Below are 57,671 nucleotides of genomic sequence, written 5' to 3'. Positions count from 1 at the left end.
GCACGGTCTGTAAGCATTTCAAAATTGATATGGATGCACCATGGCAAGATCTGTCTAAAGAGCAGCAAGACCTCATCATGCATGGCTCTGGTAAAGAGAAGCTGACCTTTAACTTTACCGATGAGCGCGGCCGCAAGACGAATAAGACTGTACCATTTGAAGGTGTGCTTCCCTACCTAGAGCGTCGTTATGCCAAGACGCAAAGTAACCTTGTCCGTGATGAGTTAGCTAAATATCTGGCAGATACCACTTGTAACGTCTGTGACGGCGCGCGTCTGAATGAAATCTCACGCAATGTCCGTGTTGATGATCAGACCATTGCAGAAATCGTTAAGCTATCTATTGGTGATGCGGCGGACTATTATAAAACGCTAAAGATTGGTGGTCATAAAGGTGAAGTCGCCGAAAAAATCTTTAAAGAGATTAATGAGCGCTTAAACTTCCTCGTCAGCGTTGGTCTGGACTATCTAACACTCGCCCGCTCTGCCGAAACATTATCAGGCGGTGAAGCGCAGCGTATTCGTCTGGCTAGCCAAATCGGTGCTGGTTTGATGGGCGTCATGTATGTACTTGATGAGCCGTCAATCGGTCTGCATCAACGTGATAATGATCGCCTACTAAAAACCCTTACGCGCTTACGTGACTTGGGTAATACGGTACTGGTCGTAGAGCACGATGAAGATGCGATTCGCCAAGCAGATCACGTGATTGATATCGGTATCGGTGCAGGCGTACATGGCGGTCATATTATCGCCCAAGGTACGGTCGATGACATCATGGCAAACAAAGAATCGCTGACTGGGCAATATATGTCTGGTAAGAAGAAAATCGAGATTCCAACTGTGCGTCATAAAGCCAAAACCATCGATGTGGAAGTCAAAGGTAAGGCCAAAGCCAAAAAAGTACCTATGACCATCGAGCTAAAAGGCGCGTCAGGCAATAACTTGCACGATGTAGATTTGACCATTCCTGTTGGTATCATGACTTGTGTGACGGGTGTCTCAGGTTCGGGTAAATCAACCTTGATTAACCGTACCCTTATGCCATTGGCAGCGACTCAGTTAAACAATGCCTCAACGCTGATTGCCGATAAGTTTGAAAGCATCAGCGGTCTTGAGCATTTAGACAAAATGGTCGATATCGATCAAAGCCCAATCGGTCGTACACCGCGCTCAAACCCAGCGACTTATACTGGCGTATTTACCCCTGTGCGTGAGATGTTTGCCCAGACCCAAGAAGCGCGTGCTCGTGGTTACAAGCCTGGTCGCTTTAGTTTCAATGTAAAAGGCGGACGCTGTGAGATGTGCCAAGGTGATGGTCTAATCAAAGTTGAGATGCATTTCTTACCTGATATGTATGTGCCATGTGATACCTGTGAGGGCAAGCGCTACAATCGCGAGACGCTAGAGATTCACTATAAAGGCAAAACTATTGCTGATGTGCTCGATATGACGGTTGAAGATGCCGTTGAGTTCTTCTCAGCGATACCAGCGATCTATCGTCGTCTGCAAGCATTGATGGATGTCGGTCTGAGTTACATTCGTTTGGGTCAGTCTGCCCCAACACTCTCAGGTGGTGAAGCGCAACGTGTCAAACTGGCGCGTGAGCTTGCCAAACGCGATACAGGACAGACGCTGTATATCTTGGATGAGCCAACCACTGGTTTACATTTCCATGATATCGATAAGCTGCTCAATATCCTACATGCCCTACGTGATAAAGGTAATACTATCGTAGTCATTGAGCATAACTTGGATGTTATCAAGACGGCGGACTGGGTGATTGATCTAGGCCCTGAAGGCGGTAAAGGTGGCGGTATGATCATCGCTGAAGGCACGCCTGAGGAAGTGGCTGAAGTCAAAGAATCATACACGGGTATATTCTTAAAACCGATGCTTGAGCAAGGTATGAAAGAAGTCAGCTAATACCGTTAGTCATGATTGATAAAAGGCCACTCTTTATAGGGTGGCCTTTTTTATGGGCTGGTATAAGGCAAAGCACAAACTATAAGCTATAAATGAAAATTGATATATAAACTAAGGCTTAAGTTACTTCACTACGTTACCTTTCTTAATATTTATTAAAGATACTTAAAAGTTAAATGTATTAATATTTAAATGGTTAGATATGACGCGTAGACATATACGATATAGAAACAACTGGTTAATAACGATATAACCCACACAAATTGACATTACTCACTCCTGCATGATCTCTGAAACTCTTAAGGACTCTCCATGAAAAAATTACTATTTATTTTCTTAGCATCTACTGTTGGCGTTAGTGCCTGTGCGTCAGGCGGCACATCAAATGGCGTAAGCGATCACAACCATCAAAGACCTGCGATGTCAGCGGATATGAAGCAAGCCATGGATGACTGTGCTCAACGAGCTGGCGTGAAAATGACTAAAGAAAGTCGTCCAAGTAAAAGTGATATGAAGAAGCTAGAAGCCTGTATGACTGCAAAAGGGTATAAAAAACCTGAAGGACATGGTCAAGGCCGTCCGCAATAACTAATACTTTTTAGATAATCGTTGATAAAAGGCCACTCTTTCGGGAGTGGCCTTTTTGTTGGGTAGAATTTAGAGTTTGGTGTTAATATCATTATCAATTTAAGAACATCTGTAAGGTAACTAGCAATGGCAAATGCAGTAAATATCGATAGTCGAATTTTAGAACTAGTTGATAATAACAATCCTTTTGCTATCGCGCTGACTGGCGAATGGGGTATCGGCAAAACACACTTATGGAAAGAACTTCGTAATAATAATGAAAAAGCATTTTCTGGTAAGAAGTATGCCTATGTTTCTTTGTTTGGTTTGGATTCACTAGCAAATCTTAAATCTGCAATTGCTATAGAAGTGCACAAATCAGTTGGCGCTAATGGGAGTATATGGAAAAAAGACATTCTCAAACCTACTAAAAAGGTTCTATCATCCCTCACAGGTAGCAGTATTGGAACTACTTCTGATGTACGCATAGGACTAAATCTTGGTAATAATATTATTACTAGCGTAGTTTTTTCACATCTTAAAAATACGTTAGTTTGCTTAGATGATATAGAAAGGAGATCAGATAGCTTATCGATGTCAGAAATAATGGGATTGGTGAATTATCTTAAAAATGAGCGTAAGTGCCAAGTTGTCATGATATTACACAGTGATCAATCAGAAGATAAAGACTATTTCAACAAGCATAAAGAAAAGGTGTTTGATGAATTATTAGTTTTAGATGATTCCTTATCCATTATTAAAGATGATATAGTCAAAAACTATGAATTATTTCCTATTTATGAGAAATTTTACAAGGCATTAGAAATTAAGAATTTACGTTTCTATCAACGTGTTCATAAAATGTTTAGTTATATTCTTGAAAATGTAGATCCGAATTTATCACTTGAAAGTAAACGTCAAATACTACAATCCCTTCTAATCATTACACTTGCCCACGACATACCATATAGACTTGATGAAAATATAAGTTTCGATACTTTCGTCAAAATTTTTGATGAAAATAATAGTATACATTCTGATAATTTCCTTATTATTGGGGAAACTCCAGAGGGAAAGAAAGAAGAAGTCGATATTTTAAGAAAAGTACGTGCTGTTCTTCAAGACTTTTATCAAGATTTCTTGATAGCAAATTGGGGTAAGTTAATTATCAATATAATTAAAAACCTCGAACTTGATTCTGAAATAGCTCAAAATTGTATTGAAAAAGATATAATAAATGAAAATATTCTAAGGGATGAAAGACTACACACGCAGGTTATTTATGAGTATCAAAGTTTAAAATTAGAACACAAATTTCCTGAACGTCTTTACTATGTAGCTTGTAGTAGAATAAACCCAGCACAATTAGACAACTTGAGTTTATATTGTGACATTCTTGAAGCATGTAAAAGGAAGGACTTATCTGACAAATTACATGATCACGTTAAAATTTTTATCAAACAGAAAATCAACTCATCACAGTCAAAGCCATCTATAAACGATTGGTATGCATTTAGTATAGAGCCTTATGAACGATTTTATGATTTTGTTCTAGAAGCTCTAGAAAACTATAGTCCAACTAATGCTAATACCAACACTATTTCTTATATTTTTTTGCGATTCTATGATAAAAGAATTGCAAATGACGACGACATACATACTCTTAAACTCGTTGACAAAGTTATTCTAAGAGATATGATTTGGACAGAAATTGATAATGAAAGATATCGTAGACAGTTCATTCATTCTATTTTACTACATCCCGTACTCAATAAGCTTGGGGGGAAAAAAGAAAAAGTAAGACAGTGGATAATAGAGCTTTTGAATGAAAAAATAAGTGTAAGTCCAGAGAGTGAAGCCCCTATCAAAATGTGGTTGAGTAGTACTGATAATTTAACAAAAAACCTGTTCTAGTCATAGTTATTATAGCTTTTGACTAAAATAGTTACCTAGAAAAAAGTCTCTACAGGTATAAAGCCAACTTAAACAAACTCTCTTTCAACATTCATCACCCTTGCATCTACCGTACGTTCTAGCTTTTCCTCAATTTGACTACATTGCGACTCGACTTCACGTTTTGACAGTCCAACGATCACAAACGTCCACTCGCTGGCGTCATGCCGATCGCGCTCACCACTCTCACAAACTGCGACGCTTGGCACATTGCCAAAGCGCGCGTGCAAGCCGCCCATACGGTGGCGTTTTTCTTTTAGCGAGCTACAGCCGGGCAATGAGAACGTCAAAGTCAAAATAGCGATATGCATTTTATGCTCCTTGCGATAGGGGTTTACGCTTTATAATAGTAGCAAATCAGCACTGTGAGTGACGCTATCGTTGATTCAGTTTAAAAGAGATACAAGGCAACCGAGTGTAGAGGTGACTGTGATACTTCAAACGAGGTTAACGCTGTCACTCTTTTATAGAAGATTGACTATATTGTTACCTTGCTATATTCGTATCGCTACCATATCCACTCCCAGACCCTTTATAATAGCGTATCAATACCAACCAACATGCGTATCTCACCCATGACCTCTATCAGCTACGTAAAGCAGCAGCGCATTACCCGACTATGCGTGCGCTGCGGATTACTCCTTATGCAGTATGGCGCTGAGTCTGCCGTGGTGGTGGACTTATCCAAACGCTTGGGGCTTGCCTTGGGAATGAACAGCGTCGAATGTTCACTGAACTTTAACGCCATCACCCTGACGACTATCTGTGACGAGCGCTGTATCACCACTACCAGAGATACGATCAATCAGAGCATCAATGTCAATTTATTGGTACAAATCCAGCAAATCGTCAATAAAACCGAAGCCACTGTCGATCATAATGACTTGATTGACCGCACTACCCTTGCCTTTGATGAGCTGGATAAGACCGTATATCCAACATGGTTAGTAAGCGTGTTTGTTGGCGCATCTTGTGCCGCATTTGCTTACTTGAATGGCGGTAGTTGGTCGATTACGGCGGTGACATTTATCGCTGGCATGGTAGCGATGTTTACCCGTATCTATTTGTCCAAGCACCACTTTAACCCTTTTATCACCGTCATTGTGACGGCTTTTATTGCCTCACTGATTGGGGCGACGACTTATTATTTTGATATTGGCAATAATGCCGATATTGCCGTGGCCTCCAGCGTACTGCTATTGGTGCCCAGTTTTCCGTTGATTAACTCTTTGTCCGATATTCTAAAAGGCTATGTCAATATTGGCGTTGGGCGTGCGGTCTTTACCTATATGCTCACCTTATCCGCGTGCGTTGGCATCGTCATGGCGCTGGTTTTACTTCGCATACAGCACTGGGGGTTTTAAGATGTGGTTTATTGAGACCGTCATACTGTCTTGTATCATCACCCTTGGTTGGACGCTGATGTTTAGCGTACCCAAACGCTATATATTGCCGTGTTTACTGATGACCGCGTTTGGCTTTGGTCTAAAAACAGCGCTGGTTTATCAGCACATTCATATCGTGGTTGCTAGCTTTTTTGGGGCGATGCTTGCCAGCTTTTTGGGTGTGTATTTTTCTAAGAAATATACTCTGCCACCCAAAGCGCTTATCTCGCCTAGCGTCATCTGTATGATGCCCGGTATCGCCGCTTATAAGGCGATGGTCAGCATGGTACAGATTGGTTATTTCGGCTTTTCAGATGAGTTATTTAGCCAAATGATGGTGTACTTGTTTGAAGCGCTGTTTGTGACCTCAGGATTGGTACTTGGCTTGTCTATTCCGGGGCTGTTATTTTATAGACGTCGTCCTATTGTATAAATGGGTTTGAGTAGATTTAAATATCTAAATGTTGGGCTTTTCTTAACCAACCACCGTTTATACTCAAGCGATTCAACACACGCTAACCATAAAAAACTTGTAAGATGGATGATAAGACCCATTACAGTAGAGTCAGAAACAGCACTAATAACAACTTAATAAAGAGACCGTATTATGACCAAACATTATGACTATATCTCTATTGGCGGCGGTAGCGGCGGTATCGCGTCACTCAACCGTGCAGCCAGCTATGGTAAAAAATGCGCCATTATCGAAGCCAATCAATTGGGCGGCACTTGTGTGAATTTGGGCTGTGTGCCCAAAAAAGTAATGTGGTATGGCGCGCAAGTGGCTGAAGCCATCCATAAATATGCACCAGACTATGGTTTTGATGTCGACGTTAAAGGTTTTGACTTCCAAAAGCTGGTACAGAGCCGTCAACAATATATCGAAAACATTCACCGCGCTTATGACAATAACTTGGCCAAAAACGGCGTCGAAGTGATCAAAGGCTTTGCTAAGTTTGTCGATACCAATACCGTAGAAGTAAATGGCGAGCTGATTACCGCAGACCATATTTTGATTGCTACGGGCGGTCATCCTATTCAGCCAGATATCAAAGGCGCAGAATACGGCATCGACTCTGATGGATTCTTTGCGTTGAATCATTTGCCAAAACGTGTGGCGATTGTAGGTGCAGGATATATCGCTGTCGAGATCGCAGGCGTGTTAAACAGTCTGGGTGCCGAAGTGCATTTGTATGTGCGCAAACACTCGCCACTACGTACGTTTGACCATACTATCGTAGAGACTTTGCTGATAGAAATGGAACAAGCTGGCATTAAGTTACACACCAATACGGTGATCAGTGAAGTCAATAAAAATGACGATGACAGCCTCGATTTGACCACCAACGATGGCGGTGAAGACTGTATCGACACTGTTGACTGCTTGATCTGGGCGATTGGTCGCGCGCCATCGACTGATGGAATCAATCTGCAAGTGACAGGGGTCGAGACAACCGAGACTGGTAAAATCAAAGTCGATAAATTCCAAAACACCAATGTCGATGGTATTTATGCAGTCGGCGATATTATCGAAAATAGCGTAGATCTAACGCCTGTAGCGATTGCCGCAGGTCGCCGTTTATCAGAGCGTTTGTTTAACAACAAACCTAATGAGCATTTGGACTACTCGTTGATACCGACCGTAATCTTTACTCATCCGGCTATCGGTACGATTGGACTGTCTGAAATCGACGCTGTAGAACGCTACGGCAAAGAAAACATCAAGTGTTATACCTCAAGCTTTACCGATATGTATAGCGCGGTCACTCAGCATCGTCAAAAATGCACCATGAAGCTAGTATGCCTGGGCGATGACGAAAAAGTCATTGGCCTGCATGGTATTGGTTTTGGCGTCGATGAGATGATTCAGGGCTTTGCTGTTGCGATTAAAATGGGTGCGACCAAGGCTGACTTTGATAATACCGTTGCCATTCATCCAACTGGCTCAGAAGAGTTTGTGACGATGCGTTAGACTCACTGGACAATATTACTCTTAAGTCTTAGCTATGATAAAAAAGGATGCCATTTGGGCGTCCTTTTTTATTGTCAGTCATGGCGTAAGCATATAGCTTCCTAGGTCTAAAGCTGGCTCATTACTTTTATATCGTCCTGATGATTACTGTATGTTTCTAATCATTATTTGTATTGGAAAATTTAAAGCAAGGCATACTGACAGCGCAATCCCGATGCTGTTATGATGCGCTTAATACTGACCGTTGAGAGATGACTGTGTGGCAAGTGTATCTATTTATATTACCGATTGGGCTTGGCATCATGACCTTGGCAGCAAGCCTATTATTTTTGTTCGCTTATCTGATGTCAGATGATAATGCCACGCGCTTGCCAGCATTTAACTGGTTCAAGCGCCTAATCATTGTGGCATTTATGCTGCTGAGTATTGGACTATTTATGACCTTTGGACATTTTTGGGGTTGAGCGAGATAGAATATTTTTTAGTGTTTTTTACTAGGCCAACTTGATTAGCTAACGATTTTTTCAAGTTCTAATAGCTCTAAATCATCACGCTTTGGCTCGCCATTATTGCCATCATTTGGAAATGGCATTTTATTACCATTGAACTGATAACCACGGCGCTGATAGTAAGCCAAAAGCTCAGGACGATGACTTAGTATAGACATGGTCAGACGGCTAGGCTGATTCAGTGACTGTAAATGACGATCTGCAAAGGTCTCAGCCGCTTGTAAAATCACGTTCCCAACACCCTTCCCTTGTAGCATAGGATGTACCGCAAACATGCCGATATAGGCTTTCTTATTTGAGACAGCATCAGTTTTGATATCGACAGCGATACAGCCAAGTATTTCACCCGTTTCTTCTCCATCACGGTCGCCCGTTGTGGTTTTCGGATAGACAAAGTAATAGTGATTAGGATCATTGATTACAGCAGCAAGCTCCGCTGGTGTGGTTCGAATACCACCGATCAAATCGGCCTCATTGGTCCAGCCTGCTGTCTCGCGATAGCAGCAATTCAATAACTGCTCAAGTGCGCCAATATCCTCTAATGTCGCTTCACGCAAAAATACCGACTCTTTATCAAAATGGTCTGTTTTTATATTACTGTTATTTATATTATTTTCGCTCATATTATAATTTTTCCTTTTCTATCTATGTATAGTTGCATTCAAATAATTTCGATACAAGAAAACCGAATGCAAGTGATACATTAGTATACTTAACAAGGATGACGATGTAGCAGATCTATATAGATTTAACTATAAAAAAACTGACTTAGATCACTAAGCCAGTCTAGGGATATGTCATTACTTAGATTGTGCGGCTTAAAATGAGAAAAGTTGTAGATAAACGAGGAAGAAATTGCCGTTAATATGAACATATTTGCAAGATTTCTGACGATGTTTAGCAAAATTTAGCCATTTTAAGACCACTAAATGTATTCATATGCTAATTGTGACATGCCCCAGATACTAATAATTATTGCTTGATAGTACTAGGGCGATAATGCATGGGCTTGCTCAATAATATCAAGACCTGCATTAAGCTGCGCGCGCGTCGGTGCATGACCACGGCGTAATAGCTCGGAGAAGGCAACCAACTCTTTATCACGTCCAAGCGTACTTGCCGCACTAGCCCGTGTATCCTCGCCTTCATCATCGAAGTAGTATTCGATATAATCATGCGTATCTGGCGTACCAAATAGGATATTGTGATCTGGTGTCGCGGCATGACCGCTATAGCGTAGGCTCTTGCCATATTGCATGGTCCAAAAGAACGGAATACGCGCTTCTAATGAGTCAACACTGTCGTCACTTAGGATTGCAGCAGCTGTGACCATGCCATGCTGCAGCGCCACGCGCCAATGCTCGATACGCATGCGACCCATTTTATTGCTGGCTTTTGCAATATCACCTAGCGCGTAGACGCCATCGCGCAGCTGTAGATGCGCATCGACTTGTACACCATCTGGATCGTTAACTTCGCTCAATATCTCTGTACGTGGAGACACGCCAGTACCCAATATCACGATATCGGCATCAATATGCTCACCATTCGCCAGCGTGACACCGCCTACATTTGAGAAAGCCTGATTATTGTTATCTTCATCCTTGTCCACTTGACGGTCAACCTTAGTAATTTCATTGACGGTTGCATCAAACACAAAATTGATGCCCTTCTCTTTATGTAACTTAATTAAGGCGTTACTCACCGTTTCAGAGACAATATTGCCCATCACACGGCTACCTTGCCCAATCACTGTAATAGAAGCTGTCGTGCCTGCTTGCGCTAATGTCGAAGCGGTCTCCATACCGATAAAACCTGTACCGATGATCACCACACGCTGGTCATGACTGGCCGCTTTAATTAATTTGGCATCACTCATGCTACGTAGCGTATATACGCCATCTATCTCAGCACCTTTGATAGGTGGTAAGTTTGGTTTAGCACCAGTGGCGACGACCAAGAAGTCTGCGGTTTGTCGCTCGCTGTTGCCATCATCATCTTCGATGACGACAGTCGCTTCATTGGGTAGCACTTCGCTAACCGTTTGGTTGAGGCGTAACTCAATATTGTTATTATCCGCCCAATTGGCACCGCCCAATAGCAGCTTATCCTCGTCCATCTTACCTGCCAAAAACGCTTTGGATAATAAAGGTCGGTTGTAAGGAGCTTTATCCTCTTTACTAATCAACGTAATCTTGCCGCCATAGCCACCCTGACGCAACTGGTCGGCTGTCATAAATCCTGCACCGCCACCACCAACGATAATAGTATGGGTATCAGTCAATTTATCACTTTCGATCTGCCCCGTTATCTGAGCTGAGGTATCGACTGTCAGATTATCACCATCATGAGTCAGCTCATACTGGGTCAAGCCTTTTGTCGCTATCGGCTCTAATAGTGAGCCATCGCGACTATCAAAAGTTGCATGATGCCAAGGACAAACTACCCGATTGCCACAGCGTAATCCATTACCTAAGTCTGCACCAGCATGTGGGCACTTACCATCGAATGCACGGAACTCATCGTCATCGCGAGTGATTAAAATGATACTATCGTCCTCTTGCTTATATGATTTCATACCACCGCTTGGGATATCCTCTTTACTGATGGTGACTGTGTTGATCGTTGCGTCGGTCATAATGCTTCCTTAACAGTTATAATGATGTCTAATGACAGCAGGTTGAAAATGACCGTAACCAACCAGACAAATTCAACTTATCCTATTATTTTTAATATGCTATGCATTGATAGTAGCAAGTGCGCCTCGCACACGATGTTTTTTTGTATGTTTACTGCGTTGCAAAACGTAATTATGCGACTTTGCTTTCCGCACTCTTTTTACTTCTAATCATTATTAATAAACAAAATAAAAGACGACCTTATGACTTCTCAAGACAACCAAAACGAAATCACTATTTCTCAAGATAGTTTAGATAGCCAAGCTGCTACTCTTGATCGAACAACTGTTGCCCAAAAAGCTAATGACCAAACAGCCAGTGAGCAAATTGACCTAGCTCATATTGATATTGCCACTATTACAAATACTGAAAATTTGCCACAGCCAAGTTTGCAGCCGATACAGCAAGCGACTTATAAAGCCAATGCGACTGATTTTATCGTTAATGAGCTATTGCCATTAGACTTCACTGGTGAAGGTGAGCATTTATGGCTACATATCGAAAAATCAGGCATGAATACTACTTATCTGGCGAAACTACTGTCAGAGTGGGCAGACATTCCGTTACGTGATGTTGGCTACTCAGGGTTGAAAGATCGTCATGCGTTGACGACCCAGTGGTTTAGTTTGCGCATACCAAAAAAACAATTGCCACCTACTGAGTTTGCACCAGTGGACATCGGCGAAAATGAGACTGTCACTATCCTTGCGCAGCACTGGCACAATAAAAAACTCAATCGCGGTACGCACCGTGCCAATCAGTTTGTTATTACTTTACGTGATATCCAGTTTTCGAGCGCTAGTGACGAAAATGTTGATGACGGAAGTAACGCATCACCCGAGCAACTACTATCTGCAAAAGAGGCAGTCGAGCAGCATCTAACGCGCATTGGTGAAAATGGTGTACCCAATTATTTTGGTCCACAGCGTTTTGGTCGTCAGGGTAATAACGTCAGAGAAGCTTTATCACTGTTTGCTCGTCCACCGCGAGAGCCTCGCCCGCAACCAAAAAAGAGCAAACGTAAGCGTGCCCCGCGCGAGCAAAATACGATGGAATTGTCTGCTGCACGTAGCTTGATATTTAATGAGATATTGGCAGCGCGAGTGCGTAATGGCAGCTGGAATACTGGCCTAGCAGGTGAAGTGTTTAATTTAGAGGGCTCAGGATCGATATTCACTAGTGAAACACTAGATGATACGTTGCATGCTCGTATTGATAGCGGTGATATTCATCCAACTGCCGTGCTATGGGGTACGGGTAATGATAAAGTCATCGGTAGCGCTGCAGATTTAGAGACCGAGGTAGTACAACACAGCCCCCTACTCATGCAACTAGCAACTGGATTAGAGCAGCGCGATATTAAGGCGCAAAGACGAGCGCTGCGCCTACCGCTTGAGGCGTTAAGCTGGGAATGGTCGGACGATCAGACGCTGGTGTTAAACTTTACTTTGACTACGGGTAGCTTTGCCACAAGTGTGCTCGCAAGCTTGGTACAGCAGTTAATGTCTTGATTGGATGAATGAAACTGGCATCTAAATTGGACTAATCAATAGAATATCAGCCATGCCGATAATACTTACACGGTCTTAGCGGCATGGCTGATCGCTAATAAATTAATGGCTAGCGGCTTTTGTAAAGCGATTGCTTACCGCCTTCTTTTTCAGCCCACATCTCGTTTGCACTGACAACTTGATTGCGACCACGGTGCTTGGCTTCATATAAGGCTTTATCCGCTATGCTAATAAGTCGTTGGCAGATATCACTAGGCAGCTTTTGCATTGAGGCGATTTTGCTTTCCGCGCGCTGAGTAGCAATTGGCTTGATAAGAGGTGACGTTTGAGCGACAGTCTTTTGCTGTGTGATCGTTTTGTAGCCTTGCGCGATACAATCTCGCTCTTCATGGGTTAAGGTATATAACCCAAAGCTTGCTGTCACATTAAAATCAGCCAGACCTTCAATCTTCATGACATGCTCAGCAATATTTAGCCGTAACTGCTCAGCTATCACCATAGCACTATCATGCTTCGTGTCTGGTAGTACAACCAAAAACTCTTCGCCGCCGTAACGACTGATGATTGACTCATCTGTTAACGACTGCGATAGCGTCTGCGATATTTCAATCAGAACCTGATCGCCTACGTCGTGACCATAATTATCGTTAATCTGTTTGAACCAATCCAAATCTAACAGCATGACGCTTAAGTCTTGATATTCTCTCACCGTTGCCAAGGCATACTTCATCTTTTTCAGACCGTAACGGCGATTTTTAAGCTGAGTAAGCTCGTCCTGATTGGCATGTAGAAGGGTCTCAAACCGACTATCATCTAATACCAACAGTAAGGCACGGAACATATAGACGATAAAAATCGCTTTTGGTAATGCCAAATATAAGTGCGTCGACCGCCAAAAAAATGCGGATGAACGCTGTAGCTCGTTGATACTATCCCAATTTAAGACGTTGTTTTCAAAAGCCAACGCAGCAACCGCATTTTCAGCAGCCATAATCTCGTTGTAAGTTAGATAGTTATGACTCTGGAGCATGGGATGAATGACAGTCAATTGGCGTAAATTAGGCAGACTGATGCCAAAGTAAGGTGACATGATCGCTAATAGCATCAAGATAATATGCAGCCAAAACATACGCCAAGCATAGCGGCGCTTAATCAGCATCATGCCAAGCATAGCAGCGCCGACGAGCGACACGCCTGCAAACAAACTGCTGTACCCTATCATCACAATAACAGTAGAAATGTAGGCGGTGTAAACCAAAACCAAAGCTATTTGCCATCGACTTAAAACAATTTCGTTGTCATTGCTTGAATGAAATAAGCCTTTAACCATGCACAAAAAGAACAGTCCAACAAAGCTAATCCCAAGCCATAATGGATATAAATAATGTATGTTCACATAGGTGTTTAACGCATCTTGCTGCCACCAGACATACAAACACCAGAACCAATGCAATGATACCTCTAACACGATAAATAAGGCCATCAGCGATGTTCGGTCAGCAGCCTGCCACTCAAAAATCATTTGAGAGATTTTGTTGTAACCTAGATGGGATATCGATACAGCCATAGAAGGGCTACCGCAGAGAGTGTAAATACATTAAAAGGTATAAATGCGTTGAATACATAAGCGCTAAAATCAAAGCCAAAGCATATTATTCGCTCTGAAATTTTCATATCAAGTGTTACAAGTTCTGGCCTTATTATCAATCTATTTTACGCATTTATTTCCCAATAATTTCTCTATGAATGTAATTGTGTTTATGTACCCCTTCTTAGCCTTATTCATCATGATAAATCAAGCCCTATCGCTATTGGAAACAACCTTATTAGAAGTAACTGTAAAAAGGTAAATCCTATTCACTAAGCAAGCGTTGCAAAAGACTCCCAAACTCCTTGCTGATCATCATTTAAAATAGGGACATCGCCCAAACGTCGCCAAGGCATGTTACTACCATGAAAGTCACTACCAATAGATGCCGCAAGACCATGCTCAGCAATGCTACGGTCGACCATTCTGCGAGTACTAATTGGCTCGCTAGTGGCTGGTAGCTCACAAGCATCGCCGCCCAGCTGCGCAAACTCTTCGATCAGTTTACGCACGCGTGTCGCTGACAATTGATATCGCGTAGGATGTGCGAGCACCGCTTTGCCACCGCAAGCATGAATTAGCTCGATACCATGCTGCATCGTCAACGCCTCGATTGCTACATAAGCAGGTTTATTATCTGCTAGGTACTTATCAAAAGCTTTTTGAACGGTTTTGACTTCACCGCGCTCAAACAATACCTGTCCAATATGGGCGCGCCCGACTGTTTGTGGGTTACCGCCTGCTTTATCGAGCACTGCCTGCCATAGCTCATCATAATTAATATCTAATAACTCACTCAATTTTTCAGCGATACGTTGACCACGAGTGGCTCGACTGTCTTGCAGTTGCTGTAGCGTTGCGTGCATTTTTTCGCGATCAGTAAAATCCAGTCCAAGTACATGAATAATTTTATTGGTAGATTTATTCTTTCCGTAACCACCGCTTAATGTATGTTCACAGCTGATTTCAACACCATTAATAATCTGCATATCGCAGGCACTGGCAGCGTCTCTTGCCTCATCAATCCCTGCCAGCGTGTCATGGTCAGTCAATGCCAATACGTTGATGCCCGCTGCATGGGCACGCTGTATGACCTCGGTCGGTGCGTAGGTACCATCTGAACAAGTACTGTGGCAATGTAAGTCGATTTTCATAAGCTGAGCCTTAAAGTGTTAAATAAAATAAAAGTAGAATAAAAGCTAGTGAGCAGACAGTCATTGTTACGATTATGTGCGTTGTAGTTTGTCTTGCTGATTCTGTAGATTTAGCAGTTATCGATGCTGTATTTGTGTTTATATTTGGCCAGTAGCATGGTCATCAGGCACAATAAGAAAGTATTACTCTGTAGGTTGCGTATATCGCATGATTATCGTGTTGATTGCTTTTTTTTGGTGCGGTAGACGTGTAAACTACCCCATACGTTTTTGTTGGACATACCCTTTGCTATGAAAGCATTATTAGACTTTATTCCCTTAATTGCCTTTTTTATCGCGGCGCGTTATAACGGTATTTTAGCAGCGGCAGGGGCTTTGCTCATCGCCACTATTATCGTTTACGCCATTCATTTTATTCGTCAAAAAGGTAAGTTTGATAAGCAGCAATGGGTTGTCTTATTATTAACGATTTTATTCTGCGGCGGCACATTACTGTTGCGTGATGATATTTATTTGCGCTGGAAATCGCCCATTATCAATGGTATTTTTGCATTGACGCTATTTGTCAGTGCCGCTATTAATAAACCATTGATGCAGCTTGCTATGAAAGAGGTATTTACCCTGACGCTTAGCGGCTGGAAAAAGCTGACCGTTGCTTGGGCGCTGTTTTTTGCCCTAATGGCTGTACTACATTATATCACAGCGTTCACAATGTCAGATGAAGCATGGATCAACTTTAAGACCTATGGCTGGATTCCAATTATGCTGGTGTTTGTCGTGGCTCAATTTGCCGTGTTGAAAAAGCATCTCAACCCTGCGCTGACGGACAAAGCCACTAAATAGTTTCTGTTGCCTTGTCATAGCAGCAATCACTTTGTCGCTATGACGTTTATACTAAGCCCATATAAGCTCATTACTACTTTTTTATTATTCACTAAGGAAGTCTCATGTCTTTATTTGCAATCATTGGTCATGACGTGGCTAATAGCAGTGCACAACGTCTGATCACTCGTACTGAACACATTGAACGCCTAAAAGCATTGCACCAAGAGGGACGCCTCGTTATCGCAGGTCCAACGCCTATCGAGCATGGCAAAAGTGATATGTCAGGCAGCTTAATCATTGCAGACTTTGACTCTATCGAAGCGGCTCAAGCATGGGCAAACGATGAGCCTTACTTACGTGATGGCGTGTATAGTCATGTCGATATCAAACCATTTGTTCAAGCATTGCCAGCACCAACTGATAGCAACAATCAAGTAGCTGCATCGTGATCCAGAGAGTCTCTTTTTCACATGCCTGCTTCTACAAAAGTGCCCTGATTGGTCTCATGTTAGTGACAGCTGTTTCGGCGCAAGCTGCACCCACTGCGCCCATAACACCTGCTGTCGATGCAACCGATCCGACAGCAGTGCTGCCGTTGACTGGGCCAGTAGCGGCGCGCGCTTTGCCAACGAAAAACTCAGCTTTAGATATCAATGATACCTTGGCGGCACAGCTGCAACCATCTACTAAAGCATTGTCAGCTGCCAATCAAGAACTGCTCAGCCGTAATGCACAATTACAGCGTCAAGTAAACGACTTGCAGACCCAAGTAAATGTCTTGGTTTACGAAAGTAAGGGACAGTTGTTTCTATACGGTGCGTTTACCGTTTTGATCAGTCTGTTAGTCGGTATTTTTGTCTCGTGGTTAGTATTTGTCCGTCGTGAACGCTGGTAGCGTCAGCTTTGCTAGCACTGACTTGCATTACTCTACTTCGCTGCGTCTGACCAAGTGTCGATATCATTGATCCGTCACAATTGACCGTTGAGCTACCGTTACTGATATTTCTAAGAAGTGCCTCATGTCTACCGCTAATCATCAAAACCCTGAATACTTAAACGTTATCACGCCTGCCAAGATTGACTGGCAAACAGATGATACTGGCAATATGGTGCCAGTATCAGGTGAGTTTGGGGATGTGTATTTCTCTCATGCGGATGGTTTGGCAGAGACGCGTCACGTGTTTCTAGAGCACAATCAGTTACCAGAACGTTTGGCACACCTTGCACCAAAGCAATGCTTTACGATTGCTGAGCTAGGCTTTGGAACTGGGCTTAATCTACTAGCGACGTGGCAATTGTGGGGACAATTACGTGAAACCAATCCACAGCTAGCAACGGCTCGCCTGCACTTTATCACTACTGAAAAGTTTCCTATACCGCTAGCAGATCTGACCCAGATACTTGCGCTATGGGGTGAGCGTGCGCCTGAGCTAATGGCATTTATTGAGCCACTTTTGGCTTCATATCCGCCCCTAATTGCAGGCTGTCATCGTTTAAGTTTTTCTCATGATAACTTAACCGTCGATATGTGGCTTGGTGATGCAACAGAAAGTCTAAGCAAACTGGCATTAAACCATTCTAACCAGCATACACCTTATATTGATGCTTGGTTTTTAGATGGTTTTGCGCCTTCTTGCAATAGCACCTTGTGGGCTGACAGTATCTTTGGACAAATGCAGCGCCTATCACGCCCTCATACGACTGCCGCTACTTATAGCTGTGCAGGTATTGTCAAGCGCGGACTAAGAGAGCATGGCTTTCAAATTAAGAAAGTCAGAGGTTTTGGTCGAAAGCGAGAAATGCTAACGGCCATTATGACCAATGCAGAAAGTAGTGACCTTACTAGCGATAATAAAAGTTGTGATAATAAAAGCCACGATGCGAAGCAGGAAACGACTGATAGTACATTCGACAATACTGTCGTCATTGGTGCAGGCGTCTCAGGGTTGCTCACAGCTTGGTCGCTTGCCAATCGTGGTATTACCGTCACCTTATTAGATAAATCAGCGCCCTTGGCAGGTGCATCAGGCAATCCTAGAGCATTACTTGCACCCAAAATGACGCCAAGTCACCATGTTGACGAGCATCTGCATACCATCGGTTATCTCCATAGCAGCAGGCTATATCGAAAGCTTAATCAAACAGCCGTACAGCTTAATACAGCACCGGTACTTGAACCGACTGGCGCCCTTGATTTGCTTATAAAAGCCAATATCGGTACAGAACAAATTGCCGACTATCCTGATGAGATGGCGACCACCCTATCGCATGAGCAAGCACAGGTTACTAGTGGACTAAAAGAGCAGAACTTATCAGAGAACTTGTACTTACCTCAGTCTGGTCTGGTCAATCCGCAAGCACTAAAAGACATCATACTGACTCATCCACTCATTCGCTTTCAGCAGTTAGAAGTGACTAAAATCAACGAGACTGAGCAGCAAGTTCGTATTGAAGGTATTGATGAAAACCTTAACACTGTCACTATGACTGCTGATAATATCGTCATTTGCGCGGCTTTTGAAAGTCATCAATTGGATCAGCGTATTTTTGATTGCCGTAAAATTCGTGGGCAGCTGTCTTGGTTTACGCCAACCCCTGAGCAGTACGCTAAGCTGCCTAAAATACCACTCAAATATAGTGGTTACTGTGCGCGGTTCAACGCACAAACTGGAGATGACGAGTTAAATACTGTAGTCGCTGACGAGCCATATTTATTGCTTGGCGCGAGTTTTATCCGCAATGATACAAGTACTGATATACGTGACGAGGAACATCAGATTAGCCGAGACAAGCTCATCACTGCCATTCCTGAGATGGCATCTGTCATTCCAGCAGATACGAGTCTGTGGCAGGGACGAGCTGGCATTCGCACCCAAACGCCTGATTACCACCCTATCGTTGGACAATTGGCAAACAGTCAGCGGATATGGACAATGAGTGCGATGGGCGCAAAAGGTTATGCATTGGCACCTATTTGTGCTGAAGCATTAGCAGATATGATGCTAGGGTCATTCGCACCACTGTCAGAGACGATGCTCGCACGCCTATCACCCAATCGTACACGTTTACAGACGCCGCTTGTTTAAGAATAAATGGCTCTTGTGTAAATAACAGCAACGCTTTCTGCGGTTTATACTGGCTTATGGTATCTTAATTTGGTGTCGACCCTAATAATGAGATATACCCCATGAGCTATCACCAAACAACCCTTACTCTACCCGCCTATGCGCGTGGCATTCATATCATTACTCCGAAGGTTGAAGAAGCGATTTTTCAGCTATTACCTCACTCTACCAAGATAGGGTTGGTTAATCTATTTTTGCTGCATACGTCAGCCAGTCTTGCGATCAATGAAAATGCTGATCCAGATGTCAGATTAGATACAGAGGATTGGCTTAATAAAATCGCACCAGAAGATCAGCCAGAGTATCGCCATACTTTAGAAGGCTCAGACGACCTGCCAGCGCATCTTAAAAGCATGATGCTTGGGGTAAGCTTGACTATACCGCTTGTCGATGGTGAGTTAGGACTGGGTACGTGGCAAGGTATTTACTTATGTGAGCATAGAAACCTGCAAGAATATGGCGGACAGCGTAAGCTGGTGATTACGGTAAATACGTAATAATATATGTCAATAAATAGCAGGTTGACCCTTGCCAATTGTCCCCTTTACGTAGAGCGCTATTAACGGATAAAGCTGATTATGAATACCTCTCTCTCAAAAGTAATACACTCAAATAAGTCTAAGCGTCTATGTATTACCGCTCCTGCTATTTTCTTCAGTCTGTTGCTACTGAATGCTTGTCAAAAAGATCCAGAACCTGAAGCAACTGATACAACTACAGCTGAGACCTCAACGCAAACCACGCCAGTAACGACCAATATCAACGTTGATGAAGCGGAAGGTAACAATGTAGATGACACTAAAAATGTAGCGCAGACTGATTCAGAACGTGATCTGAGCTTAACAGAGTTAGATAAAGATCTTAGTGATACTACGTCTACGGCAAATGCTAGCGCTGAAAAACCTAATCCAGAACAAGCTATTAAAGGCGCACAAATCACTGATGTCCGTTATAAAAGTGCAGCAGGTGAGAGTTTGTCCGTAGTCTTTGAGACGTCGGCAGCTGGTATGCTTAACGCTATCATTACTCGTCCCAACCAACCAAAAATGACATTAAGTGCACCCGAAGGCCAAGGCAATAATCCTACGTATCAATCAGCTGACGGTAGCATCCAACTCGTCAGTCATGCTGGTGGCGGCACTATCGACCTTATCCGAAACAATAAAGTCACTAGCTTTGATGCCGTCAGTGCTGAAGCAGAAGTCATCACTGAATAAAATCTGAGGCGACCTTTGTTTCAACACTCTATTTAAAACCATAAAAAAGGCGGCAAACGTTATTATCGTTGCCGCCTTTTTCGTTTCTATATACTGCTCTGTACTGACTTTTGTCAACTAAGCTGTCTAATGAGTGATAAGTGATTGTATTTAACCAAACCCAGTCGATTGCCCAAACATCCCAACCAACCAGCTTATCACTGTCCACAGCCCCCAACCGACAAATACAATGACTAGCAGTTCAAGAAAATCAGGGATATGCAAATACAGCCAAGCAACGATTGGATTGCGCCAAAAAAACCCAAAGCGGCTTTGCTGTTGCTTGTCTTCTAGTGACTGGTGCAAAAACGGTCGATCCATATGCATGGTTTCGGTAATACCATACTCATGATGTAGATGCTCATGCACGATACCCAGTGTCTTACGGCTAGGACGAATGAAAATATCTAATAAAGTACCAATGCCAGGTACGATACCAACGACCATATCAATAAGTGCCAATCTAACCGCTGGCGTCATTTTATGAGCAGGCACACCTAACTGACGTCCTAATATAAATGCATAACTGGTCAATGCCAATCCTGCCAAATCTCCTGCTAGTGGAATGGTCGAAAGCGCCGCATCCGCACCCATTCCTTGCTTAGTAAAAGGCACTCGCACTAGTGAATCCATGGTGTTAGCAAATTTCGCCAGTTTACGCTCAGTTGCGATAACTTGCTCGCGAGTCAGCCCATGTTCGGCAAGTTTAGATTGATAGTCCGTAACTGACACAGTTGTATCAGACGGTTTCTTTGATTTAAATCTCGGCAATTTATCGAACTTAACCATTTAGCGTCGTCCATATGCAAGTAACTGCGATGAGCGCAAAGATATAGCGCCCTACCCAGATATTGGCCAAGAACGCCTGAAAGCAAGCCAAAGGGTTACGACTGGCACAAGCGCTGTTTTGTTTGGCAAACATCATCGCAACTAGCGCCAATCCAAATACCGGCGTTACGCCTAATGTGGTCGGGGCAAAGTAATGCCACATAACCACACCCATCGTTAGCAAAAATAGCATCTGGAGTATTGAGATGATAATCACATCATAACGACCGAATAGTATCGCTGTTGATTTCACACCAATCTTTAAATCATCCTCACGGTCAGCCATGGCGTACTGGGTATCGTAGGCCACTGTCCAACACATATAGGCTAAGAATAGCAGCCAACACCAAATATCGGGAGCACCTTGGACCGCCACATAAGACATCGGTATCGCCCATCCAAAAGCAGCTGCTAAAAATACTTGCGGCAGATGGGTATAGCGTTTCATAAATGGATAAATAAACGCCAATACAACGGCACCAAGCGACCAGTAAAATACAGCTATAGGCAGGAAAAATAGCAGACTGGCACTTAACAGCACAAGTACTAAGAATGCAGTGACGGCTTCTTTACCAGATAAGCGTCCATCTGCTAATGGGCGACCTTTAGTGCGAGTCACATGACCATCTACTTTACGATCGGCAAAATCATTGATCGCACAACCAGCCGCTCGCATAAATATTGCACCAAGGGCAAATATCGCGAACACCTTGATACTTGGCAACGCTGCTGTCATTCCTTGCTGCTGCGCTTGACCCATTGCAGCGAGTAGTACGCCCCAAAGCGTTGGCCATAGGAGCAGCTCAATGCCGACTGGCTTATCAAAACGGGTTAGCTGGATGTAGGCTTGTAGCTTGTCTTTAAATGTCATGGCTTTTTATTATCATTGTTTGAATACTTTTTATGTGCGCTTATATATTTCGCTCAGAACAACTAAATTGATTTTTGAAGGGGCTAGTTACTGAGTTTTAATAGACTAATTACTAAGTTTAATGGACTGGTTACTGAATTTTTTGCCATAATTTATTCGCTTCTATCAGTGATAGCTCAGGATACTGCTTGCGTAATGCTTTCAGCGCTGGGACTTTGTCTTTTTGTGCTGCTTGTTGACGTAAAAATGCCAGCTGCTCTTGTGGATTACTCAGCTCTTTTAACCGTGCCTCAAGCCGAAGAATTCGGGTACGCAGCATGATATTAATCAACAGTAAAACTGCACCCATGACCCAAATGATTAACGCTGACATTCCTTGCTCCTAAATCCATTAACTTTGAACACATAAGCTGACTAATTGCGTACATTTATACTCTTACATTCATTATCGCAAACAGCAGCTATCAGACAAAATACCCATCAAAGCGCACGGCTTCATTGTGCCAGCTTTCACTAGCAAGCTCATCAGCAAGCAGCGGTGCATACTGTGGACGCTTTACGACCACGCGACCTTGGCCTTGCGTACTTTGTTGAACAACGGCCTGCGCACTACTTAGAAGCTGTCGCTCTTCATCTAACGTTGGTGGACGAGCCAATTGATGCAGTGCTTGCATATGCTTACCAACTTTTGCCCCTTTGCCTGTTTTGCTATCTTGATAACTATCTTCTGGAAACATCGGATCCAAATAGACGATATCGATTGTGGTAGCATTATCTATTACATTGCTTGCTTCTAAATTCGCAAAATAACTGAGCGCATCAGTGTTAATAATCTGTAGACGGCTCATAAGCTTTTGCCAATTGGGTAGCGCACTCATACGCTGTTGCTCTGCAAGTAACAGCAATGCCATCAACGGCTGCTGCTCGAGCATAGTAACTTGTGCACCAGTACTTGCCAATATCAAACTATCATGCCCAAAGCCAGCGGTTGCATCAATAATGTGACTATCTGATGTGATTTTGGCGGCTTGTAATAGCAGCTCAGACTTACGACCAGCACTCACTACACGGCGCTGCAACTTGTCCCACTCAGGTGCCACACTGAGCCCATCACTTAGCCATAATAGCTTATCTTTATCATCTAATAATAGAATGGGCTGAGTAGATGCTTGGCTCAGTTGCTGACGGCGCTTTTGAGTTAATTTCTCTGTAGCGACCTCTACATCTAAGATAATTGGTAATGTATGCTCAGCTATCAACGACTGTAGGCTCTCAACCTGTGCTTGCTGGCTGTCCTTGACGTAGAATAACTGACAATGTACAACAGCATCTGTCTCGTCATACGTTTGGGGCACATTTGTCATAACCATCATCCTATTTGCTGCTTATTTTCACTATAAATTACTGGCGTGTTAAATCATAATGCAAATCTAGCCAGCCATTTGATAACCAAAGCCCCAAGCGGCGACCAACACAATAACACCCGTGATAATGCGCAACCAAGCAAAGATAGTAAAGTCGCGGCGACTTACCCATGCTACAAGTAAGCGGATACAAAGTAGCGCCACTACAAATGATACGATGGTACCTATACCTAGCACTAGCCAGTCTTCACTGCTCGTCAGTACGTCACCATGCTTGAGTAAATCCAACAGTGCTGCCCCTACAATGACAGGAATACCCAAAAAGAAAGAAAACTCAGCAGAAGCCTTACGTGAGACACCTAACCACAGCGCACCGATAATAGTGGCACCTGAGCGTGACGTCCCGGGTATAAGAGCTAAACATTGAAACAGACCAATCATCAACGCAGTTTTTATACTGACATCTTCTGCTTCTTCTGCAATGACCGTTTTAGGACGCTTTTCCACATAAAATATCAGCAGACCACCGATGATGAGCATAATGGCAACGACGATAGGATTAAACAAATAAGCTTTGATTTCATCGGCAAAGGTAAAACCAACAATCATCACAGGGATAGTAGAGACAATCAGACTCAGTCCCAGCTGTCTAGGATTGGTCATGCCCTCTGCTTTACCAGTTAGCAAACCCATCAGCGCTTGCCACAATCGACCCCAATAGTCATAAATCACTGCCAAAATAGCGCCAAGCTGTACCACCACGACAAATAAATCAACTTTTTCTTTAGTCCAGAAACCCATCACATCTGCTGATAAAATCAAATATCCCGTACTAGAGATGGGTAAAAATTCAGTGATACCTTCAACGATACCCATGATGACAGCTTGAACGAATAAAACTATATCCACAGTGACTTTCCTAGAAACAGACTGGCCTAAAAAAACTGGCCTAAAAACAGACCGATTGGCTGTCCTATATTAACGTTGATTTTATATTGGTATGTGCTTGCTAAACACTAAAAAGTTGGCTGCAAAAAACATATTTATAAAGCTATGCTTTACCCTGCTCTTTAAGTGTTTTCCAAGCTTGATTACGTAGATATTTTGGTAATGCCTGTGACGCTTCTGTACCACCATCGTTTGCAAACTGGGCAATACCAAGCTGCCCAATGACAACCGCATCTGGCCAAACATCTTCATGACAGTCTTGCTGATCATGTCGTGCCAATAGCGGCGCGCCATTACCCGCGATAGGCAGGTTGAATACTGTTTGGCTATCATAATCTAATAGCTGCTCAGTGCTATCGCCACCATCAGCCAAGACTGGCTGCATAATGCTATGACCAAACTGGTCGTCAGTTACCAACTCATACTGCCCAAAGTAAACTTGCTGCATACGAGCATCAAGGGCGCTGTATAGGTGTGTTAGACCATATTTCTGATACGCGCATTGTGCGATTGCTTGCAGGCTTGAGACGCCAACACAAGGCAAATCATGCGCTACAGACAGAGCCTGTACCACTGCCGTATTGATACGGATACCACTAAACGCACCTGGCCCGCGATTGAATATTAAAGCCTGTATATCAGCAAGACGTAACTGCGCCTCAGATAGTGCAGCATCAATCATCGGTAAAATCTGCTGAGTCTGCTGACGCTTACCTGTTTCGGTATGGCTCGACAATACCTGTCCGCTCGAATCTAAAATCGCGATCGAACACTGGTCGAACACGGTATCCATTGCTAAAAACATCACAACCTCGGCTTTTACTTTTGGTGTTCTAAATTGATTTGTCAGATTTTAATAATTTTTTATAACGATCTATCATTCATGCGCTATCAGAATACTGACAGAATGAAGCAGCGCCTATCATAGCATTTAGGGTACACGAATTTTATTAATTTCTATATTTTTCACACTTTATCCATCAGTGTTTATCTGCAACTGATAACGATAAAAAGCCCCAAAGCTTCATTGGCTTTGGGGCTTTGATCAAACTTCTTAAAAATAACTAATTGTTATCTAAAAGCGGGTTTTGAACTTCTTTGGTGCTTGGTTTTGCATTTCTTGCATTTGCTTTTGCATCTCTTCGGTGCTTGGCATGTTGTTTGGATCCAGTCCCATCTGCTTAGCCATTTGTTCTGGATTCACATCTTTAGCGCCACCTTGCTGACCGCCGCCAAACAATGGACCGCCGCCACCGCCAGCATTACCACCACCCATGAGCCCTTGCATAGATTTCATCATTTTACTGATGCCTTCAGGCTTTGAGATCATTTTCATCATTTTTGCCATCTGCTTGTGTTGCTTGAGCAGACGATTAACGTCTTGAATCTCACGGCCTGAACCTGCAGCGATACGGCGCTTACGACTTGGGTTAATCTTGTCAGGGTTTTTACGCTCAAATGGCGTCATTGAGTTGATCAATGCTTCCATCTCACGTACTTTTTCTTCTGGTTTGGCGTCTTCGACGGCTTTTTGCATATCTGAGCCGCCCATACCAGGCATCTTATCCAAGAAACCTGCCATGCCGCCCATGCTCTTCATCTGCTGGAACTGGGTCAATAGATCCTCAAGGTCGAAATCACCGCCCTTTTGCATCTTTTTCGCCATTTTTTCGGCTTTATCACGGTCAATTTTCTGCTCAACTTCTTCGACCAGACTCAGTACGTCACCCATACCTAGGATACGCTGCGCGATACGCTCAGGGTGGAACAGCTCTAGCTCGTCTAGTTTTTCACCGCGACCCAAGAACTTAATCGGCTTGCCGGTGATAGCACGTACAGAAAGCGCCGCACCGCCGCGAGCATCACCGTCAGTCTTAGTTAAGATAACACCTGTCAATGGCAATGCATCATTGAAGGCTTTTGCGGTATTGGCGGCATCTTGACCCGTCATTGCATCGACGACGAATAGCGTCTCAGATGGGTTAACCGCAGCAGTTAGCGCCTTAATCTCATCCATCATGGTATCGTCGATATGTAGACGACCAGCAGTATCAATAATCAGAATATCTTGATACTGGATTTTGGCTTCTTCAATCGCACGCTTTGCGATATCAATTGGATTCTCATCTGTGCTTGAGTTCACAAACTTAGCATTCACTTGACCGGCTACTTGCTCAAGCTGTTTGATAGCCGCTGGACGATAAACGTCAGCAGAGACTAGCATGACTTTTTTCTTTTGGCGCTCTTGTAAATATTTGGCCAACTTACCAGCTGTAGTCGTTTTACCCGCACCTTGTAGACCTGCTAGCAAATAAACAACAGGCGGTTTGCCTGTCATCTCTAACTGCTGATTGGCGCTGCCCATCATTTCGGTCAGCTCGTCGTGTACGATTTTGACAAAGGCTTGACCTGGCGCTAACTCTTTTAGCACTTCAGCACCAAGCGCCTGTTCTTTTACGCGTTTTACAAAATCACGAGTGACAGGTAGTGCTACATCGGCTTCTAACAACGCCATACGCACTTCACGTAGCGTGTCTTTGATATTGTCTTCGGTCAACTGTCCGGTACCGACGATGTTACGTAGGCTCGACGATAAGCGTTCTGTTAAGGTATCAAACATAAATAACTCTCAATTAAAATGGTTTTCAATTAAATAATACGCAATTAAAATAACTCTAAATCAAACCATTAGAATGGTTCATAAATAATATTAGGATACGCTATAAGATATTAGGATATTGCATGACAAGGGACATGATAAAAGAATTATATTATCAATACTATAGCATTAACATGGCTCAAAACTTATAGTCGTTTCGCAAAGGACACAGCGCTTATAATTGTAGTCAACTTTTTACAGATGACATATTTTACGTTTTGCACTATGCATCACTGCCGAGCATTTATAAGTTATAAGCAAGATGGTGCTCAATTGGCACCCATTTTATGATAAATTGGACGATTATTCTAATCATTCTGATAATACCACTTTAGCGACACATTGAGCGGCAGTTTATGCTCAGTATAAGATGAGGCTTTTTATCTGTGCACTTTGCATTCTTACTTGCTAGCATGGCTTATATCTTAGTCAGCATCCATATTGGTTGGGCGTTGGTTCAGGACAAACCTATCCACAAAAGCATCAGTTTGGGCTTATTGCTCATCGGTATGGCGGCACATGCGGCACTGCTATATCCATACGTTGTGACGCTGTATGGTTTAAATTTCAACTTATTTAATATCATCAGTCTGACCAGTTTATTTTTCTTATTCTTTTATCTGTTGTTCTGTTTATATCGCCCTATTCTTAGCCTTGGTATTTTGGCTGCACCCACTGCGCTAATAGGTATGACTGTCGGCTATGTCGGCCGTGCACCCTATCAACCACTCACTGACGTCAGCATCGGACTTGAAATCCATATCATATTATCATTAGCTGCCTATTGTGTGCTGTTGATGGCGGCGGTACAAGCGCTATTTCTACGGCTACAAATACGTGAGCTCAAGCATCATACCATTCATCGCTTTTGGGTCAATAAACTACCTTCGTTGCAAAGTATGGAGAGTTTATTATTCGATATGCTGTTGGTTGGCTTTGTATTGCTCAGTATCGCACTGGGGATTGGGTTTATCTATGTGCAAGATTTGATGGCGCAACATATCGTGCATAAGACTGTTTTTAGTCTGCTGTCGTGGTTATTATTTGGTGTACTACTATTCGGTAATTGGCGTGCAGGCTGGCGAGGCAAACGTGCGGCTAATATCACTATTTATGCCTTTATCCTATTAGCCATTGGCTTTGTTGGTAGCAAGTTTGTCTTAGAAATGCTCCTATAAAGTATATGTTCAAAAAAAGGCGGTCAGCAACACTAGTTACTGACCGCCTTTTTTATATTTTTGGCAGACTCACTACTCATTTTTCTTAGTTAAATACCACTGTCTTATTACCCGCCACAATCACACGGTTTTGGACATGCCAGTTTACGGCACGTGCTAATACGTTGCGTTCGATATCACGGCCGATAGCACGCAGCTCTGTCACCCCTTGGCGATGCGTCACACGGTGTACGTCCTGCTCGATGATAGGGCCTTGATCAAGCTCAGCTGTGACATAGTGCGCAGTTGCTCCAATAAGCTTAACGCCTTTATCGTAAGCTTGACGATAAGGATCTGCACCCACAAACGCAGGCAAGAAAGAATGATGAATATTGATAATCTGCATCGGCCAACGCTTGACGAAATCTGATGACAATATCTGCATATAGCGCGCCAATACTAGCAAGTCGTTACCTGCCATCAACTTATGAATCTGTTCTTCTGCATCGAACTTATTATCTTTGGTCACTGGCACATGATGGAAAGTAATACCAAAATTCTGTACTGCTTGCTTTAAATCAGGATGGTTGCTGACCACACAAGTAATCTCGCAATCGAGCAGTCCACGCTGATGTCGCCATAATAAATCTAACAACGCATGATCAAACTTAGATACTAAAATACCGACTTTGGTCTTCGTTGCATTATTATGTAGACGCCAATCCATATTGTGGCGCTTAGCAACAGTATGCGCAAAGCTGGCTTCAAAATTCTCGATAATATCGCTCAAACCTGCCAAGGCAAACTCTAAACGCATAAAATATTGACCGCCTTCATGCGCCGTTGAATACTGGTCAAGCGTAATGATATTAGCGCCATAACGATGAATGAATTCAGAGACTGCCTGTACGATACCTGCCTGATCTTTGCATTTGATGAGCAACGTGGCTGTATCAATAGCGCTAGGAATCTGTTTGCTCTGAGAAGCTATGGTCGATAATGAAACCGTTTTAGTGTTGTCTGACATAATTCGCCCAATATAAAAAATAATGACTTATCGCTGAAAAATTGCTGACAGCATAGTAAACCGGTTATTTTAATCTTTTTTGCAATACTTTGCTGAACGAGTTAGTTGTTTTTGGTTATTTAAGGGGGTTTGGTTGTTTAAAAGATAAAGCAAAAACCCCCAACGTAGGGTTGGGGGTTTTTAAATTTTCAAGCAAAATAGATTTCCTAGAAAATTCGAATTGTAGTATTTTTTGAAGTTGGTGCTGGGGTAGTAACTGATAGCTTAATACTATCACCATTAGCACAACCTTCAGTTGAGATGATATAACTGACATCATCGCTACCTTCAAAGAAGTTCTGATTCGTACTACCATCTACTCGACTTAATGCAACAAGCGCAGGTACAGTCATATTACCATCTGTAATTTCTGGCTCACAAGTGAGATCATTATCAGTATTATCTTTAACGATTAGACTCAGAGCAGTTCCTGAAGGCATAGAAACTGTCTTCAAACTGCTACCATACATCTCAAATAAGATAGAACCTGGTATTACTTGAAAGTTGTAAAAAGTTGGAGTGTCATTAGCAAAACCCATAATAACTTGTTTGCGTAATACTGTCTGCAATAGATTATCGCACTGGGTGGCATCAGTGCTACTATCAACTATAAAATTAGGTAGGTTAGGTTGAGATAAAGTCGTTGCTGCACAAGTCGCTTGATCGCCGCCTTGTTGCTCACCTCTTTTATAAACAAACTCACCTGGCGTATACTTTAAATCTTCGTTATTATCTCGAAAAAAATTACCAATGTTATCTAATAGCTCGTCAATCCCAACAGTATAGACATTATCTCCATTTAGATCTGAATATGCCTTATCTCCTTCTACATAAGCAATAACACTAACTCGACCATTTGCAGGTCTAGGGTTTTGCGATGTGAAAGTTACTGTGCAATTGCCACTCTTTGTTCTACAATTTGGTGTGACAGTACCGCCTTCAGCCACAAAACTTACCACAGTATCATCTGGAACAAAATTACCTTGGCGATCCGTTAGATATGCCGATATATTGGTAGAATCGATAGCATTGTCAGCCAAAACATTTTTGCCTATCGCTAATGTCACGCCATTCTGAGTAGGGCGACCTGTTGCCACAGATATATTTTTGGCTAGTGCAAAAGTACTGATATTTGACTTCAGGGAGGCTTTAATTTCTACTGGTCCTGGGACATTCCCAGGATATAGATTTACCGTTACCTTTCCTGAAGCATTACTTTTTATCGTTTGCGTGCTACGGTTGTTTAGTGATATGAATGCAAAGTCAGACGGCGATGACTCGTTTAAACTAAGCACTACTTCTTGACTTGCTGCAGGAACACCATTGGCGTAAACAGTAAATTCTACTTGGCTAGATGAAGAGGAGCCGCTATTTTTTGCACCTAATACAACTGCATTGCTAGTTGTATATACAATAGAACTTGCCTCGATAGCTTTAATATTGACGTTAATACTTTGCGAGGACGAAGTGCTATTTGCAGCAACTGCAGTGATAATTTGAGTACCTTCACATAAATTACCATTACTATCAATAGCATTATAAGTTGTGCTCACATTTCCTTGATTAGAAGAGCTTACGCTAGCCTCTTCAAACGAACCACATGTTGATGACAGATTAACAGTCACATCATTTTGAAATTGATTAGTTTTTATGTCTTTGGTTTGCAATGTAACAATTGTAGAGCCGCCAGACTCCAAAACACTTTCACCCGTAGAAAAATTTACTAACGTAATATCAACTGCTTGTAATGAGTAGTTATAACTAGCAGTGGTTGCACTCACATTGTCATATGTTGCTGTCGCAGACAAGCTGTAACTACCAGTATCAGTAGAAGATAATGGTACGACAGACGTTGTTGCTACGCCGTCAGCATTAGTCAATACTGCTCCATTAGATGTACCAAACTGTACACCGGCACCACTAAATGTGACTAAAGCACCACTTACACCGTTACCTTCAGAGTCTGTAACAACGACTCTAGCCGTAACACCCGACATAGAAATTACTCTAGTCAGATTAGCATTTGCGTCTAATAGAGATACTGTACTAACATTTAAAACGTCTCCAATATCACCACTACCTACACCTCCATCATCAGTACCTATCGTAACACCCAAATCAGGCGCTGGAGCAATCGTATCAGTGCCACTGCCACCGCCACAACCCACTAAGGCCAACGATAATGTGAGCGCTGTTAATTGAAATATTTTGGAAGTAGGCAATGATGTATATGACATGTTTTGACTCCGCATGAGCAGTAATTTATCTGAGCAAATAAGCAAAAAATCATTACCCAGAATCAAAAGAGATTGGTAATGATACATAGATTTACAGTAATACTGGTGTATTAACAGATTGTATTAAATATATAACAGCAACTTTACTGACTTTTGTTATAACTTACAACTAAAAATTAATCTTTACTATTAAACAATCAACAACATAGAGCGCTCATTTCAGGGTATAATAGCCCTCCTTTAATTCGACAGTTATTGTAAAAATATTTGAGTATTCATCTGTTTTATGGTATAAATGTCGGCTTTAAAATTTTCTGAATTGGTCAGCCTGTTATTTGCCTTTAGATAGCAGCAAAACCAGCTCAACCTTCATATAGTTTTGTTTGGTGCAAAGCTGCCGCTTGCTGTGTCCATGCCGCAAAAACGTGCAACTTGCCCAGACTGGTATGAGAAAAACTCATACCTCATAGATTAGGAGTTCGCCATGTCTCGAGTTTGCCAAGTGACTGGAAAGCGCCCTATGGTGGGTAATAATGTTTCGCATGCAAACAACAAAACCCGTCGTCGCTTTCTACCAAACCTTCACAACCATCGTTTTTGGGTAGAGTCTGAAAACCGCTTTGTACGTCTACGTGTGTCTACCAAAGGTATGCGCATCATTGACAAACTTGGTATCGATAAAGTGTTAGCGGATCTACGCGCACAAGGTCAAAAAGTTTAAGTTAAAAATAGCAGCTGGGTGATGACTCTCATCATTGAGGCTGCTGTTTTGCTACATTAATTGTGGCAACTCACTCTTTGAGACACGTACCTATCGTTTGAAGACCCCTCATTTACAGGAAAGCTATCATGAGAGATAAAATTAAATTAGTATCAACAGCTGGTACTGGGTATTACTACACCACTACTAAAAACAAGCGCACTATGCCTGGCAAAATGGAAATCAAAAAGTTTGATCCAAAAGTACGCCAGCATGTGATCTTTAAAGAAGCTAAAATCAAATAACTGCCATCATTTGTAGAAGGCATTTTTATAAATACTTTCTATAAAGAAGTTATTTGAACAAAAAAAGGGTTTATCAATTGATAAACCCTTTTTTTACGGCTGTAGTTTGATGTTGCTAAGCTATATCTTCAATCATTCGCTTTGACTGGTATTTGCTTTAATTGGTGCTCAAAAATAACCAAATATTAGCTGTAGTGTGTTGGTTCTTTATCATATACATGCGCATGCCATTTACTCATTTGCTTTTGCATAATGACCTGAATCGCAGCATGAATCATGTGTTGACCAATCGCTTGAGTATCGCTACCAAGTAGCTCTTTTAGCTTGTCAGAAAAATCAATAGTCATCAGCGGTGCTTCATCTTGTTCAGCATCACGCAACAACAATCTACCATCATCTGCTTCCACCAGCTCTAATGTGGTTTCTTTGGCAAATCCTGCAAACTGATCGCTATTCTCGTTATCTACTTCTATATCATTATCGATATCGTATGGCATTAATGTGTTCCTTATTATCCCGTTTAGTACTGGTAGAGAAACTAGTCATTGCAAAGCAGTCATTTCTAAAAATAAACTCATTCGGCAAACCTATCGTCTTACAGTAACGCGGGTAAATCTGTCTTACTCATACAATGGACGCTTTAACACTCGAATTCAAGGGCTGTCACATAAGTCTTCGCTATAAAAGCAAACTTGAATACCATTTCGTTTGTATGCATTAATGCCAATAACGCAACTTTCCTAATGTAAATAAGAAGGCCACAAACATTCCAAGGTAATAAACTAGCTTTAGCTCAAGGCTAGGATCACGATACTTAAATGGCAGTGCAACGGTAGCCGTCGCAGTAGGCAATATCAGCAGCATAAGCAGCCAGTTTTCAATGACATTTAGCCAACCTTGTAAGTCGGTTCCGTGACGTAGTGACGCCAACCCCATTAGCAAACAAGCGATAATTAAGCTGGTAAATAAGCCATTTGGTAAGTCTTTAGGATAGATAATTTTAGCAATACTGGCTGGTACGATTCTCATATAAAATTCCAGTCATGCTTGTAGAACATGGCTTAATGATTAAAAAATATAAAATATTACGACATTATATAAGCACGAATAAACAATATAGGTGCAAATAAACGATACAGACGCGAAAAAGCATTATATCTGCAGCTAAACAACTTAACTATAAGTACCCATCAGCCATAGCATCGATATACAAGAGGTCAAATAACCCAAACTAATCGCATTCCAACTCTCAATATGCAGACCTTTAACTTTATTGAGTATGCGAGAACCTACCCAAAAGAACAGCGGAATACCTAACATAAATGCAGGCACAATGACCGCTGCATGACGCAGCACGGTTTCGACATCATCACCCACCATCAGGCGAAAGCCATAACCTGCCAAACTAAGTACAAGTGCAAACATCGCTAAGCCAATGGTAATGCCTCTAGGTACCAAACTGCGCTGCGGTGTTTCACTTGTAAGTGACTGCCTAGTCTGCTGATTCAACGTTTCATGAGAGTTTACTTGCTCACAAGGTTCTGTTGAACTGCTAGAATTGTTTGTGTCCATATTTCACCTTTACGCGACTGACCGTTATATATAATTGATTCAATTTAAAAGAGAGACAAGGCAACTGAATGCAGATGTAACTGTGATACTTCAAGCGAGGTTAACGCTGTAGCTCTTTTATATCGGATTAACTATATAGTCATAAGTTATACAGCACATTCTAATATTATTATTGTATGGCTAATAGCGTTTATTAACCATACAACACTCGCTAGCTGTTGTTGTTGGCTAATAGCAACTCTGCGCGCATCTCATCAATAGCCGCTTTATAATCTTCTTGATTGAATATTGCAGAACCCGCAACGAACATATCAGCGCCCGCTTCAGCAATCGCACGTATATTACTGGCTTTGATACCGCCATCAACTTCCAATCGAATATCTCGACCACTGGTAATGATACGCTGACGTACCTGACGGACTTTATCTAAAGTACTATCGATAAACGATTGACCACCGTAGCCAGGGTTCACACTCATTAATAAAATCTGATCTACTTTATCCATAACATAATCAAGATAATGTAATGGTGTCGCTGGGTTCAATACCAAACCGCACTCTGCACCGCCATCTTTGATCAGTTGAAGCGATCGATCGATATGAGCGCTGGCTTCAGGATGGAAGGTAATGATACTAGCACCCGCTTCCAAGAACTGCTCAATCATACTATCGACAGGTGAAACCATCAGATGCACATCAATTGGCGCTTCAACACCATAGTCACGCAATGCCTTACAAATCATGCTACCAAACGTCAAATTGGGTACGTAATGGTTGTCCATTACATCAAAATGAATCACATCGGCACCCGACTCTAGTACCTTCTCCACTTCTTCGCCCAACCGCGCGAAGTCAGCTGAGAGTATCGACGGTGCAATAAGATAAGGTTTAGCAGGACTGTTCATAATTGAGCTACCTAATTCATGTTTATATAAGATATTGATAAATTAAAAAGAAAATTCCAAGCGGCTCACATATGCTGAGAGCCTTTTATATAATGATGTTAAATACTTAATGGTTTAGCGCTGCTTATATTGAGTTTTGCAATAAGCACGGCCAACTTCGAAAGAGCGCTTTGCCTCATGTTTGGTAGCACGATTGCTCACTCTTTGACGCCATAAGCGAAAAGATGACGGCTTTAGCTCTTGGCGCATGAGTTTGATAACCCCAGTCTCATCGAGACCGTAGCTATGCTCTATAGCACCAAATGGCGTTCTATCTTCCCATGCCATCTCTATCACGCGAGATATTTGCACGTCATCAAGTACTCTATCGCCAGCGTCGTTGACGGTTTTTGCAATCAGCTCGTCTGACTTAACTTGAGACACTTCATCACTATAATCAATGTTACGTTGTTTTTTTTGTAGAGCAGCATCCATATCAGCTTGCATAGTCGCTTTTGTAGAGCTCGTATCTGCTGACTTATTCTTCGAATTAGAAGCTGTCAAATCTTGATAACTTGCCATAAAAATCACCTTCTGAGCATGAATGGAATATCGAAAAATGTATCACGGTCATCTGCAGGACATCTTAGCTCATTTGAGCCATATGCCAATGATGTTCGATATGATCATTAATCACCGTTTGGATAAAATAATAACTGTGGTCATGCCCCGCTTGATAGCGTAATGTTAAGGGCTGTTCGGCTTTTGCACAAGCATCTTGTAGTTTAGAGGTCTGTAGCTGGCCTTCTTCTAAGAAGTTATCAGCTGCGCCTTGATCAACCAAAATGCTCGAATACTGCTGACCGACCTTTTCGATCATCTGTGAGGCGTCCGCTTGTGCCCATAGAGACTTATCATCACCGAAGTACTCTGTATAGGCAGCTTGCCCCCATGCAGACTCACTTGCCGCACATACTGGCGATAAAGCCGATACGCTGACAAACTTACTTGGGAACTTAAACCCTAGCAATAACGCGCCATGACCACCCATTGAGTGTCCTGTGACACCGATGCTATGAATAGGAAACTCTGAACGTAGTAAGTCATATAACTCATCGACAATATAGCTTTGCATATTGAAATTGTCTGACCACGGCGCTTGAGTCGCGTCAACATAATAGCTTGCACCTTGACCGACAAAATAGCGATCGTCGTTTGGTACGTCGCTGTCTTCACTACTTCTAGGCGAAGTATCAGGTGCGATAAGTATCATACCAAGCTCGCTACATTTTTGCTGAAAATGCGCTTTATGAGTGACGTTATCAGCATTACACGTCAAACCTGATAGGTACAATATCGCAGGACAACGTCGTCCAGCCAAGGCTTCATCAGGTAGGTAAATACTAAACGTCATAGAGGTTTTGGTAGATGTCGACTCGTGGCTATAATAATGCTGCTCACCGTTAAAGCAACGATTCACGCTTTTTTGGGTAAGCTGTTTATTGGTAGATAAACTATGACTATAGGAATTTTGCATGAGTGATATCCTTTTATTCAAAATAGAACCAATGACGATGTTTAATAAATGCTCATCATCTAATAGTAAATCTGATATTGGCATTTATTAAATGCCAAATCATACTTTGTATTTATTCAGCTATTCAGCAGCTATCTCTACTTCGTCTACTGACAGATTAGTAGCACTGTCAGGTAGAGTATTAACCGTTATAGAAGTAGCATTATTTGTAATACTAGCAACGGATGGCCGCGCCTTATCAAACAATACTTGCTCAAACGCAGGCAATGCCGTCTCCATTAAGCTACCAATGACCATTTGCGGCTCTGATGGCTCAAAGCCCATGGCGCTCTCACGCTCATTGACCCGTATACTGGCATCCTTAAAAGCCGACTCAAAACTGGTATTCCCTCGTAGGCTTTCAGCAAAAAACGCTTGACCAAAATAGGTCATCTCAGCTGTATTCGTGCAGCCAAACGATGCTTTGTCAGCGGCTGACGCAGTAATCACTACCGTGGTTGGCGATGCCAATTCGTCAATAAACGAACCTGAGTAGCAGGCAGACACCACAATCACACGCCAGCGGATACCAGATGCGTCTAGCGCGTCACGCAACCAAGTAGCATCTAAATTATCCATCGCAAGCGGCGGATTTGCCAATTGGACGATATCCTGATTACCATGTGAAGACAACGTCAAAAACAATACATCTTCATCAGCATTCATCTGCTGACCGATTTTCTTTAGACCGCGCAAAATGCTGGTCTTAGTAGCAATTGGCTCATCGAGCCAGCTATAAGTATTATTAATCAGCGATAGTGAATGGCCGCTGGTACCAAAGCGCACATCAAACAGCTCACGCACCTTATTAATCTCGGAGCGAAAGACGTTTTGATCAGAGAACCCTGCAACTCCCATAAAGTACCAGTCGGTTTTGCCATCGATACTTGGGTCTATACTATCCAATGCTTGCTGTAACAGACGTGGCTGCTGATATAGTGCCGCCTCTTCTAATACAGGCTCTACAGGTATTTGCTTAAAGATCGGCTGGTCTGCGACATTACGCTGCCAGATAGTCAGCAACGCTACCGCGCCAACCAATACAATGATTCGCTCCCACCATGGTATACGCAGACGACGGGAGAAAATCCACAATAGAGCTAGCGTTTGCCATAAGAACAATACTAAAAACAGTACTGGTAAGAACGAATAACTCCAATTTGGCAACCAACCATAGCTACCAAAAAACTGCACCAAGCTCTGTAATAAGGCTGACAATGTATCGGCGACCAACCACAGCACTACTGGTACAAATACCAATGCTTGATTGCTCGCTCGCCGAGCCAAAATAATACCACCAAGCAAAATAATCATCGGCCAGATCAAATAACTGACCAATCCTTGCTCATTAAATATGCTGCCACTTTCAGCAGCTAACCATGAAAATAAGACATTACTACCAAGCGCCAATAGCGCAAATACGGCAAACTGTACAAAAGTGGGTTTAACCCAAGAAAAAGCCCGTGTTGAGCCCACTAGCATCCACAAGGTTGCAATAATATTTGCAGCGAAATTGAGCGAAAAACGCTGAAGCGAGACGGTTTTTAACGACGTAAGTGACAAAGACTTAGACCTCTAGCCAGTCGAGAAAAATAAAATAACTCAATGATAATTATCTTAATGTAACAGCCGCGCGGTGCAATCAATTGACGATTTTTTGTACAGCATGCAGACATCGATTTATATTGAATTCACGATGGAGTGATTATAGAAGATGACTAGCACTGCCTAATATTTTAGCTCGCTAATCTATCGCGATTGTAACGGATTGTCGGTTAAGAGGATAAGGCTGATTTGTAAAATTCACTCAAATTTGGCTAAAAATTCAAATAAAAAAGGAGGCCTCTTATATAAAGCCTCCCTTTTTTACTAATTACTAAACATTATCTCATCAATAGCTCATTGACGCGTTTTAGGTAAGCGGCTGGATCGTCTAGCTGACCACCATCTGCTAACAATGCCTGATCAAAAATGACTTGCGCCAGACTATCAAACTGATCACTACTTTCAAGCTTTTTGATGAGTGGATGGTCAGGGTTTACTTCTAGCGTTGGCTTACTTGCTGGTACGTCCTGACCCATTTGCTGTAGCATCTGAATCATTTGTGGTGATAGCTCACCTTCACCTACAACCAAACAAGCTGGACTATCGACTAAACGCGTCGATACTTTGACGTCTTTAGCACGCTCGCCCAGTGCAGCTTTTAGTTTATCAACAACAGGCTTTAGCGTTTCTTGGGCTTTCTCCGCTTCCGCTTTTTCTGCTTCATCTTGCAAGTCGCCTAAATCTACTGCGCCTTTGGCGATGTTTTGCAGCGGTGTCTCATCGAATGAGGTCAAGAAGTTCATTGCCCATTCATCAACACGGCTGGTCATCAAGATAACTTCAATGCCTTTTTTCTTGAATAGCTCAAGTTGCGGGCTGTTTTTCGCAGCAGCTAGGTTATCAGCGGTGAGGTAGTAGATGGCTTTTTGGCCATCTTTCATACGACCTTTATAATCTTCGAAGCTTGTTACCAAACCGTCTTGGGTGCTGGTAGCATAACGCAATAGCTTAGCAATACGTTCTTGATTGCCTGCGTCTTCGCCTAGGCCTTCTTTGATGACATCACCAAACTCTGCATAGAACTGAGCAAACTTCTCTTGCTTGTCACTGTCTTCGCTATTGGCAAGACTTGAAAGCAGCGTCAAGATACGGCGAGCGTTACCATCACGAATAGATTTTACATCACGTGACTCTTGTAATAGCTCCCGGCTCACGTTCAATGGTAAATCTGCTGAATCAATCACACCTTTCACGAAACGCAAATACATCGGTAGCAATTGCTCAGCTTCGTCCATGATAAAGACGCGCTTCACATATAGCTTTAGACCATGCTGCTGCTCACGAGTGTATAGATCGACTGGCGCTTTTTTAGGGATATATAGTAACTGCGTATACTGTACGCGACCCTCTACACGGTTATGTGTCCAAGTAAGCGGCGCATCCATGTCATAAGAAATATTCTTATAAAAATCGACATACTCATCATCTTCAATTTCAGAGCTTGAGCGCGTCCATAGTGCACTGGCTTTGTTGATTGTTTCCCACTCATCAGTGAGTACCATCTCGCCACCAGCAGGTGTGTCGTCGTTTTCGTCTTCTTTTACATCTTCTTGCCAGATCTCTTTACGCATCTGAATCGGCAAGCTGATATGGTCAGAGTATTTATTAACCAAGCGCTTGATTTTGCTGCGATCCAAGTAATTATCTTCGCCCTCGCTATATTCTTCTTTTAAGTGCAAAGTAATCGCTGTACCCCGCGTGTCTTTGGTAATAGGTTCAACAGTAAAGCTACCAGTACCATCTGATACCCAGCGCACGCCTTTATCCGCAGGCTCGCCCGCTTTGCGTGATTCGACACTGATGGTATCAGCCACAATAAAACCTGAGTAAAAACCAACACCGAACTGACCAATCAATTGTCCGTCTTGCTTTTGTGATTCAGACAATTTGTCTAAAAACGCCTTGGTGCCTGATTTAGCAATCGTACCTAAGTTTTCGATTGCATCGGCTTCGTTCATACCAATACCATTGTCGGTAAAGGTAATAGTTTTGGCAGCTTCATCGACAGCGATGCGGATTTTTAATTCGCCATCATCTTCATAAAGGCTATCATCATTTGTACCTTCAAAACGCAACTTATCACAAGCATCCGACGCATTAGATACCAACTCGCGGACAAAAATATCAGCGTTAGAATATAGTGAATGCGTTACCAAATGCAGTAATTGCGCCACTTCCGCTTCAAACGTATGTTTTTTTAATTCTGGATTCAGACCTTCAGCTTGAGTTGCTTCACTCATAAAAACTCCTTTAAATTCTATGAAAGACCTATTATCAGATAACGATATACTCACTAAAGCCGTTCTCATAATGTTAGATAACTTGCCGTATGTAATAACGTTAAACTGTCTATACTAATAGGGGCATTGAGAAAAAATTCAAGCTCAAAATCTTTATTCCATAAAAAACACCGCGCTTGTTTATCAAGGCGGTGCTCTGGTGTCAGTTATTTATTTGCTCAGTCATTTTCTGACATAGCAACCAACGCGCAAACACCAGCAACTATTCTGAATATGCTTCTATCAATATATCCCAGAGAGTCGTCAGCTTTTTTGAAAATTGAGTATGGGTTTTCATAGTAACCTCTATGTTGATTAACATCGGCTTGTTAGTAATATTATTTTTTTAGTAATATTGTCTTGTTAGCTACTATTAAAACCATTTTTCCATTATTTGTATAATTAATTGATTACAACATATCATTTCATTTTTAAAAACTACAAGCTGGCTGACTCTTAGCCTTTTAACGTGGCATCGGACGAATAGTAAGGATTTGCTCACTACGACCAAAAGGGCCGTATACATCGTGCAATACCGCACTGGTCAATCCGATACCATCATCGCCATATTGTTGTACAGCCTCGATACCCAGCCAGCGACCTTTTGGCGAGCGATGCATATGGATTTGCAAATCAGTATTGGGAAACATCCACTCTAACTTAGACAAACCAAGACCCAATCTTGGTACAACACCATTGGCAGTATCGACCATACCTAATAGATGCACCAAATCATCAGTCGCCTCACCTTCAATCATGTCGAGATCATTGGTAATCCATACCATACCGCGACCAGCACGACGGTCTTCTGTTGCTACTAGACGTACGCTTTCGATAAAGCCGCCCGGCCAGCCTTTCATACCTTCCCAAACTGGTAGTTCTTCAGGTTTGTATTCTGCTGGTTGATCTTCAAGTCCGGCAATCTCGCTGGTATCTTGAGTAATCAGTCGCCACGCTCTTGCAATAATAGCATCGCGGCCACGGCTACTCATGACCGCTTCGACCAGCTCAATAGTCTTGCCTGGTCGGATACAGCGAGTAGTGATAGTAAAGTCGTCAAGTGGTATTAGCCCCAAGATATCGAGGCTCACACGTGCGATACGAGTATTGGGTTGTGGCGCAAAGCTGTTGATCTCGGCTGTTAATAGGCCTGTTGCTGGCGCCATGTGCTGCTCATGCTCATTCCAAGCACCTTGAGCATGCTTGGTTGGCTGATAATGCGCCACACTGACACCGTCTTCTTGTAATTCTCGTTTAATAAATTTGTAATAAGCAGTCATAACTATCCTATATTTGGCACTTTCATCTGTATTTCTTATTTAGGCTTGTACTTTTTATTTGTGGGTAAGCTCTTGTTTTCTTAGTGTGAGAATACGGCGAGCTTTTTGTAAGAAAAATAGTAAACAGATCATGACTACTGCGAGCATCGCATAAAAAAAGCTTTTTTCTGCCATAAACTTCATGATATTCATAAACAATACGAAAACCACTGCTGCCATCACTAGCATATTGAGCTTGAGTTGCTTGTTGACTTCAGCGAGCGTGGCCTCTGCCAATATAAATCTGGCTTTTGGTTCTTTCATGCGACCTTATCCATATCAATGATGATTCATAAAAATATAAATACAAACACGAATATTAGTTACTTACCAACCTGAGTAACAGGAATCCGCAACGCTTTCGGCAGACTAAACGTCACATTTTCTTCAATACCAGATAGCTCACTAGGCAAATCACCACCCCAGTCTTGCAACTGTTGCAATACTTCTTGGATCAACACTTCGGGCGCGGATGCACCAGCGGTCACTCCTATACTCTGCACACCATCTAACCAACGCTTCTCCATCTCACTGGCATTATCAATTAAATACGCACGGCAATTCATACGCTCAGCCAGCTCACGTAAGCGATTAGAGTTTGATGAGTTTGGCGAACCAACTACCAAGACCACTTCACAGCGACTGGCCAAATCTTTTACCGCATCTTGACGGTTTTGAGTAGCATAGCAAATGTCGTCTTTGCGAGGGCCTTGGATACTAGGGAATTTTTCACGTAGCGCATCGATAACGCGCGCAGTATCATCCATCGACAAAGTTGTCTGAGTCACAAATGCCAAGCGTTCAGCATCTTGTACAGTCAATGCGGCCACATCACCTTCATCTTCGACCAGATGAATCTGCCCACCATGGCGACGATTAAAGCGCCCCATAGTACCTTCGACTTCTGGATGTCCTGCATGTCCTATCAACACGGCATCCATCCCATCTTGCGCGAACTTGGCCACTTCGATATGTACTTTAGTTACCAACGGACATGTTGCATCAAACACAGTAATATCACGGCGACCAGCCTCATCTTCAACTGCTTTAGACACGCCGTGAGCAGAAAAGATAACAACGGATCCATCTGGCACTTCGTGAAGCTCTTCAACGAATACCGCACCACGATTGGCCAAGTCTGATACCACAAACTTATTATGCACAACTTCATGACGGACATAAATAGGCGGCTCGAAACGTGTCAATGCTTCATTAACAATCGCAATTGCACGGTCCACACCAGCACAAAATCCACGGGGATTGGCAAGATAAATTTGCATAAAAAGGCCTATCATTGGATAATTTATAGTTAAAACGTATTTTGAATGTTTTCATTCAAAAGTTGGGGCGAAATCAATGCTCTACTTTAGCATAATTTGCTTTTATCGCTCTCTAAAATAGCTGTCTACTCGTAGCAATATTTTGTGGGCAAATCTCAGCATGCTTACGACATATTGTAAAACCAGCTTTAACTTGTATAAAAGCAGTTTATAATAATGCATCTATTATAATTTCTAACGCCATACATGATGGCATTTTTTATTTTTTCCAGTCTTTGTTTTTGACTGAGGCACTGCTTAACTTTTTATCAACACGCATTTATTACAATACATTTTACGAGTTACTAAGACACCTTCTATTAGGATACATTGTATGACAGGTTCATTATTCATCGTTACTGCCGCTTCAGGTACTGGCAAGACCTCACTGGTTAAGCAACTGCTTGCTACCACCAATGACTTAACGGTCAGTGTCTCTCATACCACTCGCGCACCGCGTCCAGGTGAGATTGATGGTCAGCACTATCATTTCACAGATACCGATAGTTTTACCAATGGTATCAATGCGGGTCTATTTCTAGAGCATGCTGAAGTATTTGGTAACTATTATGGCACGTCAGAGGAAAGTGTTCGTACCCAGCTAGCGGCGGGTATTGACGTTATTTTGGAGATTGACTGGCAAGGCGCGACGCAAATTAGAAATATCTTTCCCGATGCCATTATGATTTTTATTCTACCACCCAGCATTGCGACATTACGTCAACGTCTCTCAACCCGCGCGCAAGATTCTGTAGAAGTTATAGAGCGCCGTCTAGCTGGTGCGGTCACCGAAATGGCACAATATGTGAATGCTGACTATGTAGTGATCAATGATAATTTTGACGTAGCCTTAGCTGAGCTAAAAGCCATTATCGTGGCCGACAGGCAGACACTTAGTCGTCAGCAGCAGCGCTATCATCGCACGATTAGCAACTTGCTAAACACTCAGGTAGAAGAGTAAACTACGCACAAGCAGCTAATCTCGTAAGTAGACATAAAAAGCAACTACGCGACTTGGCAAAAAATGCTATAATATTTAGCTATCCCCCTTTATATTTTTGATATTATTTTTATTAAGTGGCGGGCAAAGTCCGTTACTAATAAAAACAACCGAGGTAGCTATTTATGGCACGAGTGACGATTGAAGATTGTTTGGATAATGTTGATAATCGCTTTGAGCTAATTTTGGTCGCAAGCAAACGCGCCCGTCAATTGGCCAAAGGTATTGCCGAGCCGTTGGTTGACGTTGATAACGACAAGCCTACAGTATTGGCACTACGTGAAATTGCCGCTGGCAAAATCACACGCGACATCCTAAATCAGCCAGAGCATAATTTTGCTACTAGCTCATTAGATTTAGCATTATCAGGCGACCACAGCTTCTAATAAGCTGTTTTGATAAGATGTATTTTATGAAGCCAATAGTGTTTTTATAAAATAAATACACATCTTGATCAACTATAGAGACCACAGCATAGGCTGTGGTTTTTTGGTTGTAATAATAATGTATTGGCTATTTTGGTCACCATTTATCCCCAAAATAGACCACTGAGTGAAATTTTTTCATCGCCCACACGCTTATCAGTTGACATTGAAAGCGATTTGCGATTAATTAGAGAATGGCGTACTCATCCTTAAGTTTTGTATGGTAGGTCATTATTTAGCCTCCATTTGCTTCGGTAAGTGGCCCAACAAGTAGGTCATGGAAAATAGGATCATCATTTTATGAGTCAAACCCTACCCAAACTCAGTCATCACCTCGTCGATGATGCTCAATATAATTTACTACGTTCGGTAGGTTATCTCACTGCTGCTGAGCGCCGTGATATTGTTGATGCTTGTGAGTTCGGAGATATTGCGCACATTAAAGACAAGCGCAAATCAGGGGAACCTTATATCACGCATCCAATCGCTGTCGCTGAGATACTAGCGGGCTTTCGCTTAGATCGAGATACCATCATTGCAGCAATTTTGCATGATACGGTCGAAGACACCGAAGTCAGTGATGAGCAAATCAAGCAGCGTTATGGTGAAATTGTATCAAGACTGGTCGATGGTGTGACCAAACTAAAGTCATCTTCACATAACAAGCAGCAGAATAAAGCGGCCACCTTTCATAAAATTCTGACCGCCACCCTCGCCGACCCGCGTGTACTGATTATCAAGCTTGCTGACCGTCTACATAATATGTCTACGCTTGACGCAGTACGTCCTGAAAAACAGCGCACCACAGCTCAAGAAACCTTAGATTTTTATGTGCCATTTGCCCGATTAATGGGTCTGAATGATATTGCTGACTATATCGAAGTATTGTGTTATCGCAATTTAGACTCTGATATGTACAACAAGCTGTCTGATAAACTGCTACAGCATGGGCTTGGACGAAACTTTCAAAGAGAGTCCATTCATCGTTATTTAAGTATCGTGCTAAATAACTTGGATCTCAATGGTCTGGTCAAGGTATTGGACAATCGCGTGGTCATATATCGTCAATTTTTCCGCAATCGCGGTGAGATTAATGCATTACTGCGTCATTATGCGTTTGAAATCGTCCTCGACAATATCGAAGCCTGCGACAAGCTGGCCTATTACTTAATCAAAAAATATCAGATTGATGATACCCATATTGCGGATAATATTCGTCGTCCGCTACCAGGCGGTAACCAATCCCTGACTCTCATTTATGAGCGTGATAATGATGTGGTAAAAGTCACTATATTGACCAAGCAAATGCAAAGCGCTGCAAGACTTGGTGTCATCGGGGCAGAGCACGCATCTGATGTCAGTCAGTCGGTTATCCAAGCGTCATTGCGCAACATGAAAGATTTGGTCGATGAAGATAATCTGAATGAAAATAGTCCTGATTTCTCAGCAGCAGTCTCTACCATTAATGAGCTGATGGATTATCTGCACTCTAGTAAAATCATTTGCTATAGCCCTCAAGGGCGTGCTTACGAGCTTCCACAGGGTGCAACGGCGCTAGATTTTGCCTACGCGGTCGGGCCTATGATTGGTAACGTGGCCGTTGGTGCAAATATCGATGGTAAAGCTGCAAAGCTTGGCACCGTGGTAAAAAATGGACAGTCCGTTGAGATAGAAGTAAACAGTCACTCAGAACCAAAAGCTGAGTGGCTGGGATTTGTAGTAACTAACAAAGCCCGTGAAGAGATTTTACGTTGGTTTAAAGATTTATCTGTCGCTGACAAACAACACCATGGTAGACAGGCATTGGATCGTGCGCTCCGAACGCATCAGAAAAGCTTTGATGATTTGACAGATGCTGACTGGAAAGACCTGACTGAATGGCGCGGCCTAACTGAAAAAGATGCGTTATTTGAACAAATAAGCTCAGGTACGCTACTTCCTCAGCTAGTCGTGACACGTTTATTTAGCGATGAGCTGAGCGACCTACAGGCAAAAGTACATAGCGATGACATGACCCAACCGCAACAGCTGATTGCAAATGCTGCTGGCGTCGAGCTTGATTTTGCCAATTGCTGTCATCCGATATATGGCGACCCTATCGTAGGGCATCTATCGCGTCATGGTTTGGTCGTTCATCGTCATAAGTGTTTCTCACTGGACGATATCCGAAAAGACAATCCTTATCAGGTGATCCAATTACGTTGGCGCAATGACAATGCGGTCAAACAAGGTGATATCGGCGAGCATGACCTAAAAAACAGCGGCAAGATTCGTTTTCCTGCTTATTTAAAGCTCTCTATTGCGCTTAGTGACGAGCAAATCAGTGAAGTTATTTATCACTTACGCCAGCTCAATATGGGTGTGGAAACCGTTGATGTTCGCAATACTGATACCATCATTCATATCGTGGTACGTAGTCGAAACCATTTAGCACAGGGTATCCGTGAACTACGCTCGCTGCTAGGTTTCCCTAACATTATACGGTTATATCAATTATAATAAGCACATTTGCATCACTGCTATAGTCGTGATGCAAATAGCTAAAATAGAACTGCTATTCTAGTAGCAATGAATCACTCACATAAAATATAAAAGGGACACCCCATGACTCGTCAAACCATCCAAACTGATAAAGCACCTGCAGCGGTCGGCACCTATTCTCAAGCTGTAAAAGTCGGCAATACTGTTTATATCTCAGGTCAGCTTGGTTTTGATCCTGACACGATGGAGCTAAGAGAAGGTTTTAAAGCACAGGCTGAGCAAGTATTCGAAAACATCAAAGCTATCTGTGAAGCAGCTGGTGGCAGTTTAAATGACGTGGTCAAATTCAATGTATCTTTGACTGACTTGAGTGATTTTGCTGTCTTGAACGAAGTGTTTGTCGCCAATCTAAGCGAGCCATATCCTGCCCGCGCTGCCGTCCAAGTAGCTGCTCTACCTAAAGGTGGTGTGGTAGAAATTGAGTCTATTCTTTATATCGAATAAGACAATATTGAATGCTTAGTATTAAGTGCTAATTTTAGCAACAGCCTATAAGTCATATCACCATAAGCTTAGCATCATGCTAAGCTTATTGGTCTCCGTTCTATTATTCTGATCTCATATTCACCTAATAAGACTGCGAAGCCGTTTATGTTGGTACAAGTTGCTCTGCCCGTTCCCCTTTATCGGGTGTTTGACTATAGCCTACCAGCTGATATGCTTGCTTTGCCAGACAGTGCGATACCGAAAATCGGCAGCCGTGTTGAAGTTTCGTTTGGTCGTCAGACTCTGATTGGCATTGTGATTGCTCATATTTCACAAGACGATAGCAGCGTACCTGTTAATAAAATCAAACCTATTAATAAATGTCTAGATGCTGAGCCTATTTTGGACGCTAGCATGCTCAAGCTTGCCTATTGGTTAGCGCGCTATTACCACTATCCGCTTGGCGATGTGTTAGCAGTTATCCTGCCAAGCCTTGTCCGTCAAGGCAAACCATTAGACTTGCTGATTACCCATTGGCGCATTTTGCCTCATATCACTGATGATGATTTTCGAGCCAATGCTAAGAAACAAAAGCAGCAGTTCGACATGCTAAAGCTACATGGTCAGCATGGCGCAAGCGAAGATGTATTGCTACTAGAAGGTATGCAACGAGCATTTTTAAAGACGCTAGAAGATAAAGGGCTAGTCGAGCGCTATATTCAGCCAAAGCAAGCGCCTACTCCAGTTAAGCTGGCAAAAATGCCACTTAATCTCAATGATGAGCAGAGACTTGCTGTCGACGCTATTATTGCTGCACACGAATCCGATACTTATACTGGTTTTTTGCTCAACGGCATTACTGGTAGTGGTAAAACCGAAGTCTATCTGCAAGCGATGCAAGCTGTACTAGAGGCTGGTAAACAGGTTCTTATTTTAGTACCAGAGATTGGACTCACACCGCAAACGCGAGCAAGATTTGCCAGTCGGTTCGCAGCCCATATTGTGCTATTACACTCTGGCATGACCAATATTCATCGCTTACAAGGGTGGCAAGACTGCCGCACGGGGCATGCACAAATCGTGATCGGTACACGTTCGGCTGTGCTATATCCCTTTGCAGACTTAGGCCTGATTGTCGTTGATGAGGCGCATGATGGCTCGTATAAGCAACAAGACACGTTACGTTATCATGCCGCTGATGTCGCTCTCTATCGAGGTTTGCAGTACAAAATCCCAGTGATACTCGGTACTGCCACACCTTCCCTTGAGCATTTAAAACTGGTCGATGATGGCAAACTAGCAGAATACCAACTGCTTACTCGTCCGGGCAATGCCAAACCTGCAACCATGCAGCTGATCGATGCTCGCTTGCAAAGCACCCATCAACAGGCACAAGATGACGGTGCGCGCTATGATACAGGGCTGACGGATGCCATGATCGGGGCGATACGGCAAACGCTAGAAGCCGGTGATCAGGTATTAATATTTTTGAATCGTCGTGGCTATGCGCCTGTTCTATTGTGCGAGGCTTGTGGTTGGCAAGCAGATTGTCCGCGCTGTGACGCGCACCTGACCGTTCACTATAATAGCCAAGCTCAGCGAAACAGTTATTCAAGCAACTCGTACTTAAAATGCCATCATTGCGATTGGCAAGCCTATATCCCTACCGTATGCCCTGATTGTGGTAGTCAAAACCTAGACGCCAAAGGCATGGGAACGACGAGGCTCAGCGAAAATCTGCACGCAATCTTTGCCAATCCTCAAACCAGTAAAGAGCTCTATCCAATTATTCAAATAGACCGTGATACCACAAGACGCAAAGACAGCTGGGAAAATATTTACGAGCAAATTAATAAAGGCAACCCTGCCATATTGGTCGGTACACAGATGGTTGCCAAAGGTCATCACTTCCCCAATGTCACGTTGGTTTGCTTACCCAATGCCGATCGCGGATTTTTATCAGCAGACTTTCGCTCACCAGAGCATACCGCACAGCTCATGATTCAGGTAGCTGGCCGTGCTGGTCGAGGTGACAAAGCTGGCCGCGTATTGATTCAAACGTTGCAGCCTGATAACGAGTTACTATTAAAACTGGTCAAAGACGGCTACTTGTCATTTGCACGCGAGCTACTGCAAGAACGTCAAATGATGGGCTTACCTCCTCATCGACATGCTGCATTGATACGCTGCGAAGGTAAAACATTAGCAGCTACTACTCAAGCACTCAAGGATGCTATTGCGCATTTGCCGAATGCTCATAACCTCGCTGTTCTCGGTCCTATTGATGCACCCATGAGTAAAAAGAACAGCCGCTACCATGCACAACTTTTGCTATTGGCTAAAGACCGTCGTCAATTGCACCATGTGTTGGGACAGTGGTGGCAACCAGTGCTTGCCCTACCAAGCGCTAAATACCTTAAGCTTACTTTGGACATTGATCCTGTCGGTTGGTAGTTCTCACTTAGTTCTCAACAAATAGGTGCGTATCTTTCTGCTCCTCCTCTCATCATGTTTACTTCGTCGTTACAGCTTCTCATGCTTGGCTATGTTAAATTTATAACTATCAAACTTTATGCGGCAAAGGCTCTACGCCTACTCTACCCATAGCAAGCATCACTTATTAGTAAACGTCACTTATCAGTAAGCATCATCTATCGAACGCGACTATCAGCGAATTTGAGTATTATTATGAATCCAAATAATCCAAACTCTGACGAGTACAATCATAGCCAACAGTATGATAATACGGATGTGCCTAAGTACGTTCGCGAAGATGAAGAAAATAACTACACTCAAGAAAACCAAGGCCATCATGATCATGATGAGCATCTAGAGCAAACAACCACAGCACGAGATACCAAAGGCTATCAGCGCACCTTGCTGTTCAGCTTTATTATCATTACTGGTTACATGTTTATCGAAGCCATTGGTGGCTGGCTCACTGGTAGTTTGGCTCTGCTATCTGATGCAGGGCATATGTTAAGCGATGCGATAGCGCTTGGTGCCACTTTAGTCGCATTTAAAATTGGCGAAAAAGCAGCTACCCATCAGAAAACTTTCGGTTACAAGCGCTTTGAGATATTAGTTGCTACGGTAAATGGCGCTACCCTTGTGATAATCGCTTTGATGATTTTTTATGAAGCGATTAAACGCTTTAACTCACCGCCAGAAATTGCGACCCAAGGCATGCTTATCGTGGCGACTATCGGTATGCTGATCAATATTTTGGTCGCTTGGCTAATGCATCGAGGTAGTCAAGGTGGCGAGCCACACAGCCATAATCATGGTACGGATGATGCCAAGGTCGCAGAGCAGAAACCTAATAATGCAGAACCCGTTAACCTTAATATGCAAAGCGCCTATTTGCACGTATTGAGCGATTTATTAGGGTCAGTAGCTGCGATTATCGCTGCACTACTTATGATGGGTTTTGGTTGGGTATGGGCAGATGCAGTGGCATCAGTAATCGTTGCTGTGCTTATTTTAATCAGTGGCTACCGCGTTGTACGTGATTCTGTGCATATATTGATGGAAGGAACGCCTGCCAATATATCGCTCGTCGATGTAGAGCAAAAATTACTCGAAGACTCTCAAGTACAAAAAGTACATGACCTACATGTTTGGAGTATTACTAGCGGTCTCAATGCACTCTCTTGTCACGTGGTGGTCGATGGTGAAATGAGTATCCATGAATCAAATATTCTAATTGCCAGTCTAGAACAAAGATTGCTAGAACTTGGTATACACCATGCTACCATTCAGGTCGAAAGCTCGTCTCATCCGCAGAACATCTCACATAGCGATGCATTAGTCTGTGATATTGCAGGACAGCTACCTGATGACAATAATCATATTGGTCATAATCATTAACGATGAATTAACAGCTAAATGGTTGAATAAAGAAGTCAGTAACTTGAAACACGACCTAGCAAATACAAGTATAGGCATCTGATACTGGCTCATAATAAAATTTACGTAGAATTAGAACTAGAATCTAGATCACATTAAGACAGTCGTGATTTGCGACAATCTTTTGCTTTATTCCATTCAAAAAACTCAAGTCCAAATCGGCTTATGTGGTTATAATAACTATTATAAAGTTTTGTTTAGCACCCCAGTTAATTTTTATAATCATACTTTTTGGTATTTTCACTCTATCTATTGATGATATAACACTATGTCTAGACGCTCAGCACCCTTTGTCGCCCCAGACTATATCGATGATCCTGCATCAAAAGATGGCAAAAAACACGCCAAAGTTTTGTTATCAACGCTGCAAGAAGACATTGCAAACTTTCGTAATGAACAGTTTCCACCTGATATTTTGCGACAAATCCGTGATATGCCTATCTATGAAGGCAATTTAGCGGAAGTCCAAACCTATCAGCAACGTTGGCAAAATCTGCTTGAGCGCGCAAAGGATTTTTATCCAGCGGCCAACATGCCACCTGACTATCTACCACTCCCTGCCAGCCTTGAGATACCGCAATTCATATATCACGTTCAGCGTCTACACTTAACTAAGACACGCGCTAAAGAATCCAAAAGCTTTGGATCAGTAGGCGCCCTGACTGATAAATGTGGTCAATATACGGATGATGAAATCGAGCGCATGACAGCAGTGCTAGAAAATGACGAGGAAGCGCGACTGGTAGCGCATCGTGAATTTATCGATCTGCGTGCTTATGTTTTTTGTCGCGATAGTAAGGGCGAGATGCTAGAGCCTGAGCGGGTACGCTTTTATCGTACTGGTCTGATTGTACATGCCCTGCCTGACTTTAAGATTGTAGATAGTCGCCAGACACCGCGTAAACGCCGCAACGATGCTTATAACAATCCGCTTGCAGACAATGGTGTGTGGAAAATTTATCGCAAAAAATAATAGATACTAGCGCGATATCGTTTTAGCCATACTGATTTTAGTCACGTTGATTTTATATCGTATATTTTATTCAAATTTTTAAGGAGCCCAGATGTTTGCTGCCGCCGCCGGCTCACCAAATCTCATGTTGCAAGCCACTATCTTTTTGGGAGCAGCATTGCTCTTTGTCCCTCTTGGTAAACGCTTTGGCATTGCGACGGTTTTAGGCTACCTTATCACCGGACTCATATTGGGCCCTAGTGGCTTGGATGTGGCAGGCGACGCTGAAAGTCTATTGCACTTTTCAGAGTTTGGCGTGGTCATGCTGTTGTTTATTATCGGGCTTGAGCTACAGCCTTCGCGGCTCTGGGCATTGCGCCGCTCTATATTTGTATTGGGCGGTTTGCAGGTCGGTTTGACTGGTACGCTACTAATGTGGCTATTACATCAGTTTTTCTCCTTACAACTAGATACTGCCTTTATTGTTGGTTTTGGTTTAGCGCTATCTTCTACCGCGTTTGTACTACAGATACTGACTGAAAAACAGCAGCTTTCGAGCACGCATGGTCGAGAAGCCTTCACTATCTTATTATTCCAAGATATTGCGGTCATTCCATTGTTAGCAGTCATTCCGTTTTTATCAGGGGTGCGTGAGCAAAGCTACGATTTGATTTATTTTGGTAAAGTATTTGCTGTCTTTGCAGGTCTGATTTTTGCCAGCCGTTATGTGGTTCGACCATTCTTTAAATTTGTGGCTTCCAGTGGTGCATCAGAACTACTGACAGCGGTCGCCCTATTTATCGTGATGGGCGTATCTATCTTGATGGGCCAAATCGGTCTATCAATGGCGTTAGGTGCATTTTTGACAGGTGTGTTGCTCGCTGATTCTGAGTATCGTCACGAATTAGAAGCCAGTATCGAACCTTTTAAAGGATTGCTGTTAGGTCTGTTCTTTATGTCGGTCGGTATGCTTACCGACGTCAAACTCATTTTGGCAGAGCCCATCTTTATTATTGGCTGCGCACTCGCCTTGATGTTTATCAAGTTTGCAGTGATTGCAGGTATTGCCAAAGTATCGGGCAATCGCTGGCCAACCAGTATCAGATTGGGCGTAACCCTAGCTCAAGGTGGTGAGTTTGCCTTTGTCCTATTCAGTGTCGCCACTGCTCAAAACGTCTTACGTCCCGAGCTTGCCAATACTCTTAACTTAGTCGTTACCATCTCGATGGCGCTGACACCTCTGGCATTCTTATTGTTAGAAAAAGTGGGTGAGCCGTTATTTGCCAAGAGCAAACCAAGTCGCGAATACGATACCATTCCTGATCATGAGCATCAGGTCATTATTGCGGGCTTTGGCCGCGTTGGTCAGATTATTGGCCGTGTACTGCGCATGCATAATATCGAATTTACCGCTATCGAACGCTCTGCAAACCGAGTAGATTTTGTAAGAAAGTTCGGTAACCAAGTATATTATGGCGACCCAAAGAACCCTGAGATTTTACGAGCGGCAGGCATTCAAAAAGCGCGAGTGTTTATTCTCGCTATCGATGACTTAGAACGCTCTATCACTACCGCTCAGTATCTTCGTAAAAATTATCCTGAACTAATTGTATTGGCAAGAGCACGCGATCGTCAGCACTATTATCGCTTGCGTGAGGTTGGCGTGCGGCACATTTGGCGTGAGACTTATTTATCGTCTTTGGACATGTCACGCGAATCATTACAATTATTAGGTATTTCTCCAGAAAAAGCGCGAGAAACAGTAAAAACATTCCGTGACTATGATGATGATTTAATAGAACGCCAACAAGCTATCTACGATGATGAAGCTAGCATGATTGAGTCCGCACAATCAGCAATGGCTGAGCTTGAAAGCTTGTTTGATGAAGATATTGGTAAAGCACGAAAAATGGATTTAACCGATTTTTATGAGGCGTTAAAGAGCCAAGCAACACCAGTTGAGGAAAAAGATGATACTGCAACGGACTCTAAGCATTAGCTCTCAGTACTAGCAACATCTACAAGCACTTGTGAAATACAGCCCCTAATCAGCTATGCAGTTTTTAGGGGCTTGTTTTTTATTCAGTGAGCTGGTGCAATCCCAGTTATCACTGTCTGGTATATGATAAAAGACCAGCGTCTGCTCGTTTAAGTAGCGTATTGGAAACGTCACGTTCTGAATCGTTGCCACTACCGCACAGTCGGTTTCTGTTACGCCAGCAGCCTGAACATTGACATGCATGCGTAGTTGCTGCTGCTCGGTACTAAGCGGCAGATTTACTGGGCACTGCCCTGTCTGCTGATAAATCAACGCCACTCGATTTTGGGCATTCTTTGCAATATCATAAGCGTCAAATAAAACTTCGTTTGCTTTTGGCTTGGCAATAATCGGTAAGAACTGCACCTTAATCACCAATAGCGAAAATGCAAAAAAACCAAACCCTAATGCCAGTCCAAATAAGCTAACGCCGCCTTCTCTTTGCAGATGCGCCTTCTGTGCTGCCTCATCTCGCGGATGATCATTTATCGCATCAGCGATCTCACGCCTTGCCATACGGTAGTAATACGCATCCGTCCAGCGTGCCACCATAAACGACCAAAACAGCCAAATAACAGCGGCAATACCGATACGTGTTGCCATCTGATAAGCATCTGGTACATAGGACATCGCTATAAATTCAAAGGCGACTAGCACCAGCGCGACATTAAGCTGGATAAAAGACCACCCTGCGACACTATAGACAATCGCATCCATATAGCGCTTGCGATATAGCAACCAAGGAAAAGTGATAAAAAATGCAGCCCAATGCCATTTTGGTGACAGATAACCTTGCTGATCAAACTGCTCAAAGCGTTTGAGATAATAACGCTGGCTACGATTACCGATGAACCACTTGTCTAATTGCTTACGTTTAGTAGGTGTTAACGATTCTTGATAAAATGGTGGCGGTGAATCTGTCTCGATAAATAACATGGCAGCACGCTCTACTTACTGACTCTTAGAAAAAGCATTTGAAAGATACCATTATATGATAACGCCAAAACCCGTGTGTAACATAGAGAAACCATAGCACCGATCAGCAAATACGCGAAAATAGGATTGTCCGTTCACAGTTGTATGGATTTAACTTATAATAAGCAAACATCACCCACCTAATTAAGCCCTACGAATCCTATGAGTCAACATTCTGATATCAATGACAACCTCAACAGTACCGATACTACTGATGAGCAAACCCCTAATAGCACAAGCGAGCCTATCGATATCGATAACAGCACCAACCAAGAAATAGAACCGACCTCTGACAAGCATATCCGCATCGTCAATACGTTTATGAAGCGCCGTACACACATGAACAAAAACGCTGAGCTTGCATTAACTGCTCCAGAGTTTTCTGAGTATTTGGTCAATAACAGTTTTGGTGATGGCGATCTTACCGGTATTGACAACTTACGTACGTTATTTGCTGATAGCCCTAACGGTCCAGATGCGCCGCTTACGGTAGAGATTGGTTTTGGCTTGGGTGATTCGTTTATTGAAATGGCGGCCGCTGACCCTACTCGTAACTTTGTTGGTGTAGAAGTGCATGAGCCTGGTATTGGTAAATGTGCGTATATGGCTGGCACCCAAGATTTGAGCAATGTAAAAATCATCAACGGTGATGCCATTCAATTGCTCAAGCAACTACCAGAAAACCATATCGACCGTATTCAGCTATACTTCCCTGATCCATGGCAAAAGAAGCGTCACTATAAGCGTCGTTTTGTCAGTCCTGAACGTATGACCATCGTTACGCGCAGCTTAAAACAAGGCGGCTGGTTCCATACAGCAACTGACTGGGAGCATTATGCATTTTGGATGGTTGAAGTATTGGATGGTTTCGCTGGACTGACTAACAAAGCAGGTACAGGTAATTTCACTGAGCGTCCTGACTTTCGTCCAATGACTAAGTTTGAACGTCGTGGCCTCGACCGTGGGCATGGTGTTTGGGATTTGATCTATATCAAAGACTGATTAATACAGCTTTACTTTTAAATGTTTTGACAAAGCGGCTATCTGATGTAGCCGCTTTTTTTTGGTCTTCTATAGGCTGTAGAAAATATCTCTAAAAATACTAGACATCCTATGCATAACTATGTCTACTGACATCTTAAGTGTATATCTTGAGTCATACTCCTGACTTTTAATGCCTATAGTATGATTATGCATAAAAAAAGATAAATTTATAATTTGTGAAACATAGCGCTCATAGCGTTGTTTGTAGACAAAACTGCTTCTCTAAAGTGATTAGAAACGAAATATAGAATCCGTTCCTAATACTAATAATCTACGTAAACTTATGTATTATAAGGCTTTACAGAGTTCTCCCCATAAGCTGTGGATAACCCTGTGCATAAGTCACTACTTGACAAGTTTATAGCTAAGCAACTTAAAGGATAAGGTAAAATCGTTCATTTTTTGTACAATTTATAAAACCTTTAAAATCAATAACTTATATAAAATTTGTACACATAAAAAATTATTTTAAATAATTTCTAAAATAATTTAATTATTCATAATGTTTCACAATCAGTGAAAATAAGCCTTTCATTTGTTGTGGACAACTCCTAAATCTATTGACAAGCATAGTCATTATCAGGTTCAAAACAACAGCGACCTATCGCATCCTTTCTACAAGTTTTCAGCCTCATACCATACGACAGATAGTGTCGTCTAGCATCCCTCAACGCTCATTATAGTGCTTTGCTTTTGTTATAATTACCTTATCAAATCAACAGTGTTAAGAAGTTGAGTCAAGTAATTAGCATGCCAAGTCTGACTTAAAAACAACGATAACGACAGTATAGTACGGACTTATTTTTACTTCTCTCGCTATTTAATTTTACTGTATAGTAGAACGATACATTCGATACTACTATCTATACCAGTCACGTGACAACCTATTTTTCGATAAAACAGCCAAACAATAATTGCCGACTTCATAACAGTCAGTATGCGTTTGCCAAAGGTTTTAACCGTACCAATATTTTATTTATAGCATCAACTTAACTACCGAAAACAAGGAATCCAATATGGACGACAATAAAGCCAAAGCCCTCAAAGCGGCATTAGGTCAAATCGAAAAGCAATTTGGTAAAAACACCATCATGCATCTAGGCGACGACTCGGCCATTATGGATGTCGATGTGGTCTCTACAGGCTCTCTAGGATTAGACATTGCGCTTGGCATTGGCGGTCTACCAAAAGGCCGTATCGTTGAAATTTACGGCCCAGAAAGCTC

The 57,671-nt window shown here is 42.6% G+C and carries 53 protein-coding genes (2 of these 53 cut by a window edge); 27 read left to right on the top strand and 26 right to left on the bottom strand.

What is annotated here, in order from left to right; genetic code table 11:
- The 3 genes from uvrA to QL886_RS11745 all read left to right on the top strand — a co-directional run.
- A protein-coding gene (uvrA, locus tag QL886_RS11755) for an excinuclease ABC subunit UvrA (protein ID WP_201549591.1) crosses the window boundary here: on the top strand, window positions 1–1,925 show its 3' portion. The gene continues 982 nt to the left of window position 1, outside the view; the window shows 1,925 of its 2,907 coding nt (coding positions 983–2,907); its start codon lies off the left edge, out of view; the stop codon is at window positions 1,923–1,925.
- A gap of 312 nt (window positions 1,926–2,237) precedes the next feature.
- Complete coding sequence (locus QL886_RS11750; protein ID WP_290178836.1) at window positions 2,238–2,513, top strand: hypothetical protein; 276 nt, start codon at window positions 2,238–2,240, stop codon at window positions 2,511–2,513.
- A 126-nt stretch (window positions 2,514–2,639) separates the two neighbouring features.
- On the top strand, window positions 2,640–4,406 hold the full coding sequence (locus tag QL886_RS11745) for a P-loop NTPase fold protein (protein WP_290178834.1): 1,767 nt from the start codon (window positions 2,640–2,642) through the stop codon (window positions 4,404–4,406).
- Between the two features lie 68 nt (window positions 4,407–4,474).
- Here QL886_RS11745 and QL886_RS11740 read toward each other — a convergent pair whose 3' ends face one another.
- Window positions 4,475–4,756, bottom strand: coding sequence for a DUF503 domain-containing protein (locus QL886_RS11740; RefSeq protein WP_290178833.1), 282 nt, complete (start codon window positions 4,754–4,756; stop codon window positions 4,475–4,477).
- Window positions 4,757–5,020: 264 nt separating this feature from the next.
- On the opposite strand from QL886_RS11740, the gene QL886_RS11735 reads away from it, so the two are divergent.
- The 4 genes from QL886_RS11735 to QL886_RS11720 all read left to right on the top strand — a co-directional run bounded on the left by QL886_RS11735 (window position 5,021) and on the right by QL886_RS11720 (window position 8,266).
- Complete coding sequence (locus tag QL886_RS11735) at window positions 5,021–5,809, top strand: threonine/serine exporter family protein (RefSeq protein WP_101205821.1); 789 nt, start codon at window positions 5,021–5,023, stop codon at window positions 5,807–5,809.
- Window position 5,810: 1 nt separating this feature from the next.
- A complete protein-coding gene (locus tag QL886_RS11730; protein WP_057761340.1) occupies window positions 5,811–6,263 on the top strand; it encodes a threonine/serine exporter family protein in 453 nt (150 codons plus the stop codon).
- A gap of 174 nt (window positions 6,264–6,437) precedes the next feature.
- Window positions 6,438–7,802, top strand: coding sequence for a glutathione-disulfide reductase (gene gorA, locus QL886_RS11725; RefSeq protein WP_290178830.1), 1,365 nt, complete (start codon window positions 6,438–6,440; stop codon window positions 7,800–7,802).
- A gap of 251 nt (window positions 7,803–8,053) precedes the next feature.
- Window positions 8,054–8,266, top strand: a complete 213-nt coding sequence (locus QL886_RS11720; RefSeq protein ID WP_057761343.1) for a hypothetical protein — start codon at window positions 8,054–8,056, stop codon at window positions 8,264–8,266.
- Window positions 8,267–8,310: 44 nt separating this feature from the next.
- On the opposite strand, the gene QL886_RS11715 is transcribed toward QL886_RS11720, so the two are convergent.
- Both QL886_RS11715 and QL886_RS11710 read right to left on the bottom strand, forming a co-directional pair.
- Window positions 8,311–8,934, bottom strand: a complete 624-nt coding sequence (locus tag QL886_RS11715) for a GNAT family N-acetyltransferase (RefSeq protein ID WP_290178829.1) — start codon at window positions 8,932–8,934, stop codon at window positions 8,311–8,313.
- A gap of 365 nt (window positions 8,935–9,299) precedes the next feature.
- Window positions 9,300–10,949 carry an FAD-dependent oxidoreductase gene (locus QL886_RS11710; RefSeq protein WP_290178828.1) on the bottom strand — a complete coding sequence of 550 codons (1,650 nt, stop codon included), beginning with the start codon at window positions 10,947–10,949 and terminating at the stop codon, window positions 9,300–9,302.
- 243 nt (window positions 10,950–11,192) lie between these two features.
- On the opposite strand from QL886_RS11710, the gene QL886_RS11705 reads away from it, so the two are divergent.
- Window positions 11,193–12,500, top strand: a complete 1,308-nt coding sequence (locus QL886_RS11705) for a tRNA pseudouridine(13) synthase TruD (RefSeq protein WP_290178827.1) — start codon at window positions 11,193–11,195, stop codon at window positions 12,498–12,500.
- A 109-nt stretch (window positions 12,501–12,609) separates the two neighbouring features.
- Here the strand turns inward: QL886_RS11705 and QL886_RS11700 are convergent, their stop codons facing one another.
- Together QL886_RS11700 and QL886_RS11695 are read right to left on the bottom strand one after the other, a co-directional pair.
- Window positions 12,610–14,067, bottom strand: a complete 1,458-nt coding sequence (locus tag QL886_RS11700; protein WP_290178826.1) for a GGDEF domain-containing protein — start codon at window positions 14,065–14,067, stop codon at window positions 12,610–12,612.
- A gap of 293 nt (window positions 14,068–14,360) precedes the next feature.
- Window positions 14,361–15,242, bottom strand: coding sequence for a PHP domain-containing protein (locus tag QL886_RS11695; protein WP_290178825.1), 882 nt, complete (start codon window positions 15,240–15,242; stop codon window positions 14,361–14,363).
- A 291-nt stretch (window positions 15,243–15,533) separates the two neighbouring features.
- Between QL886_RS11695 and ispZ the strand changes: the two genes are divergently transcribed.
- The 6 genes from ispZ (at window position 15,534) to QL886_RS11665 (ending at window position 20,409) form a co-directional block, all read left to right on the top strand.
- Entirely contained in the window at window positions 15,534–16,085 is a 552-nt protein-coding gene (gene ispZ / locus QL886_RS11690) for a septation protein IspZ (protein WP_290178823.1), read from the top strand.
- A 104-nt stretch (window positions 16,086–16,189) separates the two neighbouring features.
- Window positions 16,190–16,516, top strand: a complete 327-nt coding sequence (locus QL886_RS11685; protein WP_057761353.1) for a YciI family protein — start codon at window positions 16,190–16,192, stop codon at window positions 16,514–16,516.
- Between the two features lie 56 nt (window positions 16,517–16,572).
- Window positions 16,573–16,962, top strand: a complete 390-nt coding sequence (locus QL886_RS11680) for a hypothetical protein (protein ID WP_261869048.1) — start codon at window positions 16,573–16,575, stop codon at window positions 16,960–16,962.
- A gap of 124 nt (window positions 16,963–17,086) precedes the next feature.
- Window positions 17,087–19,153 (top strand): FAD-dependent 5-carboxymethylaminomethyl-2-thiouridine(34) oxidoreductase MnmC, encoded by a 2,067-nt coding sequence (gene mnmC / locus QL886_RS11675; RefSeq protein WP_290178822.1) that lies wholly within the window; start codon window positions 17,087–17,089, stop codon window positions 19,151–19,153.
- 101 nt (window positions 19,154–19,254) lie between these two features.
- Window positions 19,255–19,689, top strand: a complete 435-nt coding sequence (locus tag QL886_RS11670) for a secondary thiamine-phosphate synthase enzyme YjbQ (protein ID WP_290178821.1) — start codon at window positions 19,255–19,257, stop codon at window positions 19,687–19,689.
- 81 nt (window positions 19,690–19,770) lie between these two features.
- Window positions 19,771–20,409 carry a hypothetical protein gene (locus QL886_RS11665; RefSeq protein WP_290178820.1) on the top strand — a complete coding sequence of 213 codons (639 nt, stop codon included), beginning with the start codon at window positions 19,771–19,773 and terminating at the stop codon, window positions 20,407–20,409.
- 150 nt (window positions 20,410–20,559) lie between these two features.
- On the opposite strand, the gene QL886_RS11660 is transcribed toward QL886_RS11665, so the two are convergent.
- The 7 genes from QL886_RS11660 to ffh form a co-directional block, all read right to left on the bottom strand.
- The gene (locus QL886_RS11660; protein ID WP_290178819.1) at window positions 20,560–21,237 is read right to left on the bottom strand and encodes a DUF4112 domain-containing protein; all 678 of its coding nucleotides are present in this window, start codon (window positions 21,235–21,237) and stop codon (window positions 20,560–20,562) included.
- The gene (ubiA, locus tag QL886_RS11655; RefSeq protein WP_290178818.1) at window positions 21,230–22,147 is read right to left on the bottom strand and encodes a 4-hydroxybenzoate octaprenyltransferase; all 918 of its coding nucleotides are present in this window, start codon (window positions 22,145–22,147) and stop codon (window positions 21,230–21,232) included. The genes QL886_RS11660 and ubiA overlap by 8 nt, the downstream gene beginning before the upstream one ends.
- Before the next feature lie 130 nt (window positions 22,148–22,277).
- Window positions 22,278–22,520: a hypothetical protein gene (locus tag QL886_RS11650; protein WP_290178817.1), complete on the bottom strand. Its 243-nt coding sequence runs from the start codon at window positions 22,518–22,520 to the stop codon at window positions 22,278–22,280.
- 91 nt (window positions 22,521–22,611) lie between these two features.
- Window positions 22,612–23,511: a class I SAM-dependent methyltransferase gene (locus QL886_RS11645; RefSeq protein ID WP_290178815.1), complete on the bottom strand. Its 900-nt coding sequence runs from the start codon at window positions 23,509–23,511 to the stop codon at window positions 22,612–22,614.
- Window positions 23,512–23,577: 66 nt separating this feature from the next.
- Window positions 23,578–24,420, bottom strand: coding sequence for an undecaprenyl-diphosphate phosphatase (locus tag QL886_RS11640; RefSeq protein WP_201608189.1), 843 nt, complete (start codon window positions 24,418–24,420; stop codon window positions 23,578–23,580).
- A gap of 142 nt (window positions 24,421–24,562) precedes the next feature.
- Window positions 24,563–25,264, bottom strand: a complete 702-nt coding sequence (gene tsaB, locus QL886_RS11635) for a tRNA (adenosine(37)-N6)-threonylcarbamoyltransferase complex dimerization subunit type 1 TsaB (RefSeq protein ID WP_201579237.1) — start codon at window positions 25,262–25,264, stop codon at window positions 24,563–24,565.
- A gap of 270 nt (window positions 25,265–25,534) precedes the next feature.
- Window positions 25,535–27,079, bottom strand: a complete 1,545-nt coding sequence (gene ffh, locus QL886_RS11630) for a signal recognition particle protein (RefSeq protein WP_238070043.1) — start codon at window positions 27,077–27,079, stop codon at window positions 25,535–25,537.
- A 425-nt stretch (window positions 27,080–27,504) separates the two neighbouring features.
- On the opposite strand from ffh, the gene ccsA reads away from it, so the two are divergent.
- Window positions 27,505–28,296, top strand: a complete 792-nt coding sequence (gene ccsA / locus QL886_RS11625) for a cytochrome c biogenesis protein CcsA (RefSeq protein ID WP_290178813.1) — start codon at window positions 27,505–27,507, stop codon at window positions 28,294–28,296.
- A gap of 85 nt (window positions 28,297–28,381) precedes the next feature.
- Here ccsA and purU read toward each other — a convergent pair whose 3' ends face one another.
- Window positions 28,382–29,302, bottom strand: a complete 921-nt coding sequence (gene purU / locus QL886_RS11620; RefSeq protein ID WP_290178811.1) for a formyltetrahydrofolate deformylase — start codon at window positions 29,300–29,302, stop codon at window positions 28,382–28,384.
- A gap of 206 nt (window positions 29,303–29,508) precedes the next feature.
- A complete protein-coding gene (locus QL886_RS11615) occupies window positions 29,509–31,578 on the bottom strand; it encodes a hypothetical protein (RefSeq protein WP_290178809.1) in 2,070 nt (689 codons plus the stop codon).
- A 484-nt stretch (window positions 31,579–32,062) separates the two neighbouring features.
- On the opposite strand from QL886_RS11615, the gene rpmB reads away from it, so the two are divergent.
- Window positions 32,063–32,299, top strand: a complete 237-nt coding sequence (gene rpmB / locus QL886_RS11610; protein WP_057761372.1) for a 50S ribosomal protein L28 — start codon at window positions 32,063–32,065, stop codon at window positions 32,297–32,299.
- 128 nt (window positions 32,300–32,427) lie between these two features.
- On the top strand, window positions 32,428–32,583 hold the full coding sequence (gene rpmG, locus QL886_RS11605) for a 50S ribosomal protein L33 (protein ID WP_010201403.1): 156 nt from the start codon (window positions 32,428–32,430) through the stop codon (window positions 32,581–32,583).
- Between the two features lie 185 nt (window positions 32,584–32,768).
- Here the strand turns inward: rpmG and QL886_RS11600 are convergent, their stop codons facing one another.
- The 11 genes from QL886_RS11600 to ispH form a co-directional block, all read right to left on the bottom strand.
- Window positions 32,769–33,080 (bottom strand): hypothetical protein, encoded by a 312-nt coding sequence (locus QL886_RS11600; protein WP_201548793.1) that lies wholly within the window; start codon window positions 33,078–33,080, stop codon window positions 32,769–32,771.
- Window positions 33,081–33,300: 220 nt separating this feature from the next.
- Window positions 33,301–33,612, bottom strand: coding sequence for a hypothetical protein (locus tag QL886_RS11595; RefSeq protein ID WP_057761376.1), 312 nt, complete (start codon window positions 33,610–33,612; stop codon window positions 33,301–33,303).
- Between the two features lie 144 nt (window positions 33,613–33,756).
- On the bottom strand, window positions 33,757–34,155 hold the full coding sequence (locus QL886_RS11590; protein WP_290178807.1) for a hypothetical protein: 399 nt from the start codon (window positions 34,153–34,155) through the stop codon (window positions 33,757–33,759).
- Window positions 34,156–34,366: 211 nt separating this feature from the next.
- Window positions 34,367–35,059, bottom strand: coding sequence for a ribulose-phosphate 3-epimerase (gene rpe, locus QL886_RS11585; RefSeq protein ID WP_290178806.1), 693 nt, complete (start codon window positions 35,057–35,059; stop codon window positions 34,367–34,369).
- A 114-nt stretch (window positions 35,060–35,173) separates the two neighbouring features.
- The gene (locus QL886_RS13015) at window positions 35,174–35,458 is read right to left on the bottom strand and encodes a TIGR03643 family protein (RefSeq protein WP_257019949.1); all 285 of its coding nucleotides are present in this window, start codon (window positions 35,456–35,458) and stop codon (window positions 35,174–35,176) included.
- Between the two features lie 226 nt (window positions 35,459–35,684).
- A complete protein-coding gene (gene fghA / locus QL886_RS11575; RefSeq protein ID WP_290178804.1) occupies window positions 35,685–36,575 on the bottom strand; it encodes an S-formylglutathione hydrolase in 891 nt (296 codons plus the stop codon).
- A gap of 120 nt (window positions 36,576–36,695) precedes the next feature.
- Entirely contained in the window at window positions 36,696–38,177 is a 1,482-nt protein-coding gene (locus QL886_RS11570; protein ID WP_290178802.1) for a C13 family peptidase, read from the bottom strand.
- A gap of 320 nt (window positions 38,178–38,497) precedes the next feature.
- Window positions 38,498–40,459: a molecular chaperone HtpG gene (gene htpG, locus QL886_RS11565; protein WP_290178801.1), complete on the bottom strand. Its 1,962-nt coding sequence runs from the start codon at window positions 40,457–40,459 to the stop codon at window positions 38,498–38,500.
- A gap of 503 nt (window positions 40,460–40,962) precedes the next feature.
- Window positions 40,963–41,778 (bottom strand): thioesterase family protein, encoded by an 816-nt coding sequence (locus QL886_RS11560; protein WP_290178800.1) that lies wholly within the window; start codon window positions 41,776–41,778, stop codon window positions 40,963–40,965.
- A gap of 54 nt (window positions 41,779–41,832) precedes the next feature.
- The gene (locus QL886_RS11555) at window positions 41,833–42,081 is read right to left on the bottom strand and encodes a hypothetical protein (protein WP_290178799.1); all 249 of its coding nucleotides are present in this window, start codon (window positions 42,079–42,081) and stop codon (window positions 41,833–41,835) included.
- Between the two features lie 59 nt (window positions 42,082–42,140).
- Window positions 42,141–43,097 carry a 4-hydroxy-3-methylbut-2-enyl diphosphate reductase gene (gene ispH / locus QL886_RS11550; RefSeq protein ID WP_290178798.1) on the bottom strand — a complete coding sequence of 319 codons (957 nt, stop codon included), beginning with the start codon at window positions 43,095–43,097 and terminating at the stop codon, window positions 42,141–42,143.
- Between the two features lie 373 nt (window positions 43,098–43,470).
- Here ispH and gmk point away from each other — a divergent pair, with 373 nt between their 5' ends.
- From gmk to QL886_RS11510, 8 genes are all read left to right on the top strand, one after another.
- Complete coding sequence (gmk, locus tag QL886_RS11545) at window positions 43,471–44,097, top strand: guanylate kinase (protein WP_201548780.1); 627 nt, start codon at window positions 43,471–43,473, stop codon at window positions 44,095–44,097.
- Between the two features lie 164 nt (window positions 44,098–44,261).
- Window positions 44,262–44,522, top strand: a complete 261-nt coding sequence (rpoZ, locus tag QL886_RS11540; RefSeq protein WP_057761396.1) for a DNA-directed RNA polymerase subunit omega — start codon at window positions 44,262–44,264, stop codon at window positions 44,520–44,522.
- Window positions 44,523–44,861: 339 nt separating this feature from the next.
- Complete coding sequence (locus QL886_RS11535; RefSeq protein WP_057761397.1) at window positions 44,862–47,060, top strand: HD domain-containing protein; 2,199 nt, start codon at window positions 44,862–44,864, stop codon at window positions 47,058–47,060.
- A gap of 105 nt (window positions 47,061–47,165) precedes the next feature.
- Window positions 47,166–47,546 carry a RidA family protein gene (locus tag QL886_RS11530; RefSeq protein WP_057761400.1) on the top strand — a complete coding sequence of 127 codons (381 nt, stop codon included), beginning with the start codon at window positions 47,166–47,168 and terminating at the stop codon, window positions 47,544–47,546.
- Between the two features lie 147 nt (window positions 47,547–47,693).
- Window positions 47,694–49,982 carry a primosomal protein N' gene (locus tag QL886_RS11525; RefSeq protein ID WP_290178797.1) on the top strand — a complete coding sequence of 763 codons (2,289 nt, stop codon included), beginning with the start codon at window positions 47,694–47,696 and terminating at the stop codon, window positions 49,980–49,982.
- 234 nt (window positions 49,983–50,216) lie between these two features.
- Window positions 50,217–51,398 carry a cation diffusion facilitator family transporter gene (locus QL886_RS11520; RefSeq protein ID WP_290178796.1) on the top strand — a complete coding sequence of 394 codons (1,182 nt, stop codon included), beginning with the start codon at window positions 50,217–50,219 and terminating at the stop codon, window positions 51,396–51,398.
- A gap of 307 nt (window positions 51,399–51,705) precedes the next feature.
- Window positions 51,706–52,410: a hypothetical protein gene (locus QL886_RS11515; protein ID WP_102091894.1), complete on the top strand. Its 705-nt coding sequence runs from the start codon at window positions 51,706–51,708 to the stop codon at window positions 52,408–52,410.
- Between the two features lie 91 nt (window positions 52,411–52,501).
- Entirely contained in the window at window positions 52,502–54,388 is a 1,887-nt protein-coding gene (locus QL886_RS11510) for a monovalent cation:proton antiporter-2 (CPA2) family protein (RefSeq protein ID WP_114700593.1), read from the top strand.
- A gap of 45 nt (window positions 54,389–54,433) precedes the next feature.
- Here QL886_RS11510 and QL886_RS11505 read toward each other — a convergent pair whose 3' ends face one another.
- Window positions 54,434–55,363 carry a DUF2628 domain-containing protein gene (locus QL886_RS11505; RefSeq protein ID WP_290178795.1) on the bottom strand — a complete coding sequence of 310 codons (930 nt, stop codon included), beginning with the start codon at window positions 55,361–55,363 and terminating at the stop codon, window positions 54,434–54,436.
- A gap of 201 nt (window positions 55,364–55,564) precedes the next feature.
- On the opposite strand from QL886_RS11505, the gene trmB reads away from it, so the two are divergent.
- Together trmB and recA are read left to right on the top strand one after the other, a co-directional pair.
- Entirely contained in the window at window positions 55,565–56,404 is an 840-nt protein-coding gene (trmB, locus tag QL886_RS11500; protein WP_290178794.1) for a tRNA (guanosine(46)-N7)-methyltransferase TrmB, read from the top strand.
- 1,058 nt (window positions 56,405–57,462) lie between these two features.
- Window positions 57,463–57,671 carry the 5' end (the start) of a recombinase RecA gene (gene recA / locus QL886_RS11495; protein WP_101205782.1) on the top strand. The gene runs 844 nt beyond the window's last position, so only the first 209 of its 1,053 coding nucleotides appear in the window; it begins with the start codon at window positions 57,463–57,465; its stop codon lies off the right edge, out of view.

Source organism: Psychrobacter sp. APC 3281 (assembly GCF_030407815.1).
Lineage (GTDB): Bacteria > Pseudomonadota > Gammaproteobacteria > Pseudomonadales > Moraxellaceae > Psychrobacter.
The sequence above is the reverse complement of the archived record's forward strand: the minus strand, read 5'-3'. Positions and strand labels throughout refer to the sequence as shown.

What these genes read in the sequence shown, in the direction of transcription:
- QL886_RS11750 (WP_290178836.1), top strand. Translation starts at nt 2,238, where the DNA reads ATGAAAAAATTACTATTTATTTTCTTAGCATCTACTGTTGGCGTTAGT.
- QL886_RS11745 (WP_290178834.1), top strand. Translation starts at nt 2,640, where the DNA reads ATGGCAAATGCAGTAAATATCGATAGTCGAATTTTAGAACTAGTTGAT.
- QL886_RS11740 (WP_290178833.1), bottom strand. Translation starts at nt 4,756, where the DNA reads ATGCATATCGCTATTTTGACTTTGACGTTCTCATTGCCCGGCTGTAGC.
- QL886_RS11735 (WP_101205821.1), top strand. Translation starts at nt 5,021, where the DNA reads ATGACCTCTATCAGCTACGTAAAGCAGCAGCGCATTACCCGACTATGC.
- QL886_RS11730 (WP_057761340.1), top strand. Translation starts at nt 5,811, where the DNA reads ATGTGGTTTATTGAGACCGTCATACTGTCTTGTATCATCACCCTTGGT.
- gorA (WP_290178830.1), top strand. Translation starts at nt 6,438, where the DNA reads ATGACCAAACATTATGACTATATCTCTATTGGCGGCGGTAGCGGCGGT.
- QL886_RS11720 (WP_057761343.1), top strand. Translation starts at nt 8,054, where the DNA reads ATGACTGTGTGGCAAGTGTATCTATTTATATTACCGATTGGGCTTGGC.
- QL886_RS11715 (WP_290178829.1), bottom strand. Translation starts at nt 8,934, where the DNA reads ATGAGCGAAAATAATATAAATAACAGTAATATAAAAACAGACCATTTT.
- QL886_RS11710 (WP_290178828.1), bottom strand. Translation starts at nt 10,949, where the DNA reads ATGACCGACGCAACGATCAACACAGTCACCATCAGTAAAGAGGATATC.
- QL886_RS11705 (WP_290178827.1), top strand. Translation starts at nt 11,193, where the DNA reads ATGACTTCTCAAGACAACCAAAACGAAATCACTATTTCTCAAGATAGT.
- QL886_RS11700 (WP_290178826.1), bottom strand. Translation starts at nt 14,067, where the DNA reads ATGGCTGTATCGATATCCCATCTAGGTTACAACAAAATCTCTCAAATG.
- QL886_RS11695 (WP_290178825.1), bottom strand. Translation starts at nt 15,242, where the DNA reads ATGAAAATCGACTTACATTGCCACAGTACTTGTTCAGATGGTACCTAC.
- ispZ (WP_290178823.1), top strand. Translation starts at nt 15,534, where the DNA reads ATGAAAGCATTATTAGACTTTATTCCCTTAATTGCCTTTTTTATCGCG.
- QL886_RS11685 (WP_057761353.1), top strand. Translation starts at nt 16,190, where the DNA reads ATGTCTTTATTTGCAATCATTGGTCATGACGTGGCTAATAGCAGTGCA.
- QL886_RS11680 (WP_261869048.1), top strand. Translation starts at nt 16,573, where the DNA reads ATGTTAGTGACAGCTGTTTCGGCGCAAGCTGCACCCACTGCGCCCATA.
- mnmC (WP_290178822.1), top strand. Translation starts at nt 17,087, where the DNA reads ATGTCTACCGCTAATCATCAAAACCCTGAATACTTAAACGTTATCACG.
- QL886_RS11670 (WP_290178821.1), top strand. Translation starts at nt 19,255, where the DNA reads ATGAGCTATCACCAAACAACCCTTACTCTACCCGCCTATGCGCGTGGC.
- QL886_RS11665 (WP_290178820.1), top strand. Translation starts at nt 19,771, where the DNA reads ATGAATACCTCTCTCTCAAAAGTAATACACTCAAATAAGTCTAAGCGT.
- QL886_RS11660 (WP_290178819.1), bottom strand. Translation starts at nt 21,237, where the DNA reads ATGGTTAAGTTCGATAAATTGCCGAGATTTAAATCAAAGAAACCGTCT.
- ubiA (WP_290178818.1), bottom strand. Translation starts at nt 22,147, where the DNA reads ATGACATTTAAAGACAAGCTACAAGCCTACATCCAGCTAACCCGTTTT.
- QL886_RS11650 (WP_290178817.1), bottom strand. Translation starts at nt 22,520, where the DNA reads ATGTCAGCGTTAATCATTTGGGTCATGGGTGCAGTTTTACTGTTGATT.
- QL886_RS11645 (WP_290178815.1), bottom strand. Translation starts at nt 23,511, where the DNA reads ATGACAAATGTGCCCCAAACGTATGACGAGACAGATGCTGTTGTACAT.
- tsaB (WP_201579237.1), bottom strand. Translation starts at nt 25,264, where the DNA reads ATGTTTTTAGCAATGGATACCGTGTTCGACCAGTGTTCGATCGCGATT.
- ffh (WP_238070043.1), bottom strand. Translation starts at nt 27,079, where the DNA reads ATGTTTGATACCTTAACAGAACGCTTATCGTCGAGCCTACGTAACATC.
- purU (WP_290178811.1), bottom strand. Translation starts at nt 29,302, where the DNA reads ATGTCAGACAACACTAAAACGGTTTCATTATCGACCATAGCTTCTCAG.
- QL886_RS11615 (WP_290178809.1), bottom strand. Translation starts at nt 31,578, where the DNA reads ATGTCATATACATCATTGCCTACTTCCAAAATATTTCAATTAACAGCG.
- rpmB (WP_057761372.1), top strand. Translation starts at nt 32,063, where the DNA reads ATGTCTCGAGTTTGCCAAGTGACTGGAAAGCGCCCTATGGTGGGTAAT.
- rpmG (WP_010201403.1), top strand. Translation starts at nt 32,428, where the DNA reads ATGAGAGATAAAATTAAATTAGTATCAACAGCTGGTACTGGGTATTAC.
- QL886_RS11600 (WP_201548793.1), bottom strand. Translation starts at nt 33,080, where the DNA reads ATGCCATACGATATCGATAATGATATAGAAGTAGATAACGAGAATAGC.
- QL886_RS11595 (WP_057761376.1), bottom strand. Translation starts at nt 33,612, where the DNA reads ATGAGAATCGTACCAGCCAGTATTGCTAAAATTATCTATCCTAAAGAC.
- QL886_RS11590 (WP_290178807.1), bottom strand. Translation starts at nt 34,155, where the DNA reads ATGGACACAAACAATTCTAGCAGTTCAACAGAACCTTGTGAGCAAGTA.
- rpe (WP_290178806.1), bottom strand. Translation starts at nt 35,059, where the DNA reads ATGAACAGTCCTGCTAAACCTTATCTTATTGCACCGTCGATACTCTCA.
- fghA (WP_290178804.1), bottom strand. Translation starts at nt 36,575, where the DNA reads ATGCAAAATTCCTATAGTCATAGTTTATCTACCAATAAACAGCTTACC.
- htpG (WP_290178801.1), bottom strand. Translation starts at nt 40,459, where the DNA reads ATGAGTGAAGCAACTCAAGCTGAAGGTCTGAATCCAGAATTAAAAAAA.
- QL886_RS11560 (WP_290178800.1), bottom strand. Translation starts at nt 41,778, where the DNA reads ATGACTGCTTATTACAAATTTATTAAACGAGAATTACAAGAAGACGGT.
- QL886_RS11555 (WP_290178799.1), bottom strand. Translation starts at nt 42,081, where the DNA reads ATGAAAGAACCAAAAGCCAGATTTATATTGGCAGAGGCCACGCTCGCT.
- ispH (WP_290178798.1), bottom strand. Translation starts at nt 43,097, where the DNA reads ATGCAAATTTATCTTGCCAATCCCCGTGGATTTTGTGCTGGTGTGGAC.
- gmk (WP_201548780.1), top strand. Translation starts at nt 43,471, where the DNA reads ATGACAGGTTCATTATTCATCGTTACTGCCGCTTCAGGTACTGGCAAG.
- rpoZ (WP_057761396.1), top strand. Translation starts at nt 44,262, where the DNA reads ATGGCACGAGTGACGATTGAAGATTGTTTGGATAATGTTGATAATCGC.
- QL886_RS11535 (WP_057761397.1), top strand. Translation starts at nt 44,862, where the DNA reads ATGAGTCAAACCCTACCCAAACTCAGTCATCACCTCGTCGATGATGCT.
- QL886_RS11530 (WP_057761400.1), top strand. Translation starts at nt 47,166, where the DNA reads ATGACTCGTCAAACCATCCAAACTGATAAAGCACCTGCAGCGGTCGGC.
- QL886_RS11525 (WP_290178797.1), top strand. Translation starts at nt 47,694, where the DNA reads ATGTTGGTACAAGTTGCTCTGCCCGTTCCCCTTTATCGGGTGTTTGAC.
- QL886_RS11520 (WP_290178796.1), top strand. Translation starts at nt 50,217, where the DNA reads ATGAATCCAAATAATCCAAACTCTGACGAGTACAATCATAGCCAACAG.
- QL886_RS11515 (WP_102091894.1), top strand. Translation starts at nt 51,706, where the DNA reads ATGTCTAGACGCTCAGCACCCTTTGTCGCCCCAGACTATATCGATGAT.
- QL886_RS11510 (WP_114700593.1), top strand. Translation starts at nt 52,502, where the DNA reads ATGTTTGCTGCCGCCGCCGGCTCACCAAATCTCATGTTGCAAGCCACT.
- QL886_RS11505 (WP_290178795.1), bottom strand. Translation starts at nt 55,363, where the DNA reads ATGTTATTTATCGAGACAGATTCACCGCCACCATTTTATCAAGAATCG.
- trmB (WP_290178794.1), top strand. Translation starts at nt 55,565, where the DNA reads ATGAGTCAACATTCTGATATCAATGACAACCTCAACAGTACCGATACT.